General features: G+C 54.3%; 52 protein-coding genes, 1 tRNA gene and 1 pseudogene. 39 read left to right on the top strand and 15 right to left on the bottom strand.

Annotation, left to right across the window (positions count from 1 at the left end):
• A partial coding sequence (locus KO508_RS00005) for a hypothetical protein (RefSeq protein WP_216006317.1) occupies positions 1-448 on the top strand: 448 nt, incomplete at its 5' end.
• Here KO508_RS00005 and tyrS read toward each other — a convergent pair.
• On the bottom strand, positions 438-1640 hold the full coding sequence (tyrS, locus tag KO508_RS00010) for a tyrosine--tRNA ligase (RefSeq protein WP_216006318.1): 1203 nt from the start codon (positions 1638-1640) through the stop codon (positions 438-440). The two genes, KO508_RS00005 and tyrS, sit on opposite strands and share 11 nt — an antisense overlap.
• A 292-nt stretch (positions 1641-1932) precedes the next feature.
• Between tyrS and KO508_RS00015 the strand changes: the two genes are divergently transcribed.
• On the top strand, positions 1933-3324 hold the full coding sequence (locus KO508_RS00015; protein WP_216006319.1) for an OapA family protein: 1392 nt from the start codon (positions 1933-1935) through the stop codon (positions 3322-3324).
• 6 nt (positions 3325-3330) lie between these two features.
• Positions 3331-4428, top strand: a complete 1098-nt coding sequence (locus tag KO508_RS00020) for an anhydro-N-acetylmuramic acid kinase (RefSeq protein ID WP_216006320.1) — start codon at positions 3331-3333, stop codon at positions 4426-4428.
• 65 nt (positions 4429-4493) lie between these two features.
• On the opposite strand, the gene erpA is transcribed toward KO508_RS00020, so the two are convergent.
• The 4 genes from erpA to argC form a co-directional block, all read right to left on the bottom strand.
• Positions 4494-4826, bottom strand: a complete 333-nt coding sequence (gene erpA, locus KO508_RS00025; protein ID WP_216007263.1) for an iron-sulfur cluster insertion protein ErpA — start codon at positions 4824-4826, stop codon at positions 4494-4496.
• An 84-nt stretch (positions 4827-4910) separates the two neighbouring features.
• Positions 4911-5390, bottom strand: coding sequence for a bactofilin family protein (locus KO508_RS00030; RefSeq protein ID WP_216006321.1), 480 nt, complete (start codon positions 5388-5390; stop codon positions 4911-4913).
• A 2-nt stretch (positions 5391-5392) separates the two neighbouring features.
• On the bottom strand, positions 5393-6154 hold the full coding sequence (locus KO508_RS00035) for a DUF6776 family protein (RefSeq protein ID WP_216006322.1): 762 nt from the start codon (positions 6152-6154) through the stop codon (positions 5393-5395).
• Between the two features lie 9 nt (positions 6155-6163).
• A complete protein-coding gene (argC, locus tag KO508_RS00040) occupies positions 6164-7201 on the bottom strand; it encodes an N-acetyl-gamma-glutamyl-phosphate reductase (protein ID WP_216006323.1) in 1038 nt (345 codons plus the stop codon).
• 168 nt (positions 7202-7369) lie between these two features.
• Between argC and KO508_RS00045 the strand changes: the two genes are divergently transcribed.
• From KO508_RS00045 to KO508_RS00070, 6 genes are all read left to right on the top strand, one after another.
• The gene (locus KO508_RS00045; protein WP_216006324.1) at positions 7370-9145 is read left to right on the top strand and encodes a chloride channel protein; all 1776 of its coding nucleotides are present in this window, start codon (positions 7370-7372) and stop codon (positions 9143-9145) included.
• A 3-nt stretch (positions 9146-9148) separates the two neighbouring features.
• Positions 9149-9571, top strand: a complete 423-nt coding sequence (gene hemJ, locus KO508_RS00050; RefSeq protein ID WP_216006325.1) for a protoporphyrinogen oxidase HemJ — start codon at positions 9149-9151, stop codon at positions 9569-9571.
• Between the two features lie 12 nt (positions 9572-9583).
• On the top strand, positions 9584-10372 hold the full coding sequence (gene thiD, locus KO508_RS00055; RefSeq protein ID WP_216007264.1) for a bifunctional hydroxymethylpyrimidine kinase/phosphomethylpyrimidine kinase: 789 nt from the start codon (positions 9584-9586) through the stop codon (positions 10370-10372).
• Positions 10360-11016 (top strand): thiamine phosphate synthase, encoded by a 657-nt coding sequence (gene thiE / locus KO508_RS00060; protein WP_216006326.1) that lies wholly within the window; start codon positions 10360-10362, stop codon positions 11014-11016. Before thiD ends, thiE begins: the two co-directional genes overlap by 13 nt.
• Before the next feature lie 26 nt (positions 11017-11042).
• A complete protein-coding gene (gene hemL / locus KO508_RS00065) occupies positions 11043-12323 on the top strand; it encodes a glutamate-1-semialdehyde 2,1-aminomutase (RefSeq protein ID WP_216006327.1) in 1281 nt (426 codons plus the stop codon).
• A gap of 343 nt (positions 12324-12666) precedes the next feature.
• Positions 12667-13584 carry an esterase/lipase family protein gene (locus KO508_RS00070; RefSeq protein ID WP_216006328.1) on the top strand — a complete coding sequence of 306 codons (918 nt, stop codon included), beginning with the start codon at positions 12667-12669 and terminating at the stop codon, positions 13582-13584.
• A 69-nt stretch (positions 13585-13653) separates the two neighbouring features.
• On the opposite strand, the gene KO508_RS00075 is transcribed toward KO508_RS00070, so the two are convergent.
• Entirely contained in the window at positions 13654-14223 is a 570-nt protein-coding gene (locus tag KO508_RS00075; protein ID WP_216006329.1) for a tetratricopeptide repeat protein, read from the bottom strand.
• On the bottom strand, positions 14220-16553 hold the full coding sequence (gene mrcB / locus KO508_RS00080; RefSeq protein WP_216006330.1) for a penicillin-binding protein 1B: 2334 nt from the start codon (positions 16551-16553) through the stop codon (positions 14220-14222). The genes KO508_RS00075 and mrcB overlap by 4 nt, the downstream gene beginning before the upstream one ends.
• A gap of 120 nt (positions 16554-16673) precedes the next feature.
• Here mrcB and KO508_RS00085 point away from each other — a divergent pair, with 120 nt between their 5' ends.
• From KO508_RS00085 to KO508_RS00095, 3 genes are all read left to right on the top strand, one after another.
• On the top strand, positions 16674-18251 hold the full coding sequence (locus tag KO508_RS00085; RefSeq protein ID WP_216006331.1) for an AAA family ATPase: 1578 nt from the start codon (positions 16674-16676) through the stop codon (positions 18249-18251).
• Between the two features lie 68 nt (positions 18252-18319).
• On the top strand, positions 18320-18676 hold the full coding sequence (locus tag KO508_RS00090; RefSeq protein WP_216006332.1) for a pentapeptide repeat-containing protein: 357 nt from the start codon (positions 18320-18322) through the stop codon (positions 18674-18676).
• Complete coding sequence (locus KO508_RS00095) at positions 18673-19059, top strand: Rieske (2Fe-2S) protein (protein ID WP_216006333.1); 387 nt, start codon at positions 18673-18675, stop codon at positions 19057-19059. Before KO508_RS00090 ends, KO508_RS00095 begins: the two co-directional genes overlap by 4 nt.
• On the opposite strand, the gene sfsA is transcribed toward KO508_RS00095, so the two are convergent.
• Positions 19043-19774: a DNA/RNA nuclease SfsA gene (sfsA, locus tag KO508_RS00100; RefSeq protein WP_216006334.1), complete on the bottom strand. Its 732-nt coding sequence runs from the start codon at positions 19772-19774 to the stop codon at positions 19043-19045. The genes KO508_RS00095 and sfsA overlap by 17 nt on opposite strands.
• 181 nt (positions 19775-19955) lie before the next feature.
• Between sfsA and dksA the strand changes: the two genes are divergently transcribed.
• From dksA to pgi, 10 genes are all read left to right on the top strand, one after another.
• A complete protein-coding gene (dksA, locus tag KO508_RS00105) occupies positions 19956-20396 on the top strand; it encodes an RNA polymerase-binding protein DksA (RefSeq protein WP_216006335.1) in 441 nt (146 codons plus the stop codon).
• Between the two features lie 63 nt (positions 20397-20459).
• Positions 20460-21335: a tRNA glutamyl-Q(34) synthetase GluQRS gene (gene gluQRS / locus KO508_RS00110; protein WP_216006336.1), complete on the top strand. Its 876-nt coding sequence runs from the start codon at positions 20460-20462 to the stop codon at positions 21333-21335.
• 50 nt (positions 21336-21385) lie between these two features.
• Complete coding sequence (locus KO508_RS00115; protein ID WP_216006337.1) at positions 21386-21562, top strand: hypothetical protein; 177 nt, start codon at positions 21386-21388, stop codon at positions 21560-21562.
• Positions 21552-24515, top strand: a complete 2964-nt coding sequence (locus KO508_RS00120; RefSeq protein WP_252737738.1) for a sensor histidine kinase — start codon at positions 21552-21554, stop codon at positions 24513-24515. Before KO508_RS00115 ends, KO508_RS00120 begins: the two co-directional genes overlap by 11 nt.
• Positions 24516-24522: 7 nt before the next feature.
• Positions 24523-25920, top strand: coding sequence for a sigma-54-dependent transcriptional regulator (locus tag KO508_RS00125; protein ID WP_216006338.1), 1398 nt, complete (start codon positions 24523-24525; stop codon positions 25918-25920).
• 699 nt (positions 25921-26619) lie between these two features.
• A complete protein-coding gene (pcnB, locus tag KO508_RS00130) occupies positions 26620-28002 on the top strand; it encodes a polynucleotide adenylyltransferase PcnB (RefSeq protein ID WP_436836600.1) in 1383 nt (460 codons plus the stop codon).
• Complete coding sequence (gene folK, locus KO508_RS00135; RefSeq protein ID WP_216006339.1) at positions 28002-28499, top strand: 2-amino-4-hydroxy-6-hydroxymethyldihydropteridine diphosphokinase; 498 nt, start codon at positions 28002-28004, stop codon at positions 28497-28499. Before pcnB ends, folK (KO508_RS00135) begins: the two co-directional genes overlap by 1 nt.
• A gap of 59 nt (positions 28500-28558) precedes the next feature.
• Complete coding sequence (panB, locus tag KO508_RS00140; protein WP_216006340.1) at positions 28559-29353, top strand: 3-methyl-2-oxobutanoate hydroxymethyltransferase; 795 nt, start codon at positions 28559-28561, stop codon at positions 29351-29353.
• Positions 29350-30198, top strand: a complete 849-nt coding sequence (panC, locus tag KO508_RS00145) for a pantoate--beta-alanine ligase (protein ID WP_216006341.1) — start codon at positions 29350-29352, stop codon at positions 30196-30198. The genes panB and panC overlap by 4 nt, the downstream gene beginning before the upstream one ends.
• Positions 30199-30230: 32 nt before the next feature.
• Complete coding sequence (gene pgi / locus KO508_RS00150) at positions 30231-31892, top strand: glucose-6-phosphate isomerase (RefSeq protein ID WP_216006342.1); 1662 nt, start codon at positions 30231-30233, stop codon at positions 31890-31892.
• On the opposite strand, the gene folK (KO508_RS00155) is transcribed toward pgi, so the two are convergent.
• Positions 31875-32399 (bottom strand): 2-amino-4-hydroxy-6-hydroxymethyldihydropteridine diphosphokinase, encoded by a 525-nt coding sequence (gene folK, locus KO508_RS00155; RefSeq protein WP_216006343.1) that lies wholly within the window; start codon positions 32397-32399, stop codon positions 31875-31877. The two genes, pgi and folK (KO508_RS00155), sit on opposite strands and share 18 nt — an antisense overlap.
• Complete coding sequence (locus tag KO508_RS00160; protein WP_252737740.1) at positions 32392-32814, bottom strand: dihydroneopterin aldolase; 423 nt, start codon at positions 32812-32814, stop codon at positions 32392-32394. Before KO508_RS00160 ends, folK (KO508_RS00155) begins: the two co-directional genes overlap by 8 nt.
• 96 nt (positions 32815-32910) lie before the next feature.
• Here KO508_RS00160 and plsY point away from each other — a divergent pair, with 96 nt between their 5' ends.
• Entirely contained in the window at positions 32911-33501 is a 591-nt protein-coding gene (gene plsY, locus KO508_RS00165; RefSeq protein ID WP_216006344.1) for a glycerol-3-phosphate 1-O-acyltransferase PlsY, read from the top strand.
• Positions 33502-33518: 17 nt separating this feature from the next.
• On the opposite strand, the gene tsaD is transcribed toward plsY, so the two are convergent.
• Positions 33519-34577 carry a tRNA (adenosine(37)-N6)-threonylcarbamoyltransferase complex transferase subunit TsaD gene (gene tsaD, locus KO508_RS00170; RefSeq protein ID WP_216007268.1) on the bottom strand — a complete coding sequence of 353 codons (1059 nt, stop codon included), beginning with the start codon at positions 34575-34577 and terminating at the stop codon, positions 33519-33521.
• A 249-nt stretch (positions 34578-34826) separates the two neighbouring features.
• Between tsaD and rpsU the strand changes: the two genes are divergently transcribed.
• The 12 genes from rpsU (at position 34827) to KO508_RS00230 (ending at position 48428) form a co-directional block, all read left to right on the top strand.
• A complete protein-coding gene (rpsU, locus tag KO508_RS00175; protein ID WP_072794797.1) occupies positions 34827-35042 on the top strand; it encodes a 30S ribosomal protein S21 in 216 nt (71 codons plus the stop codon).
• A 150-nt stretch (positions 35043-35192) separates the two neighbouring features.
• Entirely contained in the window at positions 35193-36929 is a 1737-nt protein-coding gene (gene dnaG, locus KO508_RS00180) for a DNA primase (RefSeq protein ID WP_216006345.1), read from the top strand.
• 105 nt (positions 36930-37034) lie between these two features.
• Positions 37035-38882: an RNA polymerase sigma factor RpoD gene (gene rpoD / locus KO508_RS00185; RefSeq protein ID WP_216006346.1), complete on the top strand. Its 1848-nt coding sequence runs from the start codon at positions 37035-37037 to the stop codon at positions 38880-38882.
• 94 nt (positions 38883-38976) lie between these two features.
• A tRNA-Ile gene (locus KO508_RS00190) sits at positions 38977-39053 on the top strand.
• A 296-nt stretch (positions 39054-39349) separates the two neighbouring features.
• Positions 39350-40078, top strand: coding sequence for a UTRA domain-containing protein (locus tag KO508_RS00195; protein WP_216006347.1), 729 nt, complete (start codon positions 39350-39352; stop codon positions 40076-40078).
• A 97-nt stretch (positions 40079-40175) separates the two neighbouring features.
• Positions 40176-41408: an NAD(P)/FAD-dependent oxidoreductase gene (locus KO508_RS00200; protein WP_216006348.1), complete on the top strand. Its 1233-nt coding sequence runs from the start codon at positions 40176-40178 to the stop codon at positions 41406-41408.
• Between the two features lie 17 nt (positions 41409-41425).
• Entirely contained in the window at positions 41426-42577 is a 1152-nt protein-coding gene (locus KO508_RS00205) for a 2-aminoethylphosphonate--pyruvate transaminase (RefSeq protein WP_216006349.1), read from the top strand.
• A gap of 19 nt (positions 42578-42596) precedes the next feature.
• Positions 42597-43424 carry a phosphonoacetaldehyde hydrolase gene (gene phnX / locus KO508_RS00210; RefSeq protein WP_216006350.1) on the top strand — a complete coding sequence of 276 codons (828 nt, stop codon included), beginning with the start codon at positions 42597-42599 and terminating at the stop codon, positions 43422-43424.
• 129 nt (positions 43425-43553) lie between these two features.
• Positions 43554-44567 (top strand): putative 2-aminoethylphosphonate ABC transporter substrate-binding protein, encoded by a 1014-nt coding sequence (locus KO508_RS00215; RefSeq protein ID WP_216006351.1) that lies wholly within the window; start codon positions 43554-43556, stop codon positions 44565-44567.
• 86 nt (positions 44568-44653) lie between these two features.
• Positions 44654-45724 (top strand): putative 2-aminoethylphosphonate ABC transporter ATP-binding protein, encoded by a 1071-nt coding sequence (locus tag KO508_RS00220; RefSeq protein WP_216006352.1) that lies wholly within the window; start codon positions 44654-44656, stop codon positions 45722-45724.
• Between the two features lie 18 nt (positions 45725-45742).
• Complete coding sequence (locus KO508_RS00225) at positions 45743-47503, top strand: putative 2-aminoethylphosphonate ABC transporter permease subunit (protein WP_252737742.1); 1761 nt, start codon at positions 45743-45745, stop codon at positions 47501-47503.
• Positions 47504-47522: 19 nt separating this feature from the next.
• Positions 47523-48428 carry an EamA family transporter gene (locus KO508_RS00230; RefSeq protein ID WP_216006353.1) on the top strand — a complete coding sequence of 302 codons (906 nt, stop codon included), beginning with the start codon at positions 47523-47525 and terminating at the stop codon, positions 48426-48428.
• A 66-nt stretch (positions 48429-48494) separates the two neighbouring features.
• Here KO508_RS00230 and KO508_RS00235 read toward each other — a convergent pair whose 3' ends face one another.
• The 3 genes and pseudogenes from KO508_RS00235 to KO508_RS18735 form a co-directional block, all read right to left on the bottom strand.
• Positions 48495-49157 carry an HAD family hydrolase gene (locus tag KO508_RS00235; RefSeq protein WP_216006354.1) on the bottom strand — a complete coding sequence of 221 codons (663 nt, stop codon included), beginning with the start codon at positions 49155-49157 and terminating at the stop codon, positions 48495-48497.
• Between the two features lie 403 nt (positions 49158-49560).
• Positions 49561-50418 carry an alpha/beta hydrolase family protein gene (locus tag KO508_RS00240; protein WP_216006355.1) on the bottom strand — a complete coding sequence of 286 codons (858 nt, stop codon included), beginning with the start codon at positions 50416-50418 and terminating at the stop codon, positions 49561-49563.
• Between the two features lie 116 nt (positions 50419-50534).
• Positions 50535-50975, bottom strand: a pseudogene (locus KO508_RS18735) (hotdog fold domain-containing protein).
• Between the two features lie 147 nt (positions 50976-51122).
• Between KO508_RS18735 and KO508_RS00255 the strand changes: the two are divergent.
• A complete protein-coding gene (locus tag KO508_RS00255; RefSeq protein WP_216006358.1) occupies positions 51123-51737 on the top strand; it encodes a TetR/AcrR family transcriptional regulator in 615 nt (204 codons plus the stop codon).
• Between the two features lie 64 nt (positions 51738-51801).
• Positions 51802-52011 carry a hypothetical protein gene (locus KO508_RS00260; RefSeq protein WP_216006359.1) on the top strand — a complete coding sequence of 70 codons (210 nt, stop codon included), beginning with the start codon at positions 51802-51804 and terminating at the stop codon, positions 52009-52011.
• A gap of 335 nt (positions 52012-52346) precedes the next feature.
• On the opposite strand, the gene KO508_RS00265 is transcribed toward KO508_RS00260, so the two are convergent.
• Entirely contained in the window at positions 52347-52613 is a 267-nt protein-coding gene (locus KO508_RS00265; RefSeq protein WP_216006360.1) for a hypothetical protein, read from the bottom strand.
• On the opposite strand from KO508_RS00265, the gene KO508_RS00270 reads away from it, so the two are divergent.
• Together KO508_RS00270 and KO508_RS00275 are read left to right on the top strand one after the other, a co-directional pair.
• The gene (locus KO508_RS00270; RefSeq protein ID WP_216006361.1) at positions 52599-53351 is read left to right on the top strand and encodes a helix-turn-helix domain-containing protein; all 753 of its coding nucleotides are present in this window, start codon (positions 52599-52601) and stop codon (positions 53349-53351) included. The two genes, KO508_RS00265 and KO508_RS00270, sit on opposite strands and share 15 nt — an antisense overlap.
• Before the next feature lie 87 nt (positions 53352-53438).
• A partial coding sequence (locus KO508_RS00275) for an autotransporter-associated beta strand repeat-containing protein (RefSeq protein WP_216006362.1) occupies positions 53439-57634 on the top strand: 4196 nt, incomplete at its 3' end.

Below are 57634 nucleotides of genomic sequence, written 5' to 3' on the forward strand. Positions count from 1 at the left end.
AAACTCAATTTTCGACGAGTCGCTGTCTTGGTATTTCTTGTCGAAATACTCCAGTCAGCGCCCACACGAATTACTTGGTCAATTTGTTAAAGAGCGTTTGAGCCGTTGCTCAATCAAGGTGGCGTATTCTACATCGTCTCGCCGCCTTGTCAACCGTTTTTTTCGAGTCGTTTCAGAAGCTTCCCTTCCAAAACCACCGATACTTACCGGCTGTTTCATACTTGATTTCGAGGAGCGTATTCTACATCGAATCCCAACCCTGTCAACTGTTATTTCGAAGAATCTTAAAAGCCTTTTCTTCAATACTTTCAAACAGTTAACTCTCTCAAAACACTCCGCTGTTCCGGTGTGTCCCTCAAGCGAGATGCGCATTCTACAGACACAAGGATTTCTGTCAACGGCCATTTGGATAAAACTTAAAAATAACCTGAAATCGGTCAAGCTGTGATCAAAACCCGGGCAATCTTCTTCTTTCCTGCCTGAATTACACAGCTATCACCTTCGACAAAGGAGCGTTCGCCCTCAAATTTCTGACCATCAACAAAAACCGCACCTCTTCCCAAAACGTCACGCGCAGCTGCACCATTCTTTACCAGCCCCGATAAACGCAACACTGAAGCCATCAAAATCTCGGACTGCCCCTCCAGTGAAACCGTGACGTCGGGCACATTCTCCGGAATATCCCCGAGCGCAACCCGATTACCAGCCGAATTATGTGCAGTCTGCGCCGCCTCTTCATTATGGAAGCGTGTGATAATTTCTTCGGCTAGCAGCTTTTTATAGTCTTGCGGGTTAGCACCCTCATCTACAGCCTTTCTGAATTCGCTAACCTCTTTAAGCGGGCGGAAGCTCAAAAGTTCAAAGTAACGCCATAACAGCTCATCAGGCACAGAAAGCAGCTTGGTATACATTTCGCCCGGCGAGTCGTTAACACCTATATAGTTGCCGAGAGATTTAGACATCTTCTGAACGCCATCCAAGCCCTCTAGGATAGGCATAGTAAGGACCGCTTGAGGCTTCTGCCCGTAGTGTTTCTGCAAAATGCGCCCCATCAGAAGGTTGAACTTCTGATCTGTGCCACCCAACTCAACATCTGCCTCTAAGGCAACTGAGTCGTAACCCTGTATTAAAGGATAGAGAAATTCATGGATAGCGATAGGCTGCTCGGCGCGGTAACGTTTGGTGAAATCATCACGTTCCAGCATCCGGGCGACCGTATACTGCCCTGCCAAGCGAATCATATCTGCGGCAGCCAACTTGCTCATCCACTCGGAGTTGAAGACCACCCGTGTTTTCTCACGATCCAGAATCTTGAACACCTGCTCTTTATAGGTAATCGCGTTTTGAGCGACTTGCTCATCGGTCAACGGTGGACGCGTAACACTTTTACCTGAAGGGTCGCCAATCTTTCCGGTGAAGTCACCAATCAGAAAAATGACCTCATGGCCAAGGTCCTGAAACTGGCGCAGCTTATTGATGAGGACAGTGTGCCCAAGGTGAAGGTCGGGGGCAGTGGGGTCGAAACCCGCTTTAATGCGCAAAGGCCGACCTTCTTTTAGCTTTGCAATCAAGTCATCTTCGGGTATTAGCTCGTCTACACCACGCTTAATAATGGCCAGCGCTTCATCAATAGATGCCATGAATAATTCATCCCCAATCAGTTTCGCAAATTATCAGTTACAGAGCTCTACAAAAGAAATCTGTGAGTTACCCGACGCCCTGCTAAAGTGTGAATGCTCAGTTTTTAAACAATTTTACGCAGTCTGGGCGGACGCATTATATCAATGACGTCACAATAAATCCGACCAGCAGCGTAACAGCCGTAATGTTCTGCGCTGTTACACATACTTTTTATACGGTAATCTGTTGGCCTATACTTGAAAAACAGCTTTAATTGGGTAGTACAAGCTGCCGGAATACCGATTAAAACGGATGCGACACGTGCTGAATATGTTACCAAAAACCCACATTACCATCGCTGCAGCTGCAACAGTTGTAGTGACTACCGCAATTTTGATGAGCCCCAGCGCAGAAGTTGAGGCTAAGAGAATGTCCTATACGCTGGATCTAGAGCAAGGCCAAGTCTCGGCAATTGTCTCGCAAAAACCACAACAAAAACCTATAAAGACGCCCGAACCAGCAGCAGTAGAGCAACACTCCGAAATCACACCTCAGCAGGTTGAGGCGGCCGCTCCATCAGAACCCGAGAGTCGTCTAACTTGGCAATCATTCAAGATTAAATCAGGCGACACCCTATCCTCTCTCTTTAAGAAAGCCGGATTGAATGATGGCACCATGCTTTCCGTCATTCATGGTGAAGGAGAAGCAGACAAGCTGCAGCGTTTGTATGCAGGAGAAACGATTCGCTTCGCTATTGATAGCGAGGGCGAGCTCGCCGCAATTGAGCTCCAACGTAGTTTGCTGGAAACGCTGAAGATTCAGAAACAGGAAAGCTCTTACATCGGTCAGTCTGAGCAGCGGGAACCTGAATCCAAACCTGCGTTTGCATCCGGCACCATTGACGGCTCGCTTTACCTTGGGGCACGGGATGCTGGCCTAAATGATCGGCTGACTATGGAGCTTGCAGGCATTTTCGGTTGGGATATCGATTTTGTATACGATGTTCGCAAAGGCGATCAATTTGAAGTCGTATATGAAGAACTCTACATTGATGGAGAGAAGTTCAGTACTGGTCGCATTCTGTCTGCACGCTTTGTAAACCGCGGCCAAGAAAACATCGCGATACTCTACACTGACAGCAATGGCGATAGCGACTATTACACTCCAGAAGGAAAAAGCATGCGCAAAGCTTTTTTGCGTGCCCCTATCGACGCGCGAATTTCCTCTTCGTTTAACCTCCAGCGCCGCCACCCCGTGCTAGATGTTGTCCGCCCCCATGAAGGAACAGATTATGCCGCGCCGCCGGGCTCACCTATCAAAGCTGCCGGTAACGGACGGGTGCAGTTTTCTGGCTGGAAGGGTGGCTATGGCCGCACAATTGTTCTAAAGCATGGCGATAATATCACCACACTTTACGCACACATGAGCCGGATCGGTAAAGGCATGAAAACCGGCGCACGAGTCAAACAAGGCGACGTCATTGGCTACGTTGGTTCATCGGGTATGGTGACGGGGCCTCACTTGCATTACGAATTCCGCGTGAACGGCTCGCCTCGCAACTCCCGAACTGTGAAGCTACCAGACGCCCAGCCCATTCCGGCTACCGAGTTGGCAAGGTTCAAGGCCCATACGGAACAGCAAGTTGCACAATTTGACGCCTTCAGAAGCAACTATAAGCATCTAGCTTTGGTCTCGGAAGACTAAAACCGAATGGAAACTTGGATCGGGCTCATGTCCGGCACCAGCATGGACGGCATAGACGCCGTGCTGGTGTCCTTTCAGGGCAAAACCCTTTGTACACATGCAACACGATCCTCCCCCTACCCTGAAGATCTACGCCAACGGTTAATACTGGCAAGCCAGAATCAAGCCACGCCAGACGAAGTGGGAGAGCTTGATACGCTGGTCGGTGCGCTTTTCGCGGACGCCGCAGAGGCCCTTATCCGCGAATCCTTCGCAGACAGACCCTCCATTCGAGCTATCGGAAGTCACGGACAAACCCTACGGCATCAACCGTCCGGGCCTGCCCGATTCTCTCTTCAAATAGGAAACCCATCTATTATCGCGGAAAAAACCGGGGTTACATCCGTAGGTGACTTTCGCAGCAGAGACATGGCAGCCGGAGGACAAGGCGCTCCGTTGGTTCCGGCCTTCCACCAGCATTACTTTGGCTCAAAAACCGAGGACAGGTGCATTCTCAATCTCGGTGGCATCGCTAACATTACTTGGCTTCCGTCTGATCCCAATAGCCCGGTAACGGGCTTCGACACCGGGCCCGCAAACGCTTTAATGGACGCTTGGTGCCAGGATCAAACCGGCCGCCCTTACGATGAGGATGGCCAATGGGCTCAGGAAGGGATTGTTGATCAGGCACTACTCAGCGACATGCTTTCAGACGCGTATTTTGAGCGCCCGGCCCCAAAGAGCACCGGAAAAGAAAAGTTTAACCTCTGTTGGATTAGAACCCTTGTACAAAGGCACGAGGAGGTTCGGCCAGAAGACGTTCAGCGAACTCTGCTACAACTTTCTGTGATAACGACCGTCAGGCAAATGCCTCAGTCGCCGACTATGGTCGTGTATGTTTGCGGGGGCGGCACCCGTAACCGACTGCTCATGAAGGAGCTTGCTCAGGCACTTAGCCCTATACGTATGCTCAGCACTGCTGAACTGGGCCTTGATCCTCAGTGGGTAGAGCCCACGGCCTTTGCATGGCTGGCCCGCCAAACCATCTCCAGTCTGCCGGGGAATCTGGCGGAGGTAACAGGAGCAAGAGGCCCACGGATACTAGGCGCGATTTACCCCGCATAAAACGAACAGCCTTTATCAACGGCTAGCGCCATCTAACAAAAGCTCCCCCCGGTAGTAGCAACACATCAAATCGTGAACGAACTGCCACAGCCACAAGTAGTGCTAGCATTGGGGTTTTGCACAACAAACTGAGAGCCTTGCAAACCCTCTTGATAATCGATGGTAGCGCCAACCAGATATTGGTAGCTCATTGGATCAACCAATAGTACGGCTCCGTCCCGCTCTATAACCGTATCTTCTTCATCCTGACTTTCATCGAACGAGAACCCATACTGGAACCCGGAGCACCCCCCGCCGGTAACGAATACACGCAGCCTGAGGTCGGCATTTCCCTCCTCATCAACCAGCTCTCGTACCTTGTTGACTGCACTGTCGCTGAAAAACAGCGGTGCTGCCATTTGTTGCTGGACTACACTCAAGTTTGCCTCCGGATTACCTGATAGAACTACAGGGATTATGGTATTCCTGAGTAAAACAATCAACTATTCAGATTTACCGCTATCTTCTTCAGAAAACTCGTTACCGTCTGTACCCAGTCGGCTATCACTCGCTTCAGAGCGGAGGGGCTTATCTTGAGCCAACAATCCCGACGGTTCGCGCTGATGAACGAGGTTGCCATTTACTGATGAACCCATGGCCATCTGGATAAGATTGTAATAAACGCTACCGTTTATGGCGGCTTTTTCGGCGAGCTCTAGATGCGCAGATGCATGGACGTCGCCGTGAACTGTGCCGTTAATAATAACGTGCGGGGCATCTATATCACCGGTAATTTCACCGACTTCCGAGACTCGTAAAACCGCATCACTGCCATCTTCAGCCAGCACTTTACCCCTTATCTGGCCGTCTACATGCAAGCCGCCCGAGAAACGAACATCACCCTCGATAGTGGTACGTGAAGATATCAGGGTATCAAAGCTGCCTGTGGGCCGGCGGGGCTTTTGCTTTTTTCTCCCAAGCATGTCTAGTTCTCCGTTAAATCATTCCAGTCGAATGTACGTTCAGCCTGAGAGGATTTGCGTCCCTCAGCCTGAGCAACCACCTGCACCTCCAGTGGCTCGAACCCCTTAGGCAAAGCCAACTTACCCTCCACATCCTGAAAGTACCGAAAGCGGAATTTGACACCAAGATCTTCTATTTCTTGGGATAGGTCGCGTAGTGCAATGACTTCTTTTTGCGCATCACGCATACCTATTATATTGACCGCGACCACTCCAGAAATGTAGCTCTTGTTGTTGCCCACCTGAGTCAGCACCAACTTAAAGCTATACACGCTATCCAAACGATCACTGGTCAGAGAAAAGCGGTCAACCTGCAAGCCTTTGCTAGTCTCCGAAGGAGCCATAATATTTTTGTAGAAAGTTAAATCTGACTGCAATGCGCCAACGCGGGTTTCCAGATCAACGATTATGTTCCGGGCCTGACTCAGAGCTTGCCCGTCAACCAACTTTCCACGCTCAAGATTAACCAACTGCTGCTGCGTTTCGCGATAATTGCTCTCCAGAACTGCAATCTCGACTTCTAACTCTGCAACTTTGGACTCTAACTGCTCGTTAGAGGTCTCCGCATTGATGGAGCGCGAACCTCCCAGAACCAAACCGCCGTAATAACCGGCTGCGGCAGCGACAACGGTTAAAATAATTAGAGTGAGCGCCCACCTCCACCGGTCTCCCGGGCGACGGCGGATAACCACATATTCATCTGCCGGTTTCCGTTGTTCGCTCACGGGCGTTCCTTAGGGCAACAGCGCAGGTGCTTCGAGGCCCATAGTTTCTTTCATGCCAAACATGATGTTCATGTTCTGAATAGCCTGGCCAGCAGCCCCTTTAACAAGGTTATCAATAACCGAGGAGATGATCACAATGTTACTCTGTTCCTGACGGTGCAAAGCCATGCGGCACAAGTTAGCACCCCGCACGCTGCGGGTCTCGGGATGGCTACCGAACGGCATTACATCCACAAACGGCTCATCGCGATAGCGCTCTTCGAACAGATTTTGCAAGCGACCGAAATCAACCGGATTTTTTAATTCCGCATAGAGAGTCGCCTCTATGCCACGAATCATCGGAACCAGATGTGGCACAAAGGTAACGCCGATTTCCACACCCGCTGCAATGGACAATCCCTGACGAATTTCCGGCAAATGACGATGGCCTGATGCACCATAGGCCTTGAAGCTCTCGCTTATCTCACCGTGCAACATACCGATCTTGCCCTGCCGGCCACCACCACTGGCGCCAGACTTTGCATCGGCAATCAGGCGAGAAGGGTCAACCAGGCCCTGCTCGAGCAGAGGAAGGAAACCAAGTTGGACAGCTGTTGGGTAGCAACCCGGGTTGGCAACCAGCTGCGCCTTGGAAATTTCATCACGCACAACTTCAGGTAATCCGTAAACGGCCTTCTCTGCCCACTCTGTCGACTCGTGGGGCATGCCGTACCATTGCGACCAGACCTTCAAGTCTTTAAGACGGAAATCGGCCGATAGGTCGACCACCCGCACACCCGCAGCCATTAACTCGGGAATCAGTCGCATGGCAACACCGTGTGGTGTTGCAAAAAACACCAAATCACAGGCTGACAGCACTCCAGCGTCGGGCTCTGAATAAGCCAAATCAAAATGCCCACGGAGGTTCGGGTACATGTCGGCAACCGGCATTCCGGCCTCAGACCTTGAGGTTATGCAACTAACCGTAACTTCCGGATGGACAGCGAGAATTCTGAGCAGTTCGACGCCGGTATACCCGGTGCCGCCCACAATACCTACTTTAATCAAGTTGCTCTCCAGCGACGTCGTATAAAGATTTATGAGTCGTTCTTTGTAGCTTAGCCACTTAGTCTATCATGATAAACCAACGACTTATTGCAGCTTGCAGAGCGACAGTTACAATGATGTCAGAAACCCTCTGGGAAACCATCCCCCTGTACCGGAACTCCGGCACTCATGAATAAATTCTGGCACCAGATTGGTGAAAGATTCATCTCTGCTTTCCCGCGCCGACTATCCGGCGTGGACTCTTTGCCGCAACTGGCTATTCTTGGCTTGCTATCCGGATTGGTAACCGGCGGGGTTATTTTAGTTTTCCGCCTGGCTATTGAATGGCCACTGGAGTATTTCCTGCCAGGTGAAGGCTCCGAGGCCTTCGAGAGCTTAGACATTCTTACTCGCGGACTATTACCACTGGCTGGCGCTCTTGGCCTGGGCGTTCTGCTACACCGGCTAGCCACCCATGACAGAAAGGTCGGCGTTGTCCACGTAATGGAGCGCTTGAATTACCATCAAGGGTACATCACCGCACGCAGCGCAGTTATACAATTTATTGTTGGTGTTACCACCGTTATTACCGGGCAATCCGCGGGCCGGGAAGGGCCTGCTGTACATTTGGGCGCTGCGTTTTCCAGCCTTATGGGACAGTGGATGCGGCTACCAAACACCAGCATTCGCACGTTAGTTGCCTGTGGCTGTGCAGCGGCCATTTCCGCCTCGTTCAATACACCCATCTCCGGCGTTATTTTCGCCATGGAAGTGGTGATGATGGAATACACCATTGCCGGCTTCACCCCCATCATTCTTGCGGCCGTAAGCGCTGCGATTGTATCGCAGGTTGTGTACGGAACCGAACCCGCATTCAGCGTGCCAGCGCTAACAATGAATTCGCTGCTGGAGATACCCTGGATTTTATTGGTTGCCGTTGTTATCGGTGTTGCAGCGGCGCTGTTTATCCAGCTTGTCGATTCCATGGGGCGCTTCAACCATCGCCCTATTTTTCTCCGAGTAATTATTGCCGGTGTATTGATGGCACCGGTGGCTGTTCTTGTGCCCCAAACAATGGGCATCGGCTATGACACCGTGAATGAGACCATTAATGGCGAGCTAGGCTTCTGGCTGCTGCTAAGCGCAGGAGTGGCAAAGTTGTTGATCACGGCCCTGACTGTGGGCTTGGGCATGCCCAGCAGTATTATCGGTCCAACGTTGTTCATGGGCGCAACACTGGGTGGCGCAATGGGGCTAGTCGGCGCAGATATCTTGCCTGCTCAATCCTCATCGGTTGGCTTTTACGCCATGCTTGGAATGGGCGCGATGATGGGGGCGGTTCTCCAGGCGCCTTTGGCGGCACTAATGGCTTTAATGGAGCTAACACGCAACCCGCACATTATTCTCCCGGGCATGCTGATTATTACCACGTCTTCCCTCATTACCAGTGAAGCCTTCGGTAAAAAGTCGCTATTCCTAACCGTTCTGAAAAGTCAGGGCCTGAGCTACCAGAGCTCCCCGGTTATTCAGGCCTTGCGCCGGGTCTCTGTGGCCGCGATTATGGACAAGAGTATTCTGCGCATAGAGAGGCACCTGACCCCCGAAGAGGCACGAAAAGCTCTCAAAGCGGAGCCGAAATGGCTAGTAGTAGAGGGCAGCAGTGGGCCAACATCTCTTTTGCCCGCTGTTGATCTGGCACGGTATCTAGAGGATTCAGAGGAGGTGGCTAGCGCCGATGAGACACATTCTATCGAATCTATTGATCTGATGGACATCCCCGCAAACCGGCGCGATATAGCACCAGTGCAATATCAAGCCACTCTTGAAGAGGCGATGCATGAGTTTGAGACCACTAGTGCAGAAGCCCTTTATGTGCAGCGCCATGTGGCACCAATGATTCAACGGGTTTATGGCGTTGTCCTTAAATCTGATATCGAAAGCTATTATCAATATCGACGGAGTTGACCAATGCTGTGGGTTAAAGCCTTTCACATAATTTCTCTGGTGTGCTGGTTCGCGGGTATTTTTTATCTGCCAAGGCTGTTTGTATACCACGCTGCCTGTGAGGATGAGCCGGGGCGGGAGCGTTTCAAGATTATGGAGCGCAAGCTTTATCGGGGTATCACCACACCTTCAATGATCGCCACCGTCATTTTTGGCGTTTGGCTACTCAGCTATAACCTATCCGGATATTTCAGCCAAGGCTGGCTACACGCGAAACTGTTACTCGTAGCAGCGCTGATTGCCTATCATTTTTATTGCGGACACCTAGTCAAGGTGTTTCGCGACGATCTCAACACACGTAGCCATGTATTCTATCGCTGGTTCAATGAGCTACCGGTGTTCATCTTGCTCGCAGTTGTTATTCTCGCTGTCGTTAAACCGTTCTAGGGAGTTTTAGCCATCAAACACTACACTCGCCCTCAGGTCCTTGTTCTCTCTGGCCTTGACCCTTCCGGTGGCGCCGGAATACAGGCTGACATTCAGGCCATCACCTCTCTGGGTTGCCACCCACTACCGGTACTCACCTGCCTGACCGTTCAAGACACCCGGAATGTTTACGGTGCTGAAGCCATTGACGCGGAACTCATTCGCAAACAACTGCGATGCATTGCTGAGGATGCCCCCATTCATGCGGTGAAAACCGGTGCCATGGGCAACTCTGCAGTGGTCGATGTTCTGGTGGAGTTTCTTGGCCTACACCCCGACATACCGGTTATAACTGACCCGGTGATCAAAGCGGCAGGAGGAGGCGACTTGGCGGATGACGAGTTGCTCGCCACCATGAAAGCAAGGCTATTCCCGCTGACTGAGATGATCACGCCGAATGGCATAGAGCTGACGCTCCTCGGAGAGAGTGATGACCCAGGCGAGGCTGCGCGCAAACTGCTAGCAAGTGGCTGCGCTTCGGTGCTTGCAACCGGAGGGCATGGATTAGGTGTTCGAATCACCAACACTCTCTACAACCACTCGCCTACGCCCATGTCGTGGGAAATTGAGCGTATTGGCGAGGAGTATCATGGCACCGGCTGCACACTTGCAGCAGCGATTGCGGCGGGCCGGGCTCTGGGGCTATCGCCCCGCGCGGCTATCTCTCAGGCGCAGAATTACGTGCACCGCGCCATATTGCACGCTCTTGAGGTAGGTAAAGGCCAACCGGTGCCGGACCGAGGTATCCTGTGGGAACGGTAAGAACACGCATCCCCATCGGACTCTACGCCATCACTGACAGACAGCTTACCCCTCCGGACACCTTGATGGCCTCAGTGGAGGCAGCCCTCCTTGGCGGTGCAGTAATGGTACAATACCGCGAGAAATCGTCACCCATGGCGCAACGTCTGGCCCAAGCCAGGAACCTGCAGTCCCTATGCGCCGCCGCAGGCGCGCCATTGCTCATTAACGATGATGTTGAGCTTGCAAAGCGCGTGGGTGCAGCGGGTGTACACCTTGGCCAAACCGACAGCTCTGCAACCGAGGCCCGCCAACGGCTCGGCGATGATGCAATTATCGGCATTACCTGCCATGACGATCTTTTTTTGGCCAAGGCTGCCGCGGCAGCAGGTGCAAACTATCTGGCTTTCGGCCGTTTTTTTACCTCATCAACCAAACCGGAAGCTCCAGTGGCTTCGGCCGACATTCTAGCTAAAGCAAAGAGTTTTAATCGGCCGGTTACAGCCATTGGCGGCATCACCACAGACAATGGCGCACTCCTGATTCAAGCAGGCGCAGATCTATTAGCTGTTGTTGGCGGGCTCTTCGGGGGCAGCCCCGAAGCCACGGAACAGAAAGCGAAGACATTCCAAAGGCTGTTTGCCAGCCACCACCCACTTTTTTAACTCCCAAATAACAGGAGCTATTACACATGACAAATTCCGAAACCCTGTTTGAGCAGGCGCAAAAGTACATTCCCGGCGGTGTTAACTCCCCCGTGCGCGCGTTCCGAGGCGTGGGCGGCACACCTCTCTTTTTTAAGCACGCTGAAGGCGCCTACCTGTACGACGAGGATGGTCAGCGTTACATCGATTACATTGGCTCCTGGGGGCCGATGATTCTTGGCCACTCAGACCAGCGTATCAAAGATGCCTTGCACGCTCAGGTGGATCTTGGCGTTGGATATGGCGCGCCCACCTCGCTTGAAACTGATATGGCCCGCAAAGTTTGCGAGTTAGTACCCTCTATAGAGCTCGTGCGCATGGTGAACTCCGGTACCGAAGCGACCATGAGCGCCATTCGTCTGGCTCGTGGCTATACGGGCCGCGACAAGATCGTAAAGTTTGAGGGCTGCTATCACGGGCACGTCGACTCCCTACTTGTGAAGGCAGGTTCTGGCGCACTAACCCTCGGTGTACCCAACTCACCCGGCATTCCCGGCAGCCTAGCCGAGCTAACCCTAACGTTGGACTTCAACGACATAGACGGCGTTAGGGAAACCTTCAAAGAAATGGGCGATCAAATTGCCGCCATCATTGTGGAGCCGGTCGCAGGCAACATGAACTGCATCCCGGCGGTCCCGGGGTTCCTAGAGGCGCTTCGGGAAGTCTGTGACGAGCATGGCACGGTTCTAATTTTTGATGAGGTTATGTCCGGGTTTAGGGTTGCCTTGGGCGGAGCTCAGGAGTTGTATGGCGTGACTCCGGATTTGACCGCCCTAGGAAAGGTAATCGGCGGCGGGCTGCCTGTCGGTGCCTTTGGCGGAAAGCGAGAGATCATGGAACACATCGCCCCCCTTGGACCGGTTTATCAGGCTGGCACACTCAGCGGTAACCCACTGGCCATGAGCGCTGGCCTTGCCACACTCAACGCTATTTCTGAGCCCGGTTTTCACGACCGCCTCACCAAAAAAACTGTAGCATTGCGAGACGGTTTGAAGGCAGCTGCAGACGCCACGGGTATTCCGCTGGCTGTTCAGGGTGCGGGCGCGATGTTCGGATTTTTCTTCACTGAAGAGCCCAGCATTACACGCTTCGACCAAGTAATGGACTGCGATACAGAGCGCTTCAAAAAGTTCTTCCAAGGGATGCTTAAAGAAGGCGTATACCTTGCCCCATCAGCGTTTGAAGCAGGATTCACCAGCGCAGCCCTAACGGATGAAGATATCGCCGATACGATTAAAGCGGCGAAAAAAGTCATGGCTACCCTCTGAAGAAGTAGATAAGCAATATTCTGGACAGGCTCCCGGAAGGATTTATCGAATTGATAGACCCTTCCGTGCCTGATTCGAGACGCCCTTCACACTTTAACCACTATTAAATCAACTTAGCCTCTTCTGCCGTTGACTTGCCACGCTCGCTGATCAAATTATAGCCATATCTCACGAGAGATGATCTGCTGGCACAAACTTAACAAATATAATTCCAGTAGCACCGAGCAGAGGCCCATAGTCAAAGCACTAATGCGTTTGGCTTAAGCATGCAGTATCTGTAACAGCTCGTTAGGTTGAGCCGCAGTTTGAATAACAAACATAAACTCAAGCTGTAGGAAGAACAATGAAACTTTGGATCAAAACACTAGCTCTGGTTGTGACCATAGCCTGGTCAGCACCCTCTGCCGCATGGTGGTGGAAAAAGCCTTCCAATTACGCCGATACCCGTTATCCAGTGGTACTGGTTCACGGTATGTTTGGCTTCGATTCTATTATTGGCGTGGACTACTGGTACGGCATCGCAGAGGATCTGCGCAAGAATGGAGCGGATGTTTATACAACCGTGGTTCCAGCTCTTGATAGCACCATTGCCCGTGGCGAAGCCTTGTTACCGCAAGTTGAGGCGATTGCCGCCGTTCATGGCAAGGTGAACCTAATTGGCCACAGTCACGGTGGACCAACCGCCCGTTATATTTCCCGGGTACGGCCAGATCTGGTGGCCTCAGTTACATCCGTTGGCTCGCCCCATAAAGGCTCTCCAGTTGCAGATGTCATTGTTGAGTCTCCCGCAAGTAGCCTTGCAAACACCTTGGGCGATGCACTCGGCGGCCTGATCGATTTAATCTCTGGCGGCGGATACGATCAAAGCATGCAGGCAAGCTTGCAGTCGCTTTCAACCCAAGGCAGCGCAGAGTTCAATAATTTCGCACCCGCAGGCATCCCGACAAGCGCCTGTGGAGAAGGAGCAAGCTCGGCAAACGGAGTGCGCTTTTACTCCTGGGGCGGCACTGGCGTTGTAACAAACCTCTTGGACCCGTCTGACGCATTGCTCACCATCACTAGTGCGGCGTTCAACTTCAGCGCCAACGACGGCATGGTCGGGCGTTGCAGCACCCACTTTGGCAAGATTATCCGCGACAATTACTTCATGAACCATCTTGATGAAGTAAATCAGGCACTGGGGCTGCACAGCTTGTTTGAGACAGACCCGAAAGCTGTCTTTAAGCAGCATGTAAACCGGCTGAAAAACGCTGGTCTATAAGCAAAAATAAACCCTGCTTGGAGGTGGCTCCAGCAGGGTCGCTCAACACGTTTACTAGAGAGCCTGTAGTTAAAGGGCTGCCGCCCGCTCTTCAGCTTGACTGGCCCCTGCTACGTTACCTCGCGCTCTTCGGATATCCGCCAGCAGCAACCAACCCGCACGTTGCAGTCTGGTATCGCTACCCGCCAGAGATAACCCCTTCAACGTAAATTGCTCTGCAGGCCCCAGCTTATTGCCTGCCACATAGGCTTGCGACAATTTAAAGTAGATTTCCGCCGATCTGGGAGCGATTCTTTGAGCGCGTTCCAAGCGCACAATGGCTCCCCCGGCATCACCACTCTTTAGTAACTTATCGGCTTCACGCACCAAGCTAAGAGCTGCTGGTGAAAGCTGTTCGCCAGTATCTTGATAGCTCGGTTTACTTCTGGGTTCGGGCCGCTGTTCGGGTTCCCCGCTGTCAGTTTGTTCGCTTTTGCGCCACACCTGATTTTGTTTTTCATCAGCCGTCTTCGGGGGTTCCGGTGTTCGGGACGAACCATCCGCAGGCACGTATATTGAGCCACTTGGGCCAGAAGCACACCCCGCTATACTTAAAAGCGCTACCAACATACCTGCATGTAAAAAGCCTTGCCTACTCATTGGAACAATCCTTCAAACCAGCCTCGAATTTTCCGCTCAAGGGTACCGGAGCAAGACACTCTCTGTGTCGGCTCACTACCCGTTATAAACGGCAGAAGGCGCGCATTATCGCAATACTCATCGGTTAATGCCTGCTTTTCGGGGTTTACCCAGTGATAACTCACGCCATCGGGCACTACGGGTGAAAAGCCGTGTTGCGGCACCTGCGCCATAAATCGTGACCATACTGGCAAGGCTCCGGTAGCACCCGTTAGTGCGGTCGGCCCATTATCGTCACGACCAACCCAGGCAACCGCCAATAAGTCACCGCTGAACCCGGCAAACCAAGAGTCGCGGCCATCATCGGTTGTTCCGGTTTTACCAGCCAGTGTTAACTCCTTTGGCACGGAATAATAGGCTGAGCGGCCAGTGCCCTCTTGCATAGTTTCCTGCATTGCGTATTGCACCAGATGTACCGCCGCCGGGTCTGCAACCTGATCCACTTCCAGACTATAGCGCGACAGTGCCTCGCCACCGGGGCCCGTTACTTCTCTTATGGTGCGTAAGGGCGTATTGAACCCCGAGGTCGCCAACCCTTGATAGATTTGAGCAACGGTTACCGGGCTCATGGCAACCGAGCCTAACAACATTGAGGGATAGTCAGAGATGGGTGTGACAACACCAAATGCCCGTAAGGTTTTGCTAACAGCCGGAATGCCAACGTCCAGTCCGACCCGCACTGCTGGCAGGTTATAAGACTTCGAAAGAGCACGATGCAGAGGGACTTCGCCCCGCTCTTCGCCATCGTAATTCTTCGGCTGCCAGCGCCGACCATCGTCAAATTCAAGGGTGAATGGCTTATCCAGTACCGGCGTCATGAGGGTGTAGCGATCCGGCTGTTCCAAAGCGGTCAGATAGGTAAAAGGTTTAATCAGTGATCCTATCGGACGGTTAGCGTCCAAGGCCCGATTGAATCCGGCGTACTGGGGGTCTTTTCCGCCAACGAGCGCCAGAACTTCACCTGTATCTTTGGCGGTAACCACAAGAGTCGCTTCCAGAGCTTTGGCGGTCTTGCCTTTTGCCAGCCGAGGCAAGGTGTCCGTAACAGCATACTCAGCGGCGTACTGAATAGCGGGGTTTAGCGTGGTAAAGATGCGCAGGCCTTCGCTGCGCAGATCCTGCTCCTTGTAGTCCCGAGCCAGATGCCGGCGCACCAGATCAATATAGGCAGGGTATCGGTTTTCTGAGTAGGAGGGTTTGGCGCTCACGCCAAGTGACAAGCCGCGCGCCCGTGCGGCCTTTGAAGCATCGACAAGGCCTGCGTCTTCCATCTCGCTGATCACCAAATTACGTCGCTGGGTAGCGCGCTCCGGGTGCCGCCGGGGATTGTAGTAGCTTGGCCCTTTCACCATACCCACAAGCAGGGCAATCTGGTGCACATCAAGATCTTTTAATGACTCGCCAAAATAGAATTGGCTTGCCAGCCCGAACCCATTGATGCTGCGCCTGCCCGCCTGCCCTAAATACACTTCGTTTAGGTAGGTTTCCAGTATGTCGTCTTTCGCATAGTGAAGCTCTAGCAAGATAGACATCAAGGCCTCGTTACCCTTGCGCAACAGCGTCTGATCCCGGGTAAGGAAAAAGTTTTTCACCAACTGCTGCGTCAAAGTACTCCCACCCTGTACGACACGCCCGGCGCGCAGGTTGGCCAGCAATGCACGCCCGATGGAAGCCGGTGCGATTCCGAAATGGTCGTAGAACTTACGGTCTTCCACAGCCATTAGCGCCTTGGGCAGCAATGCTGGGACTTCATCGAGCCGAACTAAAATACGATCTTCCTTGTGTGCCGGATATATACCGCCAATGCGAGCAGGCTCAAGTCTCACTATGGCTGAGTTGTCACCGGCGGACACACGAAAGTCCTGAATTCGGTCACTGTAGATATTTAAAGAAAGCTTTCTTCTGGGTTCTACGCCATCAGGGAAGCGAAACCCGCGGGTGCTAATAACAAAGTGGCCACCATTGCGCCGATAACTCCCCGGCTTTGTTCCGTCCCCCTTACGATAACCCGAGAGCGCCAACTCCCGCTCCAGCGCTCCTGAACTCAAGCCCGCGCCGTCGTATAACTCCAGAGGCCGCGCATACACCCGAGAAGGCACCTCGAAGCGCCGTCCCTCAAACCGGGACGTAACCACCGCATCAAGGTAAACCATCCAGCATGCGAGCAGCACAGCGCCAATGGCAAACACTCGTATAAACAGTTTCCAGAACCGGGGGCGACGTTCGCTTCGGCCATTTTTTCTCTGTGGCTTTCTACTGGGCTTTTTTGCAGAGGGGCTGTTTTTTTTCATGGGAGGATTATAACGAAGCCGACACAAGATAAGGCAGGCCAACTATGTGTTATTTCTGTAACCTGCCCGTTATGATAGAGCAATAAGAATCAATGAGTTCAGGGAAGCGAGGAGCACACCGTGAGTGAAACATCCCCAGGCAGTCTGTTACTGGCATTGCAAAACCCAGCGCTATACCACCATCCTGTGGATGGATTTCAAATTATCGAAACTCATATCTCTCAGGTGATTCTGACGGGGCAGTATGCGTATAAGATCAAAAAACCCATGGATTTCGGGTTTCTTGATTTCTCCACACTGCAGCGCCGCAAACACTTTTGCGAAGAAGAGCTGCGCCTGAACCGTCGTCTGGCGGAGCCGCTTTACCTTGAAGTACTCCCAATAACCGGAACTCCGGAAAAACCGGTCATTGGCGGTGATGGAGAGCCTTTTGAATACATGCTGAAAATGCGCCAGTTCCGCCAGAACCAATTGTTTGACCAGCAGCAGGAATCCGGTGAGTTAAAACCCGAGCTGCTCTCCAGCCTCGCACAACAAGTAGCCCACTTCCACGACAGCTTAGAGCCAATAACAAAGGACAAGCCGCTGGGCACGCCAGACGCCGTATTTGCGGCCATGCAGGAAAATTTTGACCAAATCCGGCCGTTGATCGACGAACCTGCCCTGACCAGCCAGCTCGACAACCTCGAGACCTGGACCCAAACCACTTTCGAGCGCCATAGAGATTTAATTGCACATCGCCGAAATGACGGCTTTGTCCGGGAGTGCCATGGCGACCTGCACTTAGCCAACATTACCGTATACGACGGCAAGGTTACGGTTTTCGACTGCATCGAGTTCAATGAGCCTTTCCGTTGGATTGATGTGATAAACGATCTGGCGTTTTTGTTAATGGATCTGGAGTCTCGAGGTGAGTCAGCTCTAGCGAACCTAGTTCTGAATACGTATCTGGAATACAGGGACGACTTCAACGCTCTCCCTCTGCTACCTTTATACAAGACATACCGGGCACTTGTGCGGGCAAAGATTGCCTTGTTTACCATGGCCAACCCGTCTCTGAGCGCACAAGAAAAAGAAAACCTGATGCAGCATTACCGTGATTATGCCCAGCTAGCCGAAGACTACAGCAGCATACCGAATCGCTACCTGCTGGCCACCGTAGGCCTCTCGGCCAGCGGAAAAACCTGCGTCAGCGCAGCTATGTCTGCAGAGTTGGGTCTTATTCGCCTAAGGTCAGATGTCGAGCGCAAGCGACTGCATGGGCTGACGCCTTTGGCAAACAGCAACTCTACCACCGGAGAAGGCCTATACTCCGCGGAAGCCAACGAGAAAACCTATTTACGGCTAGCGACCTTGGCCAGCGACCTTCTCGCGGCGGGCTTACCCGTTATCGCCGATGCCGCATGCCTGAAAGAAAAAGAGCGCGCGCTGTTTGCCGCCGTTGCAGAAAGCCAAGGCGTTCCTTTTGCTTTGATTCATTGCGAAGCACCTGAAGAGCTGCGCAAAGAATGGGTACGCAATCGCAAAGGCGATGCCTCTGAAGCGACAGAAGAGCTTCTGGATGCACAAAAAGGCTGGTTTGAGCCTCTAACGATCGAAGAAAAGACCCACACGGTTCATCTGCGTAGCGATCAGGAGCACGTAGCTGAAGCGGTGGCAGATCGCATAAGACAGCATTTTGGCCTAGCATCGAAGTAGCCGTTGCAAGTGGATTTCGCAGGCTATACTTCCTCAAGAACCGGTTAAAAATGCCATAAGGAAGAATCATGGAAACCGACGCCGTACGCCATATTAAAGACCCGCTCTACGAAACGCTTCGCAAGGAAGATGTAGCAGCGTTCAATAAGGAAAAGCTATCGCGCACCGACCTGCCGAGCTTTGCCCATGGAGACTTCCGGGGGCTTGATTTGCGTGGGCTAGATGCCAAAGGGCTGGATCTCAGCCATGCTTACTTCCGGGGAGCGGATCTTAGGGGAGTAGACTTCAGCCACACTGACATGGAAGGTGCGAGCATTGCCGGTGCCAAAATCTCTGGGTGCTTTTTCCCCCACAGGCTGGAAGCGGACGAGATTGTAATGTCGCTGAACCACGGTACGCGGATGCGTTATAGCGCAGGTAAATGACAAGCAAGCAAATAAACCCGTGGCAGCCAGTATGCGATAGAGCGGCGTTACAACCGGGCCAGTTCGTGGAGTTCACACTGGCCCAAGCCAAAACCAGCACCCCAAGGACCACTGACACATTGCCACTGACGGGCTTCGTGTTTCTCGACGGCGCCACCCCCAGAGCTTACTTGAACCGTTGCCCCCACATGGGTGTTGAACTGAACTGGAAGCCCGGCTGCTTTATGGATGTCGACAAACTGTTCCTACAGTGCTCCACCCACGGTGCTTTGTTCAAACCCCAGGACGGTGAGTGCATTGCCGGGCCTTGCCAGGGAGACGCTCTCACGGAGCTGGACCTCCGGGAGGTTGGAAGGATTCTGGAAGTTAGATTTCTAGAATAACCGGCACCGGCTCAGTCAGAGTTAACTCTCCAGATGGATTGCCGTCTTCATTGACCAAAGGCGCGCGATAGGCAATCACTTCTACACCGGCATCACACGCCTGACGCAACAGTTGACCGTAATGCTGATCGATATGATCGGCAGGCCGCACAGTTTCAATGCCGGTATGATTTACCACGAAAAACAGCACAGCCCTTTCGCCTAGAGCTACCTGAGCCATGAGTTCACGCAGGTGTTTCTGCCCGCGGGTCGTTACCGCGTCGGGGAAAAAGCCCTGACCGTTTTCCTCAAGAGTTACATTTTTCACTTCTACCCATGCGTCTGGTTCCGACTCATGGCCCGACAGCAGCAAATCGATCCGGCTTTTCTCCTCGCCGTACCTAACTTCTGACCGGCAATGGCTATAACCCCTAAGTTCACTAATGCGGCCCGCTTCAATGGCTTCCCTCGCTTGCGCATTTGGCCTTGCGGTATTTACACACGCCAACACTGCAGGTGCTGTTTCAACAAGCTCCCAGGTATACGCCAATTTTCGTGCAGGGTTATCACTAAGGCTTAACCACACCCGGGCATCCGGTGGCTGGCAACCCAGCATAGAGCCGGTATTCGGGCAATGGGCCGTTACTTCCGTGCCGTCTGACAAGCGAACGTCGGCCAAAAAGCGTTTGTAGCGGCGAATTAAACGCCCTTTTATCAAGGGCTCGGGGAATTTCATAAGCTCTCCAAGTGATAAGTAGGCATCACAGGGCTGGCACCGCTGTGACTAATCTGCTATTTTCCGCAAAATCCCGTTTTAGGACGACTGCTTCATCCAAGTGATAACCGCGCCGCGGCGGGGGCTGGCGCGCAGAGAAGCATAGCGTTCTTGAGAGGTATATAAAAAGAGGCCGGGTCATATGGCAACCACAGCAGACCAATCACGCGAGCGTTTCACCAACTTCACCCCTTACGAAATGAAAAAGGGTGAAGAATACATGAGTGCCGACATGGGCGAGCACTTCAAGAAGCTCCTACTTCAATGGAAGCAAGAGCTCATGGAAGAAGTGGATCGCACCATGCACCACATGCAAGAAGATGCAGCAAACTACGCGGATCCCAGCGACCGCGCAACCCAGGAAGAAGAGTTCAGTCTGGAATTGCGCACCCGCGACCGCGAACGCAAGCTGATCAAGAAAATTGACCAGACCATTGATCGCATCGACAAAGAGGACTACGGTTTTTGCGACCAGTGCGGTGTGGAAATCGGCACCCGTCGCCTTGAGGCGCGTCCGACTGCGACACTGTGCATTGACTGCAAAACCCTTGCCGAAATCCGCGAGCGCCAAACTGGCATTTAAAACGGTACCCCCGAACTGGCCGGCGCAGTCTCTTGTGGCATTGCTGGCCATTCTTTTTTCACCATGACCAAGCTGCTTCAATACCGAGGTCGATTTGCGCCCTCGCCCACAGGCCCTCTGCATTTCGGGTCGCTGGTGACAGCTCTGGCAAGTTACCTCGAAGCCAAGTCCGTTAGTGGGCAATGGTTAGTTCGAATCGAGGATCTTGATCCACTTCGAGAGCCGCCCGAAGCAACTGAGAAAATACTGAGCAGCCTTGACGCCCATGGTCTGTCTTCGGACGAACCCGTACGCTTTCAATCCCATCATCATTCCGACTACCAGACAGCTACGGAGCAACTGCTTAAAGCGTGCAAAGCCTATCGTTGCAGCTGCTCACGCAAGCAACTTCAGGCTCACCAGGGCAGACATCCGCAACACTGTAGAGACGGCGGCAGCGCAACCAAAGATCAGCCGTTCGCTATTCGCTTTGCGCTGAGTGACGAACATTGCCAATGGCAGGACCTTTTGCTTGGGCGGCAGCAGCAGCTCGTGCAAGCCGAAATAGACGATCCCGTAATTTTGCGCAAAGAGGGCTTTTTCGCCTACCAACTCGCAGTGGTAGTGGACGACATGGATCAAGGCATTACCGATGTGGTGAGGGGGTCAGACTTATTGGATATGACTGCACAACAACTACAGATTTACCGCGCCCTGAACGCAACTCCACCGAACTGGCTACATATTCCGGTGATTGTGAATGAGCAAGGGCAGAAGCTATCTAAGCAAAACCATGCCCCGGCGTTGGATAACTGCAAACCGGTGGAAAACCTGTTTGCAGCCTTGAGTGCGCTTAACCAGCAACCACCGCAATCCTTGCTATGCGAATCTGTAGACAATCTTTTAGATTGGAGCCGCACGCATTGGAACCGCCGAGCCGTTCACCTGACATCCCAATGACTGTCGTGGTATAAAGCCTTTCACAATCTTCAGAGCGGATCGCATGCCGGATGTATATCTATCGCCTGGTTTTTTTGCTGGTTCTGGCCATCTACATATTCTCTCCAAATATTCTTGACTGGTGGACGTCTCCAGATAATGTCTGGTACAGCCCCTTCGTGATTTGGGCGGGCCTTATTGCCATCGGCTTCTGGCTTGAATGGCGGCGGGATCCGAATGAGTTTTAGTGCATCTGGCCTACTGATCGCCAGCCTTCTTTATCTAATCCTCCTATTTGGAATTGCCTGGGTCACCGAGCGTGGCGTAATACCCCGCCACTGGGTTCGCCACCCTCTGGTTTATACACTGAGCTTGGGCGTATATGCTGGTATCTGGGCAGTGTATGCAGCCGTCGGGTTGGCGGCGGAATCTGGGTATGGCTTTCTTGCCTATTATTTGGGAATCAGCGGTGCTTTTTTGTTGGCTCCGGTCTTACTGAACCCCATCATGCGGATAGGTCGCGCTTACCAACTCACCTCTCTTGCCGACCTGTTCGCTTATCGTTATCGCAGCCAATGGGCGGGGACACTTGTAACCCTGTGCTCCGGTGGCGCAATCCTGTCGCTGCTTAGCATGCAAATACAAGCGGTATCCACCTCCGCCAGCATTCTTGCTCCAGATACCTCGCCCCACCTGATCAGCGTGATGTTCAGCCTAATTGTTGTTCTCTTTGCCATGTTGTTTGGTGCAAGTCGCAACCGCGAGGTAGAAAACCACCCCGGGCTTGTATTGGCTATTGCTTTTGACTCAGTGATAAAACTAGTCGCTTTGCTGGTCATTGGCGGTGTGGTGCTTTTTAGTGTTTTCGACGGCATGAATGGACTCGAAACCTGGCTGGCCGGCAACACAACACCAGCAACCACCATGTCCTTGAGCATCGACGATGGCAGTTGGCGTGCGCTGATGCTCATGTCATTTGCCGGGGCGCTCGTTCTGCCACATATGTACCACATGACATTCGCAGAAAACCCCTCGCCAAAAGCCTTGGCTAAAGCTAGCTGGGGTCTGCCGTTGTACCTTTTGCTACTTGGTATTCCTGTACCACTCATTCTATGGGGAGGACAGGAACTGGCGGTTGCCACCGGACCAAATTTTTACACACTGGGCATAGCGCAAGCACTCGAAAGCCCGGCTCTCACACTGTTCATGTACATCGCAGGGCTATCAGCCGCAAGCGGCCTCATGACAGTAAGCACTCTGGCTTTGGCTGGCATGGTACTCAACCATGTGGTTCTTCCCTTGAGAACCCCAAAGGATCAAGGCGATATCTACCGTTGGCTGCAGTGGGTCAAACGCTTACTGATCGCAGCAATCATCTTTTTAGCCTTGCTGTTCCATGAAACACTTGGAAAGAATCTGGACCTGTCAATTCTCGGAGCCATATCCCTAGCCGGAACTCTGCAACTGCTGCCCGGCGCACTGGGTGTTATATACTGGCCCGAAGGCAATAGGCGCGGGCTGATTGCCGGGCTAATTACCGGGCTGGCTATCTGGCTGATCACTCTGGTTTTGCCGTTTTCCCACACGGCCAACTTGCTAGGCTGGCTGAACGCACCAATAGTTCCGGATTACAGCAACTGGCACATATTCACGTTTGTCAGCCTGAGCGCAAACGTAACCGTGTTTGCCCTGATCTCAATTCTGAGCACCAGCACTAACGAAGAAACCAGCGCGGCGCAGGCTTGCTCTATGGGCGCCCTATCCCGCCCGCAGCGCCGCGAACTGTTGGCAGGCTCATCGGTGGACTTTGCACGCCAACTAGCCGAACCGCTCGGCCACGATGTTGCCAAGCGTGAAGTTGAGCGCGCACTAGAACAGCTTAAATTACCCAATGTGGAATACCGCCCTTATCAACTGCGGCGTCTACGCGATCAGGTTGAGGTCAACCTGTCCGGATTACTTGGTCCTTCGGTTGCCCGAGACATGGTAAAGCGCCATCTAGGCTTCAAACCAATGGCGCGGGGCGGCACCGCTCAAGATATACGTTATGTGGAGCGAACATTAGGTGATTACCAAAACCGGCTCACAGGGCTTGCAGGAGAGTTGGACAACCTACGAAGACACTACCGGCAAACACTTCAAAACCTGCCCATCCCCGCTTGCTCCGTAGGCGAAGACGGCGAGATCTTGATGTGGAACCAAGCCATTGAAGAGTTGACCGGCATCACCGCAGACGACGTTGTTGGCGCCCGACTCATGGCCCTACCTGACCACTGGCACCATTTGCTGGACGATTTCAACAGCGGCAAAGACCTGCACCGCTATAAGCACCGTCTGGACCTACGAGGCCGGCCACATTGGTTGAATTTGCACAAAGCCGCATTAAGCGGCCCCGACCACCCTGAAGGCGGCAGTGTCATTCTGGTAGAAGATCAAACCGAAACACGGCTATTGGAAGACGAGTTGATGCACAGTGAGCGGCTGGCCTCGGTAGGGCGTCTGGCTGCAGGCGTTGCCCATGAAATCGGCAACCCCGTTACGGGCATCTCCTCGTTGGCGCAGAACCTTAAACTAGAGACAAAGAACCCCGATATTCTGGAAACCGCCAGTCAGATCCAACAGCAAACACGCCGCATATCAACCATCCTCCAATCGCTGATGAACTTTGCACGTACAGGCAACCACGCGCAAGCCAATCGGTACGAGCCCGTGAGCATCCGCCGCTGCGTAGATGAATCCAGCAACCTTCTGTCTCTAAGTAATGAAGGAATGGGCATCCATTACATTAACGATTGCCCTAACACACTTCAGATTTTGGGTGACGAGCAAAGGCTTGTGCAGGTTTTCGTGAACCTGTTGGCCAACGCCCGTGATGCCTCACCGGAAGGTGGATCCATACGGGTGGCTGGTAAGAAAGATGGCTACTCAGCTATCATCGAGGTCATTGACGAGGGCTCTGGCATACCCGCAGATCAGCTTGATCACGTATTCGAGCCCTTCTACACCACCAAGGCATCCAATAAAGGAACGGGCCTTGGATTGTCATTGGTATATAGCATTATCGAAGAGCATTACGGAAACATTCAGATTGAAAGCCCTGCCGACCCCCAAACCGGTTTAGGCACCTGCGTACGATTGAAATTGCCAGCTTACGAGCCGGAGACAGACACCTCCGCAATCCGCCCGAACGAAAGGTTCTAAGACTGCTATGCCCCGTATTTTGATCGTGGAAGATGAAGATATTATTCGCTCCGCCGTTCGCAAACTGCTGTTACATGCAGGCTACGACGTTGAAGACGTCGGCTCGGTGGAGGAGGCCGAGCAAAACCACGATCCCGACCAGTTTGACCTGATTATTTCAGACCTTCGCCTACCCGGCGCCGCTGGCACGGAACTGATCAACCGGGCACCGAACACGCCTGTTTTAATCATGACCAGCTATGCCAGCCTACGCTCAGCGGTAGATTCCATGAAATTGGGGGCGGTGGAGTATATTGCCAAGCCTTTTGACCACGATGAGATGCTAGCTGCCGTGGAGGGTATTCTCGCGCGCACAATGTCCCCGACGCAGGACCGTCAGACAGACAATCCGGCGGCATCGGAAAACGGTGACCCAGCCAGTATTATGTACGGTCAGTGCGAGCCCATGCAGCGTGTATTCACACTCATTCGAAAGGTAGCACCGACAGAGACAACGGTACTGGTGCAAGGGGAGTCTGGCACAGGTAAAGAACTGGTTGCCCGCGCGCTGCACCTACTGAGCCCGCGCGCTGCCAAACCACTGATCTCGGTAAACTGCGCAGCTATTCCCGAAAGCCTCATTGAATCCGAACTGTTTGGCCATGAAAAAGGCGCCTTCACCGGTGCAGTCTCCGCAAGGACCGGGCTGATCGAAGCCGCCGACGGCGGAAGCCTGTTTCTGGATGAGATTGGCGAACTCCCGGCAGAGGCCCAAGCCCGTTTATTGCGCGTTCTTCAGGAAAGCGAAATTCGCAAAGTGGGCTCAACCCAGAGCCGAAAAGTAAATGTTCGCATGATCGCAGCCACCCACCGCAACCTAAAAGCCATGACTCGCACCGGCGAGTTCCGAGAAGATCTTTACTACCGGCTTAACGTAATGCAAATACGAATTCCTCCCTTGCGGGAACGCCAGAGCGATGTTCTGGGGCTTGCTAGGCGCTTTCTTACCGCCCAAGGCAACAAGGTCGGCAGACCCAACCTAAACCTTAGCCCCGAAGCCATGCGGGCGCTTGAACGGCACCGCTGGCCGGGTAATGTGAGAGAGCTAGAGAACGCCATCGAACGCGCCAGTATCCTCTGCGATGGTGACATCATAACGCCGTCCTTGCTGGACCTCGATAGTGAGGGAGGAGAGGAATATATCCCTGAAACCTTGGTAGCGGGAAACAACGAACAGGTCCATACGCGAGACGCAGACGGCACTAATGATCTTTCTCTGGAGGACTATTTCCAGCACTTCGTGCTAGAGAATCAGGATCGCATGAGTGAAACCGAGCTGGCTCAAAAGCTGGGCATTAGCCGAAAATCCCTTTGGGAGCGCCGGCAGCGTCTCGGCATCCCCCGCAAAAAAACATCGGGAAACTGACCGGTCGCAAGAAATCACCCATGGAATCACTCGCGCAAAATATGAACGCGCAGTCAGATGTTACCGCCTGTTCCCGCCGGTAACACTTTGCGAGAAAATAAGGTGTTTCGGGTAACACTTATATGAAGTACGGAGTAACACTTACACGCAGAAAAAACATAACCCACTGTTAATAAAGCATATTCAAAAACTGGCACGCCAACTGCAAACTCTATAGCGCACAACAACAAAAACAAGAGTGACAAAGCAGCGCCTAAACAAAAACAAAAAGCTGCAGGAAGACGTTCAGTAACAAAAACAAAAATAGAGCGCGAACGAACTGAGTGTTTTGGGTACTTTGCTTTTTTGGTAGTCCCTTGGCGTGTACGAGTTGTAGAGATGCAAAGAAGAATCACCCTTGAGGTGGCGCAGCACCTACGAATGACTTGTTCGATGTCTTTGACTGCTCATTGTGTTCAAAGCTTTCCGTTTGTACTACTGAAAAGCTCCCATTTTGGGGTTAAACGGTGGGGTAAAAAAATTAAGAAGAATCCCGGCAAAAAATAAAAATAATGCAGATCGTCAATGTTTTGAGGGCGGATTCGCGTAGGCGGATCCGCCTTTTGATTATGTGGGGTATGCAGATTCCAAGGCAAACGTGTGCAAATCCTGCTCAAACCGTTAAACTCTCGGTTTTGCTCAACGCAACCACGGATTTCAATGCCAAAAACACTTTCCTCCATTTTCGAGCACTCCGTCGACAAGCTCCGCTCCTTCATGCCCGGTAACGGCAAGAAAAAAGCTCGGGTCTACCAGCGACGGGAAGTTCCCAGAGACCAGCACAACGTCTCGCGCTCTGTCATAAGCGAGCCAGCCAAAAAGGTGCTCAGCCGGCTCAACAACGCCGGTTTCGAGGCGTACCTTGTAGGCGGCGGCGTACGCGACATCCTGCTGGGAAAGCGGCCCAAAGATTTTGACATAGCCACCAACGCCACCCCGGAAGAAGTGCACGACCTGTTCCGTAACTCACGCTTAATCGGTCGGCGCTTTCGAATCGTTCATGTTGTCTTCGGGCGTGAAGTCATCGAAGTAACCACCTTCCGTGGCAATGCGGCGGATGCCGACAACGACAACACCGACGATGATCGCAAAACCAGCGAGCACGGCTTGTTATTGCGAGACAATGTTTACGGCAACCAAGAAGAAGATGCATTACGCCGAGACTTCACAGTCAATGCGTTGTATTACTGTATCCGGGACTTCACCGTCGTCGACTTTGCCAACGGCATAGAAGATCTCAACAACCAACAACTACGCCTAATCGGCGACCCAGAGACCCGCTACCGGGAAGATCCGGTACGCATGCTTCGCGCCATCCGCTTTGCAGCCAAGCTTGGCTTTGATATAGAACCGGAGACCGAAGCCCCTATTCGGGAGCTGTCGCAGTTACTGACCCACATTCCACCGGCGCGGCTGTTTGAAGAGGTTCTCAAGCTGTTTTCTGCTGGGCACGGCGAAGCAACCTACAATCTACTAACCCATTACAATTTGCTGGCCCCGCTATTCCCGGAAACTGTCAGAGCTATCGAGGCTGGTGAGTCGGATGAGTTAATCCGCCAAGCCTTGCGCAACACCGACACCCGTATCGCTCAAGGTAAGTCCGTTACCCCCTATTTCTTATTTGCAGCCATGCTTTGGCCCGCTCTACAAAAAGAGTGGCGCCAGCGCCAAGATAACGGCGATCCGGTACAGCCAGCCCTGCACGGTGCCATTGGCAAGGTTATTGGCAGGCAAGTACAGGCAACGTCTATACCCAAACGCTTCTCTGGCCCCATGAAGGAAATTTGGGAGCTCCAGATGCGCCTGCCCCGCCGCCAAGGCAAGCGAGCCTTTGTCACTATGAGCCACCCAAGATTTCGTGCCGCGTACGACTTCTTGCTGGTTCGGGAAGACTGCGGTGAAATCGAACCCGGCCTTGGCCAGTGGTGGACACAATTCCAGCGCCTAGACGAACGCGGACAAGAGCGCATGCTTTCAGAACTCAGCAGCGACGCACCAAAAAAGCGGCGACGCCGCAAACCAGTTAAGCGGCCAGCGCCCTAATGAAAACGGATGCCTTTATAGGTCTGGGCAGCAACCTGAAAGCGCCCGCGGCCCAACTGGCACGCGCTGTGGCGGAATTGGCTGCACTACCAACAACGACACTGGTCGCACAGTCGCCGTTTTACACCAGCAGCCCTGTAGGCCCGCAGAACCAACCAGATTTTGTGAATGGGGCGGCATGGATTTCTACAGAGCTGGCGCCTCACGCCCTGCTAGACCAGCTTCAGGCCATCGAACAGGCGCATGGGCGGGAGCGGCTTCAACACTGGGGGCCGCGCACTCTTGACCTTGATCTGCTGATATTCGGCAATCATGAGTTAGACGACGAGCGGCTTACCGTTCCCCATCGAGAGCTCCATAATAGAGACTTTGCTCTTCAGCCATTATTAGATCTGAAACCTGATCTAACACTGCCGGATGGCACGAAAATCGTCACCCTAAGGGCACAATGCCCTGACAACCGGTTGCGCAAGCTTCCACCTCCGGATTACCCTTAGCAACTGAACGCCGGACATCCCGGCACGGTCTTGGCCCCTACCCAAAAGGCAAGGATTTTATGGCTGTTACCATCAATACCCTGCGGGAATACAAGGAGAAAGGCGAAGCCTTCTCCGCCCTAACCTCTTATGATGCCACCTTTGCTCAGGTAGTCAGCGAAGCGGGGGTAGATGTTATTCTGATTGGCGACTCGCTGGGCATGGTGCTTCAGGGCCACGACAGCACCTTACCCGTCACCATGGATCAGGTCGTGTACCACGTCAGCTGCGTTGCCAAAGGCAATCGTGGCTCACTCATTATGGCCGACATGCCCTTCATGAGTTATGGCAGCGTAGATGCCGCACTGGAGAACGCCGCAGAACTGATGCGTGCAGGCGCGCACATGGTCAAGTTAGAAGGCACAGACTGGATGAAAGACACCATCAGTGCTCTAACGGAACGCGCTGTACCCGTATGTGCACATCTGGGCCTGACCCCTCAGTTCGTCAATAAGTTTGGGGGCTACAAGGTTCAGGGTCGCGATGAAAAATCGGCAGAACTGATGATCAATCATGCCTGTGAGTTGGTTGCGGCGGGCGCAGACATCATCTTACTAGAATGCGTACCAGCGCCGCTGGCAGCCAGAATCACCCAAGCGGTGAAGGTTCCGGTTATCGGAATTGGCGCAGGCGCAGATACCGACGGTCAGATTCTGGTACTACACGATATGCTAGGCATCACCACCGGCCGCAAGCCACGGTTCGTAAAAAACTTTTTGGCAGAGACAAACTCCATTCCGGAGGCCATCGCCGCCTACGCAAAAGCCGTAAGTGAGCGCACTTTCCCCGCCGAGGAGCATACGTTCAAGGCATGAGAACCGTCCATTCGCTAAAAGAGTTGCGCGCCATACTCCGCGGTTACCGCCAGCAGGAGAAAACCATTGGTTTGGTGCCCACTATGGGCAACCTACATGAGGGGCACATTTCACTGGTTCGCAAAGCGGCTGAAGCAGCCGACATTGTGGTTACAAGTATCTTCGTAAACCCAATGCAATTTGGCGCCAATGAGGATCTGGATACCTACCCGCGCACACTGCTTAATGACCAAAACAAACTTGGCGAAGCGGGAAATACGCTGGTATTTGCCCCTTCGGCCGAAGAAGTTTACCCGGATGGCCTTGCGCGCCACACCCGCGTAGTCGTACCGGAAGTCAGTGCCGGACATTGCGGAGACAGCCGCCCAGGGCATTTTGAAGGTGTTGCAACGGTTGTTTCTGTTCTATTCAACATGATTCAGCCGGAGTTTGCGGTGTTCGGCGAAAAAGACTTCCAGCAACTGGCCGTGATTCGCAAAATGGTGCGCGACCTAATGATTCCAGTTGAGGTTATTGGTGCAGCAACCGTTCGGGAGGACGATGGCTTAGCTAAAAGCTCGCGGAACGGCTACCTATCCGAAGAAGAGCGCGCAATCGCTCCAGTGATTTACCAAACTCTTCAAGCCACCGCTGCGAAAATTACCGATGGCCACAGCGACTTCCAAGTTCTGGCCAAAGAAGCTGGCGAAAGCCTGATTGCAGCGGGACTGCGTCTGGATTACTTCAATATAGCCAACAGTAACACCTTGAAACCTGCCAAACCCGATGACAGCGATATCACCCTGCTGGCTGCGGCATTCCTTGGTAGCACTCGGCTCATTGATAACATCTCAGTCACCCGCTGAAGCATTACGACTCATCAGGAAAGGACTCGCGGATGCCCTCGTCGCACTCAGGATTGACCGCTTCACCCGAATGGCAGGCTTTACTGGCTCACCGGGATAGCCTGCAAAACCGTCCCATGAAGGCGCTATTTGCAGACGATCCGGAAAGGGCCAACCGGTATTTTATCAATGGTGCGGGCCTGTCTCTGGATTTCTCCAGAAACCGACTTACCGACGAAGTGCTCACAGCTCTGATGGATCTCGCTCGCAGCCGCAAGCTGGAAGACCGCAGAGCAGCCCTATTGCGCGGTGACAAGGTGAACATTACCGAAGGCCGCCCCGCCCTACATACTGCCCTTCGCAACCCCGGAACAGACACCCTAGTGGTCGACGGCCAAAACGTGACGGCGGAAGTAAGTGCGACGCTGGCGAGTATGGAAGCCTTTGTTGAGGACGTGCTGAGCCAGTCACGTACGGGGTTTACCGGAAAAGCATTTTCGGACGTCGTTAGCATTGGCATCGGTGGCTCGTTTCTCGGCCCAAAGCTGGTAACGGAAGCTCTCCACCCTTACCGGGAATCCGGGCTACGCTGCCACTACGTGGCCAATATTGACGGTACGGAAATCAGCGAAACTCTGGCAAAAATAGATCCTGAAACCACACTCTTTCTGGTTCAATCCAAATCTTTTAGCACGCGCGAGACGCTAGAAAACAGTAAGGTCGCCCGAAAGTGGTTTATAGAGCATGGTGGTAATGATCAGGCTGTAGCCAGTCATTTTATGGCTGTAACAGCGAACAAGGCTGCGGCACAGAAATTTGGCATCGACCCCAGCAACGTATTTCCAATGTGGGATTGGGTAGGTGGGCGCTATTCTCTTTGGTCTGCTATCGGGCTACCTGTGGCACTGACCATTGGCATGGATAACTTTCGGCGACTGCTCGCCGGTGCCCACGCTATGGACACCCACTTCTGTGATGCACCGCTGGAAAAGAACCTGCCCGTTGTCATGGCTATGCTCGGCATTTGGTACAGCAATTTTTGGGGAGCCGAAACACACGCCATACTGCCTTACGACCACTACCTCCGTAACCTGCCGGACCACTTGCAACAACTGGATATGGAAAGCAGCGGTAAGCGCGTGGATCAGCAGGGTAAGCCATTGACATATCACTCAGGGCCCGTGATTTGGGGCGGAGTAGGCGCTAACGGTCAACACGCCTATCACCAACTTATCCATCAAGGAACGCGACTGGTTCCAGCCGATTTCATCATACCGTTGCAAACCCACAACCCCGTTGCCACACATCACGCTGACTTATTTGCCAACTGTTTGGGCCAGTCCCGCGCAATGATGATTGGCAAAACACTTGAGGAAGCCAAAGCAGAACTGGCAAGCAGCGGCATGACAGATGCAGACATAAACCGTTTGGCGCCACACAAGGTGATACCCGGCAACCAGCCCAGCAACACTCTAATGATGAGGAAGGTAACGCCGGAAGCCGTGGGGGCCTTGATTGCACTGTACGAACACCGCACCTATGTTCAGGGCGTCATTTGGGATCTGGATTCGTTCGACCAATGGGGAGTTGAACTGGGTAAAAAACTGGGCGAAAACATTCTGCCAAGATTGTTGAAGCCTAAAGATTCAGGCGAAACAAGTGACAGCGCTACTGACAACCTGATTGCGCTTTTCCGCTCAGCAAACGGCCTCTGAAATCACCCTGCCCTGCCAACTAAAGTTTACCGGCCAGAGCTTCTGGTCGGTATTGTACATCTGCCAGAGTTCAAGGTAAGTCTTTCGGCAAACCGGATGCTTAACGTCCGGAGCAACATCCGCCAAAGGCCTCAACACAAACGCGTTTTTTAGAATTTCACCTCTGGGCAACTCCACTCCGTCCAATCTGCCTACCGCTTCTCCATAGGTGAGAATATCGAGATCCAGCGTTCTAGCGCTGAATTTTGGCGCCTCTTTCCGACGGCCATTCTCGACTTCTAACAGTTTAAAGTGCTGTGAAAGCTCGCCTACAGACAGGCTAGTCTTTACTCCCACAACCAGATTTAGAAACGGTGAGCCATTAAACCCTACGGCTTCACTCTCGTACACTGGCGAGATATCCAATTCACCAAACCAACCTGCCAGTGCGTCCAGCGCTGCGACCACATATCGCTCTCTATCAATATTGCTGCCAATGCTGATATAAACCGGAACTTGATCAGGCATTATCAGGCTCTCCTTTCAAAGCAGTCCTTTCGATGCAAACACCCACAGACCGGGCGGCGGGCACGGCCCCGGGTTTACGCAGTACCAATCGAAGCCATCCAACACCAAATTCACGCTGCAAAACACCCGCCAGAACCTCTGCACCATGTTCTAGCAGCTTCGGCTTGAGTTCCTTCAGGCAGCGATCAACGCGCTCGCTGACCGATGCATAATCGAGCGCATCTTTTACATCATCAGAGGCTCCCGGAATACGGTTATCCCACGCCATCTCCAAGTCCACGACGAGCGACTGGGTTACTTCACGCTCCCAGTCGTATACACCCACTACGGTCTCTACGACCAAGCCTTCGATCAATACGCTGTCTGCCAAGAAGGGCTCCCGGGGCATTTCCACGCTCTGCTGATTGAATAACATACAAACTGCGGCTACTGTAAACGCGCCAGCTCGCAAATTGAGGGCGGGCATTTTCGCACACATCACCCTGACACGTCTTCGTCTCTGAGACTGCAAATGCCCCTGAGTGATCCGGTAACAATAGTTTTGCTGTGCGCAGTGGCCTACCTTGGCGGCTCGGTGTTGTTTGCACTGCCAATCTGCAAACTTTGGGGGCTACCAGATCCCCGTGCACTAGGTTCGGGAAACCCTGGTGCCACCAACGTATACCGCAGCGGCGGCTGGCGCCCAGCTGCGATGACTCTGGCCTTGGACGCCGCAAAAGGCTGGCTGCCAGTTTGGTTCGCATACAACGCCGGGCTATCGGCTTTGGCGCAAGCTATGGTGGCACTATTTGCTGTCACCGGGCATATGATCCCAGCCTTCTACCGATTCAAGGGCGGCAAAGGGGTCGCAACCGCTTTGGGAGCTGGCCTTGCTCTAGCCCCGATTACCACAGCGGTCATGGCCGCCATCTGGTTATTGATATTATGGCGCTGGCGCATCTCTGCGCTGGCCTCAGTAATAACTGTTGTGAGCGGACCAGTGATCAGCGCATTCATCGAACCAGAAAACCTTCCTTTATTCGGCCTACTCGCGCTTTTGGTGGTTGTGCGCCACCGCAACAATCTCATCCGGCTGGCCCAAGGGCGGGAAATCGGCCTCTAGCGCCCCAGTTGGCCAATTCAGTCAACAAGCCCTGTTGAGCGAGCTTCATCTAGTGCTGGCAACGTATTCATCGGCCACCTAGGTACAGCCACAATTCGCTCTCCATCACGCTGCCCCGCTTTTAAGCGCTGGGCACCCGCATAGGCGATCATTGCCCCGTTATCGGTACAGAATTCAGGACGCGCGTAGAATACATGGGCACGCAACTTTACAGCCATCTTTTCCAAGCTTGCCCGCAACCGCTTGTTGGCGCTCACCCCCCCAGCAATCACAAGCCGGTCACAGCGTGTTTGCTCTAGAGCCCTCCGACACTTGATCACCAGAGTCTCGACGGCCGCGGTCTCAAACGCCAGAGCAATATCGGCGCGGACCTGATCGCTCAAACCCTCCACAGATTTTTTTTCCGCATTGACCGTATTAAGAGTGAAGGTTTTAAGACCACTGAAGCTGAAGTCCAAACCCGGCCGATCCGTCATCGGCCTAGGAAAACGGTAACGGCCAGCAGTACCTTTTTCAGCCAACGCAGCCACCCGAGGGCCGCCGGGGTAGTCTAAACCCAACATTTTGGCGGTTTTATCGAAGGCTTCGCCTGCTGCGTCATCTACAGACTCACCAAGCATTTGATATTGCCCAATGCCATCCACCCGCACTAATTGGGTATGCCCCCCCGAAACGAGCAGAGCAACAAACGGAAAAGCTGGCGGATTATCTTCCAGCATGGGTGCCAGCAAGTGACCTTCCATGTGATGCACCCCTAGTACCGGTATGCCTAAGGCAAACCCCAGCGCGTGGGCAACCGAGCCTCCCACCATAAGCGCCCCAATCAAGCCAGGCCCGGCGGTGTAGGCAATGCCATCAATGTCTTCTCGGGTGAGTTTGGCCTCGGTTAACACCTGATCACACAAGGGCAAGAGTTTACGAACATGATCGCGGGATGCCAGCTCGGGCACAACTCCGCCGTAGTCGGCATGCATGTCGATCTGGCTGAACAGCGCATGGCTAAGCAGGCCCTTTTCGGTGTCGTAAAGCGCGACGCCGGTTTCATCACAGGAAGTCTCAATACCCAGAATCAGCATATAATCTGGCCACATCGGTTGGCGTTAATGGATAAACGGGGCGCATTTTAGCAGAAACCCGAAACTCACAGGCAGTTTCATCGAACAAACATTGACCTTGCCACGACCCAAGCGCTATCATTGCCGCCCTAAATTACGAACTGGTCGAGTTTTAGCCAATCTGACCAGTGATCGAGAGAATCGAGCCAGTCTGGCAACGCCAGATGCGCATCTAAATGAAACCGAATCTATCAGGTAGGTGATTGTCGAATGCCAGCTGTTAAAGTGAAAGAGAATGAACCGTTTGACGTAGCACTGCGTCGCTTCAAGCGTTCTTGCGAGAAAGCCGGTGTACTTTCAGAAGTACGTCGTCGTGAGCACTACGAAAAGCCGACTTCCGTTCGCAAGCGTAAAGCAGCCGCTGCCGTTAAGCGTCATCTCAAGAAGCTTCAGCGGGAACAGCGCAAGTTCGAGCGTCTGTACTGAGTTACCGCAGACGCCGCTTGACTGCAAAGCACTGATTGCCTGTACAGCCACAGGCTGCACAGAGCGACCAAAAAATGCCGCCGGGGCCTGGCTTCGGCGGCATTTTTGGCTATTGGCCTCTGTGTGTAACGGGCCTGAGGTGGAGCCATTATGAGCGGACTGATCCCCCAACGCTTTGTTGAAGACCTGCTCGATCGGGTAGATCTGGCAGAGCTGATCGGCTCGCGCATTACACTAAAAAAGGCCGGCGCCAACTATAAGGCATGCTGTCCGTTTCATGATGAAAAAACGCCGTCATTCAATGTAAGGCCAGACAAGGGCTTTTATCATTGTTTCGGATGTGGCGCCCACGGCGACGCCATCAGTTTTATACGTGAATTCGAAGGTCTGGGCTTTACCGATGCCGTTGAAGAACTGGCGCGCAGAGCCGGGCTTGAAGTGCCCTATGATCAGGCCGCCAAGCAGGAAATCCAGCAGGCACGAACGCTAACCGACGCGCTGGACTTTGCCAGCCGCTTTTACCATTCAGCGCTTCACGGCCCGCAAGGCAGCTTCGCACGCGATTACTTAAAGCAGCGCGGATTAGACAACAGCATTATTCAGCAGTATCAGGTGGGTTATGCACCAACTGCGGGAACCGCACTGTTTGATGCTGCAAACAAAGATCTGCAGGGACCGCTGATCGAAACCGGCACAGTGTCTGACAAGTACGGCAGACCGCGAGACCTTTTTCGTAACCGGGTCATGTTTCCCATCCGCAACAGTCGGGGCAAGACCATCGCCTTTGGCGGAAGGACGCTCGGCGACGACAAAGCAAAATACATCAACTCACCCGAGTCGGATGTGTTTCACAAAAGCCGGGAAATATACGGCCTGTTCGAAGCGAAACAGGCACTTAAGCAGCTCGACAAGCTGCTTGTGGTAGAAGGCTACATGGATGTGATTGCTCTAGCCCAGCATGGCATCCATTACGCCGTTGCGACTTTGGGCACAGCAACAAATCAGGATAGCCTCACTGCTTTATTGAGGCAGGTTCGGCATATTATTTTTTGCTTTGATGGCGATCAGGCCGGATTCAGGGCCGCCGACCGAGCTCTGGATAACGCTCTGGAACTTATGGCAGACGGGCTGCACTTGCAGTTTTTGATGCTACCGGAAGGTGAAGACCCAGACACATTGATACGCAAAGAAGGGGCAGAAGCTTTTCAGAAGCGCATCGAGGGCGCAACCCCCTTCTCTCGGTACTTGTTTGACCGTCAAAGCGAAGGTCTGGATCTGCAACTGCCGGAGAACCGGGGTGAACTGAGAGCCAGAGCTGAACCGCTTTTAAATAAAATGCCCAGAAGCACCCTCCGGGATGCTATGTGGCATGAAATGCTCCGCCTTTGCGGGGGCCGAAACCAATGGCAAGGCCGGAAGCAACAGCCACGGGGAAACTGGAAAGGTGAACGCAAGGATCGCGTTACGGAAGAACGCATTGACGTAAAACTGAGCAAAGACAGCATTTTGTGCCTTGCGCTGCTTGAATCACCGGATCTGGCCAGTGAAGTCACAGAGCTTGCCAGCGGCTCCCGGCAGTACAATCAGGCCAAGGCCTTTGCCAAGTTTATTCTGGAGCGGGAAATCCGTTACCGGAAATCACTTATAACTGTGTTGGCGCTGGACAGCCAGGCACGTGAAGGGTTCTACCATCTATTCGACGGTATAGAGCACATACCGTCACGGGAAAGCACTCTGGCCGCAGCTCGAGAGCTGCTAAACCCGAACGAGGAAGCCGCAAGACAGCAAAAGCTGGCTACACTTTTACGCAACTTCGCAAACCTTACCGCCGAGGAACGGCAAGAGCTGCGAGAGCTGAGCGGGGGAACTCCCGAGAACAGCACTTGAAACTTGGCGCATTGATCACCATCTAACCATTCGGTGGCAGTGCATTAGAGCGACAGCTATAATGGCTGTTTCATTTTTTTATTTAAGCGAGTTCACAGGGTGTCTATGTCAGGCAATTCGCAGAAATCACGATTGAAAGACCTCATCGCACGAGGCAAGGAACAAGGCTACCTGACTTACGCCGAGGTAAACGACCACCTCCCGGAAGACATTGCCGACCCGGATCAAGTCGAAGACATTATTCGCATGATCAACGACATGGGAATTCAGGTAACCGAGGTAGCACCGGATGCCGATACCCTGCTGATGACCGATGGCGACTCCACTGCTGACGAAGCCGCTGCCGCTGAAGCTGCCGCCGCTCTTGCCGCTGTGGAATCTGATGCTGGCCGCACCACAGACCCCGTCCGCATGTACATGCGCGAAATGGGTACCGTTGAGCTGCTAACCCGTGAAGGCGAGATCGTTATCGCCAAGCGCATCGAAGAAGGTATTCGCGATGTTATGGCAGCGGTTGCCCACTTCCCGGGCACTGTAGGCACCGTTATTCAGGCCTACGATCGCATCATTGAAAACGAAGGTCGTATTACCGACATCATTACCGGTTTTCTGGACCCAGATGGCGCAGAGCCGTTTATGCCGGAACCGCCTCCGAAGCCTGAGACCTCAGACGAAGACCAGTCTGACGAGGATGCGGACGACGATGAAGAGGAAGAAGAACCAGAGAGCGGTCCAGATCCGGAAGAAACCCGCTTGCGTTTTGAGCTTCTTCGAGAAAAGCTCGACGACGCCGAAAAGCTACTGGCCAAGCACGGCCGTGCGGATAAGAAAACTCAGGTTGCATTGAACGATTTAGGGCAAATTTTCGCACCCTTCAAACTTGGCAATAAAGCGTTTGACGAACTGGTTAACGTAGTTCGCTCTACCAACGATCTGGTGCGCGAGAACGAGCGTGCCATCCTCAAGATCTGTGTACGCGAATGCAAAATGCCACGCAAAGACTTCATCAAATCATTCCCGGGCAATGAAGCCAACTCGGAATGGGGCGAGAAGATCGGTAAAAGCAAAAAGCCGTACGCTGCCGCTATTGTGGAGCGATTGGATGAAATCGTTCGTCTTCAGAAGCGCATCATGAATGTGCAGACTGAAGTGGATCTAGACGTTGTAGATATCAAAGAAATCAACCGCCGCGTCTCGATTGGTGAAGCAAGAGCCCGCCGCGCCAAGAAAGAAATGGTTGAGGCCAACCTGCGACTGGTTATTTCTATCGCGAAGAAGTACACCAACCGCGGTCTTCAGTTCCTCGACCTGATTCAGGAAGGCAACATCGGCCTGATGAAAGCCGTTGATAAATTTGAATACCGTCGTGGGTACAAGTTCTCTACCTATGCTACTTGGTGGATTCGTCAGGCCATCACCCGCTCTATTGCGGATCAGGCACGCACCATTCGTATTCCGGTGCACATGATTGAAACCATCAACAAGCTCAACCGGATTTCCCGCCAGATGCTGCAGGAAATGGGCCGCGAGCCCACCCCGGAAGAGCTGGGTGAGCGTATGGAGATGCCGGAAGACAAAATTCGTAAAGTCCTGAAGATTGCGAAAGAACCAATCTCCATGGAGACGCCGATTGGTGACGATGAAGACAGTCATCTGGGCGACTTTATCGAAGACATACAGGCGCTCTCGCCGGTAGACTCAGCTACTGCTGAAGGCCTGCGCGAAGCCACCCGCTCCGTTTTGTCAGGTCTGACTGCTCGTGAGTCCAAGGTACTGCGCATGCGCTTTGGTATCGAAATGAACACGGATCACACATTGGAAGAAGTCGGAAAACAGTTCGACGTAACCCGTGAACGTATCCGTCAAATCGAAGCAAAAGCATTGCGTAAACTGCGTCATCCTTCCCGCTCCGACCATTTGCGCGGATTTATTGACGATCAAGGCAACGGATAAGCATCACAACAGTAGCGGGCGCCCCACCTCCTCGGTATAATGGCGCCCGCTTTGTTCCCTCAGGGGAACACCCTCCAGACAGCGTTCGCTGAATGGGCCTATAGCTCAGTTGGTTAGAGCAGAGGACTCATAATCCTTTGGTCCCTGGTTCGAGTCCAGGTGGGCCCACCAATACTCGAAAAAACCTTTAGTTCCTGTTCTTGGCACCATATTTAGGCCATCTCGGCCAGGTTATGGCGACATAATCCTTAGTCGTGGCCGCCGCTCTTAAACAAAGCGAACATTCGCGTTAGGCTTTCCCGCAAACCCTGAAAATTCCAAGCTAGTCATGGACTTTCACTTAGCATGGTTGGCGGAACCCATTTCAAACGTCAATTAATTCCGCGCGAAAGCTTCCGGTATTTGTCACAACTGTGTCACGTTTTTGGTCTATTTTGGCCGGTTTGGTTAGGCTAAGGAGCCACAATATGCAGGAGCGGGTCGACGAGAAAAGCGTTTCGCCTCTTTATCTGAGAGTTCGAGATCACTTGGCTGCCCAGATCGCAAAAGGGCTTTTAACGCCGAGTACTCGGTTGCCCTCGGAACGTATTCTCGCGGAGGAGCACGATACTACTCGGGTGACGACCCGCTTGGCGCTGGCTCAGTTAGAAGCGGAAGGCCGTATCTACCGCTCGAACCGGCGAGGCTGGTTTGTGTCTCCGCCAAGACTGATTTACAAACCCACACATGACTACAGCTTCTCAGAGAATGTGACAGCGCAGGGCCGTGTCCCTGCAACAGAGACGCTTGATGTGACGTCCACGCATACTAACAGCTGGTTGGCCACCCGGACTGGCATGGCGATTGGTGACCCGATTGTCTGGCTTCGGCGCCGCCGGCAGATTGATGGTCGGCCGGTATTGGTCGAGAACATTTACCTAAACCCCAAGCGTCTGCCAGGAATTGAAACCTACAACTTCGACCGCTCCCTTTGGAAATTGCTGCGGGAGCAGTACGGCGTAGAGTTACGCGGTAAGCAAATAGAAATGTATCCGACGGCGCTGGTGGATCCTCAAGCCAGTGCAATTGGGGTGACGGCGGGTACAGCAGGCCTCTACGTTACCCGCTGCAGTCGGGATGCCGACGGCTGTTTCGTTGAATTTGATGAAGAGTTTTGGTTGCACGATGCGTTGAGCATTCAAGTCGAAGTGAGCTGATCCGCGGCGATTATTCCGCTGGATTGTCATCAGGCTTTCATGGAATCGTCACAGTTCCTCGCCAAACTGGTCTATACCAGATCAGCGAGGAGCAATTATGCCCGCAGTCAATCATCCGGATGTCGTTATCATTGGAGGCGGCATCCTTGGGTGCGCCATAGCGCGATATCTAAGCAAGACGCCTGACCTTGGTGTTGTCGTTGTCGAACGTCATAGATTGGGTGAGCAAACTACTAGCCACGCAGCCGCTTTGCTGACCCGTGTTCGCACGCACCGTGCGCTCACGGATATGGCGATGGAAACGTTTCGCGTCATCGATGAGCTGGGTGACACCCAGAGCGAGCCGCTGCCTCTGAAAAAAGTAGGTAGCCTGCAGGTATCGGCCGAAGCGGAAGGATGGCGGCAGATCGAGCAAACAGCGCAACGTGCGGCTGAGTCCGGAGTTTGCGCCGAGTTGGTCAGCACCAACGACGCTATGCAACTGGCCCCCTGGCTTGAGCTGTCATCCGACACCTCTGCGCTTTGGGTGCCGGATGACGGCTACATTGATCCCTACACCCTCTGCCTCGCTTATGCAGCTGACGCCAGGCGCAATGGCGCCCGGATTCTTTTGAAACGGACGGTCAGCGAACTCCTGAGAAAAGGTTCGAAGGTCACCGGCGTGCGCCTCGCAAATGGCGAGACGATCTTTGCCGGAACTGTCATTGATGCCGCCGGTCCTTGGAGTACGGCGCTAGCAATGCAGGCGGGAATTCACCTTGGCATGGCGCCGGTTCGCAGTCATTACTGGATATCAGCGCCGCACCCAAGCATTACCACGAACGGCCCGATGACCATTTTGCCCGATAGCGGCGCATACGCGCGCCCGGAAGTGGGCGGATTGTTATTCGGGCTGCGAGACCCGCAATCGGTCGTGGCTCACCCAAATGCCTTACCGGACAACCTCCATGGTTTTCGTTTCGATACGGACCCGACGGGCCACCTGGCCCTTGAAAGCGGCTACGAGGCACTTCGCTTACAGCTTCCCGCGCTGGACGAGTTACAACTGGCTCATTACGTCAGCAATGTCTCAAGTTACACGCCGGATGGTTTTTCCCTGCTGGGCCCAATGCCTGGTGTCGAGGGTTTCATTGCCGCCACCGGCTGCTCCGGCGCGGGTATCGGCATGTCCGGTGGTATCGGCCGTTTAGTTGCTGAGCTGGCAACCAACCAGAGCCCCTTCGTAACTCCCGAACCGTTCCGCCTGGATCGCTTCGGAGCCATTAATTCCTATAGCCCCGATTTCATCCGCCGCTGCGCCGAGGCTCGCGCCCGCAAGCGCACCGGCTAAACCCGATGGAGACCTCTATGACCCAGAAAGATCCGTATCTGCTCACTCCCGGTCCATTGACCACCAGCCTCTCCGTGAAACAGGCCATGTTGCACGATTGGGGCTCTTGGGATGGCGACTTCAATGACCTAACGGCTCAAATGTGTAAACGGCTGCTTGAGGTGGCTGGCGGCAGGGATAGCCACGTCTGCGTGCCCATGCAGGGCAGCGGCACCTTCGCAGTGGAAGCCACGCTTGGCACGGTAATTCCTCCAACCAGTACAACTCTAGTGTTGATGAACGGTGCCTACGGACAACGGATCGGCAAGATTCTTGACAAGCTGGGGCGCCCGTATCTGGCCATTGATAAGGGGGATTACCATCCGCCACGCGGCGATGAGGTTGCCGTTGCCTTGCAAGAGCATCCCGAGATTGAACAGGTTGTGGTGGTTCACTGTGAAACCAGCTCCGGCATTCTTAATCCGATCGAAGAGATTGCCGAAGTGTGCCGACAGACACGCAAGCGCCTGATCATCGACAGCATGAGCGCATTTGGCGCCTTGCCCATCAATGTGGTCGAGCTGCCCTGTGCGGCCCTCGTGTCGTCAGCCAACAAGTGCTTCGAGGGTGTACCCGGTTTTGGCTTCGCCATTGTTGAACGGGAATTGCTATCGGCATCAGCCGGCCAGTGCCATAGCCTCTCCCTAGATCTCCATGACCAGTGGCAATACATGGAGAAAACCGGACAGTGGCGCTACACCCCGCCCACCCATGTGGTGGCCGCCTTTCTTCAGGCCATGCGCGAACACGAAGCCGAGGGTGGTGTGGACGGGCGTCTGGCCCGCTACAGCCGCAATCGGGACCGTCTGGTGGCTGGCCTTCGTGATATCGGTTTTCGGACATTGCTGGCGGATGAGTGGCTGTCGCCGATCATCATCACCTTTTTGTCTCCGAACAGCTCGGCATTTGAATTCCGTCGCTTCTATGACGCGATCAAAGCTCGTGGTTTCCTCATCTACCCCGGCAAACTCACCGTTGCGGACAGTTTTCGGGTGGGCTGCATTGGCCAGCTCCACGATGAGCAGATTGACGCCGTTGTTACCGCAGTTGCCGAGGCCTGTCAGGAGCTCGGCCTGTCGATACCCGTTTCGGTGCCCGCTCTTGCAGCCCACAACCTCGAAACCGCCTGAATTCTGAAGGGAGAACCTTATGCATACCTATACACGTCGTTACAGTGGGCCGCTTCAGGCGGTGATTATGGACCTTGCCGGCACCTGCGTGGACTTTGGATCACTCGCGCCTATTCAGGCTTTTATGAAGTTGTTCGAAGCAGAAGGCATCAACCTGTCCGAAGTGGAAGCCCGTGAGCCCATGGGAGCCGAAAAACGCGAGCACATCTGCCGTCTGTTATCGATGCCACGAATCCGTAATCAATGGCTCAGCACCTTCGGCAGTGAGCCTGAACGCCCGGATATTGATCGACTCTATAACGCCTTTCTGCCGCTGCAGACAGCGGCCATTGCTGAACGCACCAAGTTGGTCCCTGGGGCCCTGACTCTGCAGGAGCAACTCCGAGAACAGGGCATCAAACTCGGTGTAAATACCGGATACAGCCGCGAAATGGTGAACGTAATGCTACCAGCGCTGGCTGCGCAGGGCTTTGAGCCGGAAAGCGTCGTTGTGGCAACGGAAGTACCTCAGGGAAGGCCGGCGCCTCATATGAGTTTTAAAAATGCGCTCGAACTGGGGATCACCGCCGTGCAAGGCTGCGTGAAAGTTGACGACACGACTACAGGTATTGAAGAGGGCTTGAACGCTGGCATGTGGACAGTAGCGGTTGTGGCGTCCGGGAATGCGGTAGGGCTCAGCGAGGAGCAGCTTTCCGCCCTTTGCGAGGTTGAACGAGCGGAGATTCTGGTCCGCGGACATCGTGTGATGGCCCAGTCAGCCGCCCACTATGTGATTGACTCCATCATGGATTTGCCGAACGTACTCGCCGATATTGGACGGCGGTTGCAAGCCGGTGAGCATCCGTAAGCGAGGCCAAGGAAACGTCACATCGCTGTCACGTCCTTGCAATCAAATAGCTCTAAGGTAGTGGTGATCGAAATTGGTATAGACCAGAAAGACGGCACCTCAACCCGACCTCGTATTAAGGAGACTTGCGTGAAACACCTCAAAAAAGCCCTTGCCCTGACCACACTGGCTGTCGCCATGAATGCTAATGCCCAGACCGAACTGACCGTGTACACAGCGGTAGAAGCAGAGGACCTCCAGAAATACGCCGAGCGTTTCAACGAAGACCATCCGGACATCAAGATCAACTGGGTTCGCGATTCCACCGGCGTTGTCACCGCGCGCCTACTGGCAGAAAAGCAGAACTCCCAGGCGGATGTGGTCTGGGGGCTCGCAGGCACCAGCCTTCTGCTGCTGAAAAACGAAGGTATGTTGGCTCCCTATGCGCCGGAAGGGCTGGAAGAATTGTCTCCAAAATTTCGCGACCGCGATGAAACACCTTCCTGGGTAGGTATGGATGCGTGGATGGCCGCTATCTGTGTGAACACCATCGAAGCTGAGAAAAACAACCTGCCAATGCCCTCCAGCTGGGATGACCTGACCAAGCCGGTTTACCAGGGCCATGTGGTTATGCCAAACCCGAACTCCTCCGGCACCGGCTTTCTGGACGTCTCTGCCTGGCTTCAGATGATGGGTGACGACAAAGGCTGGGAGTTCATGGACGGGTTGCACCAGAACATCAGCCGTTATACCCACTCCGGCTCCAAGCCCTGCAAGATGGCAGCTTCCGGAGAGACCACCATCGGCGTTTCTTTCGCATTCCGTGGTGCCCGCCTGAAGGAACAGGGCGCGCCGCTTGAACTGGTGTTCCCTGAAGAAGGCCTGGGGTGGGAAGTGGAAGCGACTGCAATTGTCGACGGGACGGACAAGATGAAAGCCGCGCAAACACTGGTTGACTGGTCCATCACCCGCAAGGCCATGGAAATGTACAACGAGGGCTACGCCATCGTGGGCATGCCGGGTGTGGCTCAGCCGGTGAAGTATTTCCCGGAGAACGCAGATGATCTGATCATCGACAATGACTTTGGGTGGGCAGCCAGTAACCGTGAGGCCATCCTAGCTGAATGGGCGCGTCGCTACGACGGCAAATCCGAAGCAAAGTGAGTTGGCGAGTCGGGCCCTAGCCCGTCAAACCAAGGCGGTGCCCGGTTTTGGGCGCCGCGCCAGATTATTTAAGAGTAGGGGGTACCATGAACCAGAAAACTCAGGGAAGCCGTCTGGAAATCCAGAGCGTCAACAAGTTTTTTGGCGATTTTTGCGCGCTGAAGGATATCAATCTCACCATCGAACCCGGTGAGCTGGTGTGTTTCCTCGGGCCGTCCGGATGTGGGAAAACCACCCTACTTCGCATCATCGCGGGGCTTGAGCATCAGAGTGGAGGTTTGCTCCATCAGGGCGAGACAGACATCTCCCTGAAGCCGCCCAGAGAACGGGATTTCGGCATTGTGTTTCAGTCCTACGCCCTATTCCCGAACATGACCGTCACCGACAACATTGCCTACGGTTTACGCAGTATTGGCATGCCCAAGGCTCAGGTCCGCAACCGGGTAGACGAACTACTGGCCCTTGTCGGGCTTGAAGATCAGGCCAGCAAGTACCCCGCGCAGTTATCCGGTGGCCAACAGCAACGCGTCGCTCTAGCCCGCGCTCTGGCGCCGTCACCAGGCCTGCTGTTGCTCGACGAGCCGCTGTCGGCGCTGGATGCCAAAGTGCGCCAACATCTGCGTGGCGAAATCCGTAGCCTCCAGAGGCAACTGGGTGTCACCACAGTCATGGTCACCCACGACCAAGAAGAAGCCCTGGCGATGGCCGACCGAGTGGTGGTGATGAACAACGGGGTTATCGAACAGGTGGGAACGCCGCTGGACATCTACCAGCAACCCGCGTCGGCGTTTGTTGCTTCCTTCATCGGTGCCATGAACTTTATCGACAGCGCCCCACTGAATGGACAACGGGTAAAGGTCGGGAACCACGAGCTGGATCTGATTAGGCCGTTGCCCACAGCCGAGGGATGTATCCAACTGGCGATTCGACCAGAGGATGTTCACCTGTTACCCAGTGGCGATGGTGAATGGGAAGGGGAGGTCCGGGCTCTGGATTATCTCGGCGCTTTCATCCGCACCCTCATTCGCTTGAGTGATATTGAGCTGGACTTGGTGGTGGATGTAGACCCACGTTCCGCGCGTCGGCTTGATCTACGCGTTGGCAGCTGCGTCTGCCTCAACCTGCCTTCCGACGCCCTGCATTGCTTCGCAGCATGACGGGCTGCGGAATTCCAAATGTCTGAGTCTGACCCTAGTAAGTTCTCCATGATTGATTCTCCCGCGCTTTCGAAACCGACCACACACAACCGGCCAACTCTGGCGGAATTACGCCGGAGGCTTGCCGGCCGTTGGGTGTTTGCACTGCTTCTGGCAACCGGTTGCGGGATTCTGATCCTGCTGGTGCTAGCGCCCCTATACACACTACTTTCAAAGAGCGTCGAGAACAAAGCCGGTGACTTTGTCGGGCTGGAAAACTTTGCCCACTACCTGAGTACCGGCGGCATCGAATCCGCGTTCTTCAATTCCCTGTGGGTGGCTGGGCTCAGCACCGTGATTGTGGTTTCTCTGGCCTTCATGGCGGCCTGGGCGCTGACTCGCACGCGTTTGCCAATCACCGGCTGGATTCGTGGTGTCCTGATATTACCGATCCTGGCGCCGTCGCTGTTGCCAGCGATCAGTCTGGTGTACCTATTCGGCAATCAGGGCGTACTAAAAAGCTGGCTGTTCGGCGCTGAAATCTATGGGCCCATTGGTATCATCATGGGTTCCTGCTTCTGGACCTTTCCCCACGCCTTGATGATCTTGCTTACCGCGATGGACAACGCCGACGGGCGCCATTACGAAGCCGCGACCGCCTTGAAGGCCAGCCCGTGGCGAACCTTCTGGACAGTAACTGTGCCTGGTGCCCGCTATGGGCTGGTAAGTGCCGGGTTTGTTGTGTTTACGCTAGTAATTACGGATTTCGGCGTACCCAAGGTCATTGGCGGGCAGTTCGATGTACTGGCCACGGATATCTACAAGCAGGTGATCGGGCAGCAGAAATTCGAGATGGGCGCAGTGGTCAGCGTGCTGTTGCTGTTGCCGGCCATGCTAGCGTTCATCGCCGACCGCTATGTGCAGCGCAAACAATCCGCAAGCTTTACGGCCAGATCCGTGCCCTACAGGCCCCGTCAAGATCGTAAGCGGGACGCCTTGGGAGCTCTGATGCTGACACCGACCCTGGTGTTCATTTTCGCCATCATCGGCATGGCTATCTACGCATCATTCGTTACCTTCTGGCCCTACAACCTCGACCTTAGCTTGAACAACTACCAATTCGGCCGTATGGATGGCGGTGGCTGGGGGGCTTACACCAACAGCCTGCAGATGGCGTTGGGCACCATGGTAGTCGGGACTGTACTGGTCTTCTTCAACGCCTGGCTGATGGAACGCACGCCACAGTCGAGGCTGCTAACCGGGGTATTCCAGTTTCTTTCGCTGCTGCCCCTGGCGGTTCCCGGCCTTGTGCTGGGGCTGTCCTACATCTTTTTCTTCAACCACCCGGACAACCCGATCAACGGCATTTACGGGACCCTGTTCATCCTGATTCTCTGCACCGTCACGCACTTCTACGCTGTTTCCCACCTCACGGCAGTCACGGCGCTGAAGCAACTGGATCAGGAGTTCGAGGCGGTGGGGGAGTCGCTCAATGCTTCCCGATGGCGGGTGCTGTTCACGGTCACGCTGCCCCTGTGCCTGCCAGCTATTCTGGATGTCGCCCTGTACCTGTTTGTGAATGCCATGACCACAGTCTCAGCAGTTGTGTTCCTTTACGGCCACGACTCCCAATTGGCCTCCGTGGCTGTGCTGAACATGGACGAGGCCGGTGATATCGCTCCGGCGGCGGCCATGGCCATCCTGATCACGGCAACCTGTGCTGTGGCGAAACTCATCCAGGGGGTACTGCGGTTTTGGGTGGATCGTTCTACCCGGGCGTGGCGGCAGGGCACGGAATGAGCCAGCAGCCTCAAACCCCATGACCATTACGGCGATTGTTATTGTTATGGTGTCCGCCCTTGCCCACGCCGGCTGGAACCTGTTTGGCAAGAAGGTCAGCCCCAGCGGCGCGTTCTTCTGGTACAGCACCCTGTGGGGTGCACTCCTGACCCTGCCGGTACTGGTGTACTACCGCCCGTTGTTGCATGAACTGGACTCGGGAATCTGGTGGCTGGTAGCTGTTACTGGCTTCTTTCAGGCAACTTATCTCAGTTGTCTGGCTGCAGCCTATCGTCATGGCGAACTATCGGTAGTCTATCCACTGGCGCGATCATCGCCCTTGTTGATCCTGCTGGTCGGAACCCTGTTCCTGGGGACGGCCGAAACCATCACCGGCGCGGCTGTTGCCGGTATCGTTCTGATCCTAGCCGGATGCATCATTCTGCCAATGCAACGGTTCCGGGATTTCCGTCTGGCTAACTACCACAACCTCGCCACCTTGTTTGCCCTCCTGGCCGCCGCCAGCACCGCCGGGTACTCGCTCGTCGACGACAATGCCACGGGCCAGATGCGAGACTTGCTGGCTGGCATCGCGCTGGATGCGGAAGTGGCGTTTGTTTTCGTCATCCTCCAGGCTTGGTCGGCCCTGATATGGCTGAGTCTTGGTCTGAGCGTGCAGGCAACCGAACGACGACTTTTACGGGAACTGATCTTTAACTGGCGCAGTACGATGGCAGCGGGAGTGCTGATTCTTGGAACATACGGGCTGGTGGTTTGGGCTATGGCCTATGCAGATGACGTCAGCTACGTGGTAGCCTTCAGGCAAGTCAGCATTCCTATCGGCGTTGCACTGGGCTGGTATTTCCTTGAAGAACCTCTGCACGCGCCCAAATTACTCGGCGTGCTGACCATTCTTGCGGGCTTGCTGCTGGTGGTTCTGGGGTGATGGTTCGTCTTGACTGCGTATAGAAGAGGCAAAGTTTCGCCCTTGCGAGGTTGAGATGGCGAAGGGTCATGCCCGGGCCACCTCGTCAATGAGTACACGCCAGCCTTTTCGCCTTGCATAGCGCTCCAGAATCGGATCCGGATTCACCGCAACGGGATAGTCCACAAACCTCAAAAGGGGAAGGTCGTTGTGGGAGTCTGAGTAGAACCAGACTTTCTCCGGGACGGCGCGGCGCGCCGAGACCCACTCCTTTAAGGCAGCCACTTTACCTTCCCTGAAAGGACGTCGGGTTCCGATGGTGCCTTTGAGGTTGTCGCCCTGCCATTCGACCTGCACGCCTATATCGTCATCAATGCCGAGGTGTCGGGCGATGGGCGAAACCAGATGCTCGCCTGTTGCGGAGATAATGAGTACATCGTGCCCTTGGGTCTTATGCCAGGCTACACGTTCCCGGGCGGTTGTGAGCACTCGGGGAGGGATCACTTCCCTAACGAACCGATCAATCAGAGCTTCCACCTGGCTCCTCTGCCAACCCCGAATAGGAGCCAGACTGTATTCCATGTAGTTCTGGAGGTCCAGATCGCCGTTGGTATAGGCCCTCATGAACGCCCTGCCCCTTGCCTCGGAATTGGGGGAGGCATCAATGGCTTCAGCGCGGAGAAATTCAGTGAACAGCTGTGAACTGTCTCCGCGAATCAGGGTTTCATCTAGGTCGAAAATCGCAAGCATGTAGCACTCCTTTGGTATACACCAGATTGTGCTTCAAGCCTGTTACGAGTTTGTTACGGGATAAGGTGTAAAACTCATTCTAAAAACTTCTACTGCCTTCCTAAGGCGCGTTTCGCTCGCAAGGATTGGTCTTTAAAATCAGGGTTTCATCCCGTTTCCGCGCACGGTACTAAAACGGCTGTGGACCTACCCCGGTGCAGTAGACACTCCTAGCCTATGGTTAAAGCATAAGAGGAATTGCGATGAGCAGCCAACGTTATCCCCCCGGAATTCGCAGATAAAGCGGTGGATTGGAGTCATCAGTGCCATCGCAGCGTCAAAAGCGCCGACGAAGCGCCGACGAAGCGCAAGAATATTTACCTCCGAAGACATCTGATCTTAGATATCAGGATAACATTCAGGTTCAGTCTGTAGACGCTAAGCCTTTAAGAACCTGCGGCCAACAAGCTTTACAGCGGCTGCGCAGCAGGTCACTGTGGCCAATTTCTTTCAGGCCAAAATTGGATGGTTTCAGAAACTGTTTTTCTATTCTGGCATTGGCCAGCAGGCGCAGAAAGTCTTCCACATTTGCAGGCACTGCGATGTGGTCATCTGTGGCGGTCAACGCCAGCATAGGTGCTTTGATCTCCGCATAGTGATGCTGCTGTATTTCCTTGCCGAAACTGTTCTCTACATAACCGGGTGAACTGCACCAATGCCGCCACTGCCTGGCGACGCCGGCGGGCAGGTCTTCCCCAAAACCGATGATTTTGGTCGGCCAGTACCCTTTTAATGCAACGGAAACCGGTTGCCAGCCATGGAACAGCAGCTTGGCCGCCAGCCTGGTTTTCGATTTCAGGTTGTTGAAATGGCCAGACGACGCGGCAATCAGAACATAGCGGTCAATTTGGTCGAAATTGGGCATCAAACCGATTAACTGTGCACCGGCACTATGGCCCACCAGAGTCACCGGCAGGTTCGGGGCCAGAGCGATCAGCTTGTCCAGCGCTGCCGGCAAATCCAGAGTACCCCAGTCCACCAGATCGGCAGAGAGTTCTGCAAGAGGGATATCGTTGCGGGAGTCCCCGATGCCCCTGTTGGAAAAGGTCAGCACGGCAAATCCCTGTTCGCTCAGCCAGGTGGCAAAATTGAAATAGACCTGATGCCGAAACCCCGTGGCCGGGGAGACCAGGACAGCACCGCGAGGTGACTCTGTGGCTGGCCTGAAAAAGTGTCCGGTGAGCCTATAGCCGTCTTCACAGGTTATTACGGTTTTTTCCATTATCGGTCCATTTAATCATCAGTTAAAACTAGATAGCGCAGAAATTGCGCCAAATAGGCTGTATTGGCCAAGATGCCGGGCATGTGGATTAACCCTCAGCCAGGAATCCTTAGGTATCAGTTCAGTTTCACGTTCATGGTGATTTCAGCGGTGAAGACCCGTTGACCATCCTCATCAAACACTTCTACGGGGACCGTTTTCTCACCAGAGGTGTCCCAGTCAACTTTCTCCCCGCTTGCAACGGCACGTAAGGCGGTTTTTGCCTTGGCCAGATACTTGACCGACATGGCTTGTGGAATCCACTTACCATCGCTTGGTATCGACGCATCCGTCATCAGCCCTGCTACCAGCTCTGCGGCGTTTCACATGGCGATTGCGTGTACGGTACCCAGGTGGTTGGTGATTTCTTTTCGGAATGGCACCCGTGCTTCGGCATACTCCGGTTTCAGGTCAACCAGTTCCGGCTGGATGGTGCTGAAATAGGGGGCCTGTTGGCAGACCATGTTCCCAAAGGCTTCGGCGCCGAATGCGTTGACTGCTGCCAGTGCTTGACTCATCTCTAAGTTCTCCATGTGTCTGAAAGGGGGCACGAAACAAACAAAACAGAATAATATTCTTCAACAGAAGAGTATTCTGTTTATGCCGAAGCTGTCAAACGGTAGAATGTAGGCTGTGGCGAGTTCAAACAGGCGAATATCCATTTAATGAACCAATCCAATATTTTAGAGAACCGGTTTCCGGGCCGCAGAGCTGCGCTGAAAAGAGAGATTCTGGAACAGGCACTGTATTGCTTTAATGAGCTGGGGCTGGAAGCCACCACCATCGATGCCATCAAAGCCCGCTGCGACACCAGTGTGGGCGCGATTTATCATCATTTCGGGAACAAAGAGGGTATATTGAGTGCGCTCTTTTTTGCAGCTCAGGATGACCAGCGACATCGCCTGGAGCAGGAACTGGCCGGGGCAAACAGTCTTCGCGAGGCCGTGTATTCCATCATATGGAGTTATCTAGACTGGGTTGTCGACAACCCAGAATGGGCCAGATTCCTTTATCAGGCGCGCTCTCCAGTGGCCAAGGGTCCCTTTCAGGAGGAACTGACGAATCGAAATATCCAGAATTACCGGAAACTGAAAGAGCGGTTGATAAGTTTCGGCAATGACGATATCAAAATTATTCAACCATTCGAGATGCTCTTCTCTCTCATTATAGGTCCGTCGGAAAACTATTGCAGAGCCTGGCTGTCTGGCCGTGTAAAGACATCACCTCAGGAGTACCGAAAAGAATTTGCGGAGTCCGTATGGCGCTCGTTGCAGAGCTGACCCATCTAGCCATATCGAACCAAGCGGTAATACTGGACAATTCTTCCGCTTCGCGGCTATAAAATTGCAGAAAATCTTTGCATTCTGCCCCAACCTGAATGTTGCGCTTTGCGACCGGGCCCGCGAGCTGGCGGTGTTCGACATGGCGATTGATTGCAAACTCCGATCCTGCGATATGGTCAAGCTCTTGGCTCGATATATTTCCAGTACAGTGCGATACCTTGGTGTCGAGGTGAAAGATGCTCTGGATATAGCTGAGAGTATTGAGATCTGATTGGTGTACCGTGGTTCTTAATCCCGGGTGGCTGGGAATCGATGTGGCTCTCGGAGTCAGGCGATGATCATATTTCGGGCTTTATCACCCCTTCAATTTTTAAACGAAAGCGAACATTAGTATCCCTTTTTTAAAGATCCATGCTTCCATTGCCCTGTCCATTTTAGTTTTCGAAGCCCGTGTTTCATGGGCTTTTTTCGTTGCACCAAGTCCATAAAAGTGAGCGGAAATCATAAAAAAGCCTGCTTGAGGCCCGCAGGACCTGCCGTTAATCTACATGAACTCAATTACAACAACACGCTCTGACTGATGCGCGAACTACCCGGTGAAGATATTTAATCATGGCACCTGACAGGCAACCGAGTTCTCACTTTGTAGCCGACGCCTCCGCACAGGCCGACGCCCAGCCCTGGCTGAACCTGGACATGCATCAGCTCAGCGCAGGCGACTATAAGGGTCAGTGCACCGCCCTGACCCTGAACGACATGCATCTGGTGCATGAACAGCAGAACCAACTGGTTCATAAAAGCGGGGTCACCCGGGGCAATTTGTGTGCGATTTCCATCGCCAGAACCATGACCCCGGGGATGCGTTTTTCCCATTTTTTAAGTCCGCAGGACTCTTGGCTCTATTTCCTTCCCAGCGATGCCGAACTCGACCTCAATGTGGCCGGCGGCAGTGACACCTTCTACCTGTGCCTGGACCAGGATCGACTGCTTGCCGACATGCACACCCTCAGCGGACGGGACTGGTCCGGGGTGACCGGTGCTCCCCAGGGCTTCAGCAGCGCAGACACCGAAAGGGTGGCACGGGCCTTCAGTCGCGTACTTCACGGCCCGGCTGTGGACGGTCCGGCCCTGTTGGCCAACGGTATTGAAATGTTACGGGACAGTGCCTTGATGGCGCTCAATGGGGCGACAGAGCTTGATACCGGCGGCAGTCGGGCTCTTCGCTCTGGCTGGCGAACCCAGCGGCTGGTGTCCACCGCGAGGGAATTCATGGATGCCTGCCTTCAGGTCGGCAGGGTGCCAGGTGTTGCCGACCTCTGTGCGGTAACGGGCGTGTCGGAGCGAACGCTCCAGTACGCCTTTCGCAGCGCCATGCAGCTCACCCCGGTGGCCTACCTGCGAACGCTTCGCCTTAACCGGGTACGCGCAGACCTGCTAGCAGCGGCGCCAACGCACACCAGCGTCACCCGCAGCGCCATGCACTGGGGCTTTGTTCACCTTGGTGAATTCGCCAGAGACTATCAGCGTCTGTTCGGCGAACGGCCCTCGCACACTCTGGCCCGGCGCGGTACCGGGGCGGCAAGCCGGGCGTTGTTTGCGGAAATCCGATAGTCCACCTGTCACAGCTCCTTCATACTCGTTGTCAAAAAGGCCGGAGCCGGATTGTCGGCCAACAAACCTCGATAGAGAGCAGTAACCATGAATCATGCCTATCGCGTCGTCTGGAACGAAGCACTCAACGTCTGGATGGCGGTTGCCGAGATCAGCCGAAGCAAGGGAAAAACCAAAGCCTCCGTCTTGCTCAGCAGCTTGCTGTTGGGGGCCTCGCCTGCGGGGGCGGTGGACGAAACCTTTACCGCGTCTTCCGGGAACTGGTCGGTTGATGGTAACTGGGCGGACGGTTCGGCGCCGGTTTCCGCGCAGGACCTGCAGCTGATTTTTGACAATACCTCAGCCCCGAATCTCGAGACGACCCACGACCTTGGTGGCCTGACGCTGAACAAGCTGAGTTTTGTCTCGCCATTCCCGGGTAGCACTTCAATTTTCATCCATGCTGGCGACGCCGCCACTGACAGATTGATTTTTGACGGTGCCGACGCGGAAATCAGGAGTTCTGCGCCTGGCGGTGCTTCTTTCGATACCCTGATTTACACCGAACTAGAGCTCGGTACGACTGTTACGTTTACAACCGATAATCCCTCATCGACCGAGACGTGGCTATTGGGTGGCCTGTCCGGGAGCGGTGGCCTGACCGTCACCAACGGCGTGACGTTGGGTCTCGTAAAACAGGGCGAGGGCCTCTATAGCGGCGACACCACCATAGAGGCTGATGGGGTTCTGTATAACAGTTTGGCTGCACCGAACTCTCTCAGTGCCGCGTCCCGCCACATTATTGATGGCACTCTCCAAATGGCTAATTCCGGTGCCATTGGCAGCCTCGAAGGCGCTGGCACTGTAAACCTTCATAACAACAGAAACCTGGAAGTCGGCGCCCTGGATACCAACACGCTTTTCTCCGGGGTCATAAGAGACAGAGACTCATTCGTCCCTGGCAGTCTCACCAAAACCGGCACCGGCACCCTGACCTTGACCGGGGCCAACACCTACACCGGCGGCACTACCATCAATGGCGGCGCGCTGCAGATCGGTGACGGCGGCACCTCCGGGTCGATTGCGGGCAATGTGGTCAACAACAGTTCGCTGGTGTTCAACCGCGCCGATGACTCGACCTTCGCCGGCGATATTAGCGGCAGTGGCATCGTAACCAAGCAGGGCACCGGCACCCTGACCCTCACCGGCACCAACACCTACACCGGCGAGACCCGTATCTCCAATGGCACCTTATCGGTCCAGGATGGCGGCAGCATCAGCCATGGCGTGGCAAAGCTGTACGTGGGCGATACCGCCAGCCAGACCGGCACCCTGGAGATCGGGGCGGGCAGCTCCGTGACCAGTGAGCAGTCCTATGTCGGCTACGGTGGTACCGGGGTGGTTCGCGTTGAAGGCAGTGGCGCGCAATGGCAGCTGACAGAGCAGCTTTCTGTGGGTAATTCAGACGACGGAGCCCTGGAGATCCATGATGGCGGTGAAGTGGATGTCGCCGGTGATCTGTACGTGGGCAATAGCTCAGGTGTAACTGGCCGAATAACCGTGGAGGGCGCCGGGTCGGAGCTCAGGGCATCAGACCTGGCCCTGGGGCAGTCCGGAAATGGCACCCTGACCCTGGTGAATGGAGGTACGGTTTCAGTTGATGGGGGCGGTGGCAAGGTTCTTCTGGGGCAAAATTTCGGTAGCCAGGGCACCCTGAATTTTGGCGCCTACGACCTTGCTGATCCGTCCACTGCGGGAGTGCTCGACGCTGACCGTCTCCGAATCGACAATTTCTTTTCTGGAGGTCCGGGTACCATCAACTTCAACCAGACCGACACCCTGACCCTGGCGGCTGATATTGAGCAGGTGGGCTTTGGGACAGGCAGTGTCAACCAGCGTGGCACCGGCACCACCATCCTCACGGGGGCCAATTCCTATTACGGTGACACCACCATCTCCGATGGCACCCTGCTGGTCAACGGTTCGATAGCGAACTCCCATATCCTGGTCAATGGCGGCTCCCTGGGAGGCAGCGGGTCGGTGGGTAATGTGACGGTCAACAGCGGTACCGTCACCCCGGGCAACTCCATCGGCTCGCTCAGCACCGACGATGTGACAGCCAACACAGGTTCCACCTTGCAGTTTGAAGTGGATAGCACCGGTGCTTCCGATACTTTGATAGCGACGGGGGGCGTTACCCTGAACGATGGTGTAGTTATAGACGTCATCGCTCTGGATACGCTAGACAGCCGGCCAATCCATAGTCAGTACACCCTGATTGACAATGATGGGGCAGATCTCATCGCTGGCACCTATACTCCGGGTGCTGGTAGCCTTGGCAGTGACGGTGAACTGTTTTCTGTTATTTCCAAGACAGGCGGGGATGGCAACGACCTGACGGCTGACAGCTACCGTACTGGCCTGACGCTCGCCGATGGCGCAACCTTCAGTGATCACCTGACCTTCCCGGATCACTTCCCCGGTTTTACTTTTACTGTTGAGGGCACAGACAGTGCCACCTTTAGCGGCATTCTGGGAGAAAGCTCCACGCCAGTATCTCTGAGCAAAGAGGGTTCCGGTACTCTGGTTGTCACCGGCACCAATACCTACACCGGTGACACCATGGTCTCTGGCGGCACCCTACAGGGCAGCACCACCAGCCTTCAAGGTGATATCACCAACAATGCGACGGTGGTTTTTGATCAGGCCAGCGCCGGTAGCTACGCCGGCGACATGACCGGCAGCGGCACTCTGGACAAGCTGGGGGCTGGTGTTCTGACGTTCACCGGTAGCAGCACCTACACCGGCGACACCACGGTCTCTGCAGGGACCCTGCAGATCGGCGACGGCGGCACCTCCGGGTCGATTGCGGGCAATGTGGTCAACAACAGTTCGCTGGTGTTCAACCGCGCCGATGACTCGACCTTCGCCGGCGATATTAGCGGCAGTGGCATCGTATCCAAGCAGGGCACCGGCACCCTGACCCTCACCGGCACCCACACCTACACCGGCGAGACCCGTATCTCCAATGGCACCTTATCGGTCCAGGATGGCGGCAGCATCAGCCATGGCGTGGCAAAGCTGTACGTGGGCGATACCGCCAGCCAGACCGGCACCCTGGAGATCGGGGCGGGCAGTTCGGTGACCAGTGACCGGTCTTATATTGGCACCGACGGTACCGGGGTGGTTCGCGTTGATGGCAGTGGTGCGCAATGGCAGCTGACAGAGTTCCTCTATGCGGGAGTTTCAAGCGAGGGAACCTTGGAGATCCATGATGGCGGTGTGGTGGATGTTGCCATCACGCTTAACGTGAGTAATGGCCCGGGTGCACCTGGTCGGGTCACCGTGGAGGGCGCCGGGTCTGAGCTAAGAGCATTTTACCTGGCCCTGGGGCAGTTCGGAAGCGGCACCCTGACCCTGGTGAATGGAGGTACGGTTTCAGTTGATGGGGGCGGTGGAACCGTTGCTCTCGGGGATCGCTCCGGTGGCCAGGGCACGCTGAATTTCGGCGCCTACGACCTTTCTGCTCCGACCACTGCGGGCGTTCTCGACGCTGACTTTCTCAGAATCGACCCTTCATCTAATGGAAATACGGGCACCATCAATTTTAACCAGACCGACACCCTGACCCTGGCGGCCTATATCGTGCAAGGCGGTGGAACGTCCAGCGTGAACCAGCGTGGCACCGGCACCACCATCCTCACGGGGGCCAATTCCTATTCCGGTGACACCACCATCTCCGATGGCACCCTGCTGGTCAATGGTTCGATAGCGAACTCCCATATCTTGGTCAATGGCGGCTCCCTGGGAGGCAGCGGGTCGGTGGGTAATGTGACGGTCAATAGCGGTACCGTCACCCCGGGCAACTCCATCGGCACGCTCACGGTGGGCGGCGACTGGACCCTGGGGGCTGGGGCCACCTACGAGGTGGAGCTAACGGGCGGCGGCACCACGGCAGGCACTCATAACGACCTGATAGACGTAACGGGCAGCGCCACTATCGAGGACGGCGCGCTGGTTCATGTGACACCGGAGAACGGCACCGACAATGGCTCGACCAACTATGCCGACGGCGCCCGCTACACCGTGGCTCAGGCTGCTGGTGGCTTGACCGTTAACGGCAACCAGACCGTGACCGATGACTACGCTTATCTGGATTTCCGTACCGACGAGGACGGCAATGCCTATTACCTGATCAGTGACCTCACCGCAGTGACGCCCCCACCAATGCCGGAACCGGAGCCGGAACCTGATCCAGAACCCGAGCCCGAACCAGAGCCGGAGCCCGAACCAGAGCCGGAGCC

Source organism: Marinobacter salexigens (genome assembly GCF_018860765.1).
GTDB lineage: Bacteria > Pseudomonadota > Gammaproteobacteria > Pseudomonadales > Oleiphilaceae > Marinobacter > Marinobacter salexigens_A.

What these genes read in the sequence shown, in the direction of transcription:
- KO508_RS00030 (WP_216006321.1), bottom strand. Translation starts at nt 5,390, where the DNA reads ATGCTTGGGAGAAAAAAGCAAAAGCCCCGCCGGCCCACAGGCAGCTTT.
- KO508_RS00205 (WP_216006349.1), top strand. Translation starts at nt 41,426, where the DNA reads ATGACCCAGAAAGATCCGTATCTGCTCACTCCCGGTCCATTGACCACC.
- plsY (WP_216006344.1), top strand. Translation starts at nt 32,911, where the DNA reads ATGCCCCTGAGTGATCCGGTAACAATAGTTTTGCTGTGCGCAGTGGCC.
- KO508_RS00200 (WP_216006348.1), top strand. Translation starts at nt 40,176, where the DNA reads ATGCCCGCAGTCAATCATCCGGATGTCGTTATCATTGGAGGCGGCATC.
- KO508_RS00095 (WP_216006333.1), top strand. Translation starts at nt 18,673, where the DNA reads ATGACAAGCAAGCAAATAAACCCGTGGCAGCCAGTATGCGATAGAGCG.
- dksA (WP_216006335.1), top strand. Translation starts at nt 19,956, where the DNA reads ATGGCAACCACAGCAGACCAATCACGCGAGCGTTTCACCAACTTCACC.
- KO508_RS00125 (WP_216006338.1), top strand. Translation starts at nt 24,523, where the DNA reads ATGCCCCGTATTTTGATCGTGGAAGATGAAGATATTATTCGCTCCGCC.
- KO508_RS00120 (WP_252737738.1), top strand. Translation starts at nt 21,552, where the DNA reads ATGAGTTTTAGTGCATCTGGCCTACTGATCGCCAGCCTTCTTTATCTA.
- hemL (WP_216006327.1), top strand. Translation starts at nt 11,043, where the DNA reads ATGACAAATTCCGAAACCCTGTTTGAGCAGGCGCAAAAGTACATTCCC.
- KO508_RS00270 (WP_216006361.1), top strand. Translation starts at nt 52,599, where the DNA reads ATGCGTTTTTCCCATTTTTTAAGTCCGCAGGACTCTTGGCTCTATTTC.
- folK (WP_216006343.1), bottom strand. Translation starts at nt 32,399, where the DNA reads ATGCCTGATCAAGTTCCGGTTTATATCAGCATTGGCAGCAATATTGAT.
- panC (WP_216006341.1), top strand. Translation starts at nt 29,350, where the DNA reads ATGAGAACCGTCCATTCGCTAAAAGAGTTGCGCGCCATACTCCGCGGT.
- pcnB (WP_436836600.1), top strand. Translation starts at nt 26,620, where the DNA reads ATGCCAAAAACACTTTCCTCCATTTTCGAGCACTCCGTCGACAAGCTC.
- dnaG (WP_216006345.1), top strand. Translation starts at nt 35,193, where the DNA reads ATGAGCGGACTGATCCCCCAACGCTTTGTTGAAGACCTGCTCGATCGG.
- KO508_RS00240 (WP_216006355.1), bottom strand. Translation starts at nt 50,418, where the DNA reads ATGGAAAAAACCGTAATAACCTGTGAAGACGGCTATAGGCTCACCGGA.
- erpA (WP_216007263.1), bottom strand. Translation starts at nt 4,826, where the DNA reads ATGGCAGCACCGCTGTTTTTCAGCGACAGTGCAGTCAACAAGGTACGA.
- KO508_RS00265 (WP_216006360.1), bottom strand. Translation starts at nt 52,613, where the DNA reads ATGGGAAAAACGCATCCCCGGGGTCATGGTTCTGGCGATGGAAATCGC.
- phnX (WP_216006350.1), top strand. Translation starts at nt 42,597, where the DNA reads ATGCATACCTATACACGTCGTTACAGTGGGCCGCTTCAGGCGGTGATT.
- gluQRS (WP_216006336.1), top strand. Translation starts at nt 20,460, where the DNA reads ATGACCAAGCTGCTTCAATACCGAGGTCGATTTGCGCCCTCGCCCACA.
- pgi (WP_216006342.1), top strand. Translation starts at nt 30,231, where the DNA reads ATGCCCTCGTCGCACTCAGGATTGACCGCTTCACCCGAATGGCAGGCT.
- mrcB (WP_216006330.1), bottom strand. Translation starts at nt 16,553, where the DNA reads ATGAAAAAAAACAGCCCCTCTGCAAAAAAGCCCAGTAGAAAGCCACAG.
- rpsU (WP_072794797.1), top strand. Translation starts at nt 34,827, where the DNA reads ATGCCAGCTGTTAAAGTGAAAGAGAATGAACCGTTTGACGTAGCACTG.
- KO508_RS00195 (WP_216006347.1), top strand. Translation starts at nt 39,350, where the DNA reads ATGCAGGAGCGGGTCGACGAGAAAAGCGTTTCGCCTCTTTATCTGAGA.
- KO508_RS00070 (WP_216006328.1), top strand. Translation starts at nt 12,667, where the DNA reads ATGAAACTTTGGATCAAAACACTAGCTCTGGTTGTGACCATAGCCTGG.
- KO508_RS00015 (WP_216006319.1), top strand. Translation starts at nt 1,933, where the DNA reads ATGCGACACGTGCTGAATATGTTACCAAAAACCCACATTACCATCGCT.
- folK (WP_216006339.1), top strand. Translation starts at nt 28,002, where the DNA reads ATGAAAACGGATGCCTTTATAGGTCTGGGCAGCAACCTGAAAGCGCCC.
- KO508_RS00160 (WP_252737740.1), bottom strand. Translation starts at nt 32,814, where the DNA reads ATGTTATTCAATCAGCAGAGCGTGGAAATGCCCCGGGAGCCCTTCTTG.
- KO508_RS00090 (WP_216006332.1), top strand. Translation starts at nt 18,320, where the DNA reads ATGGAAACCGACGCCGTACGCCATATTAAAGACCCGCTCTACGAAACG.
- KO508_RS00045 (WP_216006324.1), top strand. Translation starts at nt 7,370, where the DNA reads ATGAATAAATTCTGGCACCAGATTGGTGAAAGATTCATCTCTGCTTTC.
- KO508_RS00230 (WP_216006353.1), top strand. Translation starts at nt 47,523, where the DNA reads ATGACCATTACGGCGATTGTTATTGTTATGGTGTCCGCCCTTGCCCAC.
- KO508_RS00225 (WP_252737742.1), top strand. Translation starts at nt 45,743, where the DNA reads ATGTCTGAGTCTGACCCTAGTAAGTTCTCCATGATTGATTCTCCCGCG.
- KO508_RS00255 (WP_216006358.1), top strand. Translation starts at nt 51,123, where the DNA reads ATGAACCAATCCAATATTTTAGAGAACCGGTTTCCGGGCCGCAGAGCT.
- hemJ (WP_216006325.1), top strand. Translation starts at nt 9,149, where the DNA reads ATGCTGTGGGTTAAAGCCTTTCACATAATTTCTCTGGTGTGCTGGTTC.
- KO508_RS00115 (WP_216006337.1), top strand. Translation starts at nt 21,386, where the DNA reads ATGTATATCTATCGCCTGGTTTTTTTGCTGGTTCTGGCCATCTACATA.
- KO508_RS00235 (WP_216006354.1), bottom strand. Translation starts at nt 49,157, where the DNA reads ATGCTTGCGATTTTCGACCTAGATGAAACCCTGATTCGCGGAGACAGT.
- rpoD (WP_216006346.1), top strand. Translation starts at nt 37,035, where the DNA reads ATGTCAGGCAATTCGCAGAAATCACGATTGAAAGACCTCATCGCACGA.
- tsaD (WP_216007268.1), bottom strand. Translation starts at nt 34,577, where the DNA reads ATGCTGATTCTGGGTATTGAGACTTCCTGTGATGAAACCGGCGTCGCG.
- KO508_RS00075 (WP_216006329.1), bottom strand. Translation starts at nt 14,223, where the DNA reads ATGAGTAGGCAAGGCTTTTTACATGCAGGTATGTTGGTAGCGCTTTTA.
- sfsA (WP_216006334.1), bottom strand. Translation starts at nt 19,774, where the DNA reads ATGAAATTCCCCGAGCCCTTGATAAAAGGGCGTTTAATTCGCCGCTAC.
- KO508_RS00020 (WP_216006320.1), top strand. Translation starts at nt 3,331, where the DNA reads ATGGAAACTTGGATCGGGCTCATGTCCGGCACCAGCATGGACGGCATA.
- panB (WP_216006340.1), top strand. Translation starts at nt 28,559, where the DNA reads ATGGCTGTTACCATCAATACCCTGCGGGAATACAAGGAGAAAGGCGAA.
- KO508_RS00220 (WP_216006352.1), top strand. Translation starts at nt 44,654, where the DNA reads ATGAACCAGAAAACTCAGGGAAGCCGTCTGGAAATCCAGAGCGTCAAC.
- tyrS (WP_216006318.1), bottom strand. Translation starts at nt 1,640, where the DNA reads ATGGCATCTATTGATGAAGCGCTGGCCATTATTAAGCGTGGTGTAGAC.